Origin of the sequence: Gilliamella sp. wkB112, assembly GCF_001690685.1 — a bacterium.
In the GTDB taxonomy this organism is placed as follows: domain Bacteria; phylum Pseudomonadota; class Gammaproteobacteria; order Enterobacterales; family Orbaceae; genus Gilliamella; species Gilliamella apicola_J.
Window position 1 is genome coordinate 115,344 of sequence record NZ_LZGL01000020.1, and the last position, 57,671, is coordinate 173,014.

Genomic DNA, 57,671 nt, shown 5'->3' on the forward strand with positions numbered 1-57,671 from the left:
AACAGCTTTTGCAGTGGTGGTTTCAGGAAATAGTTCATAACCTATTATGCCCTTGTACCCAATCTTTTCTAAATATTCAAATACAAATTTATAATTGATTTCACCAGTTCCTGGTTCATGTCGTCCAGGATTATCAGCCACATGAATATGTCCTATCTGATCGATAAATTCAGATAAATTTACACAGATATCCCCCTCATTAATTTGCATATGATAAATGTCATAAAGTACTTTTAATTTAGGACTATTAATCAATCTTGTCATTTCCGCTGCCATTTTGGTCGTTGCCAAGTAATTACCAACATGATCATGTTTAATATTCAATGGTTCTAAGTTCATCTGAATATTATTTTTTTCAGCCAACTCTGCACACGTTAATAACGTGTCAAACATTGCGCAGGTTTTTACTGTGGTAGATAAATTGATATAATCATCAATGACTATACCTTGATCACCCAGTCCATTTGAGTGAATAGTTATTGCCTTTGAGCCTAATTTTTTTGCCACTTCAATTGATGCAGACAAATAAGCCAAATAATCCTTTTTCTGTTCCGGATCAATTAACGAAAGTTCTGCATCACCATTAAAACCACTAATTCCAATATTGACTTCTTGTACTATCTTTTTTATTTCATCGATATTTTTATCTGGCCATCCCCAAAATTCAATGTACTCAAAACCATCTTTTTTGGCAGCAACAATACGTTCAATAAAAGGTAATTCAGTATACATAGCGTCAATACATGCTGATTTAGCAAATTTCATCACTATTCTCCTTGTTTTATTTATTAAAAAAGAAATTGATACTATTGTTAGTAAAGCAATTATTGTGCCAATTGAATAATATTGTTTATATTTTGAAGTTATTCATTTTTTTTTTGAACCTTGTCACGATTTGTATAAAAAAAAGACATGGCAAACTGAACATGTCTATATACTGAACATTAATAATCGTGACAAAGCGAGAATATTTGATGACATTCGACAATGAAAAAATTGATGGTGAAGATTTAATTCAGATTAAACTGTTAGGTAATGAATATGATAAAAAGAAAACATTAAAAAATTTAGATGATGCTTGGGACCTGTTTCAACAAACAGGTGAAAAGTCCCCTCATCTAAGACAAAAAATTTATGATTCTTGGCTAAAATCCACCCAAAAAGGAATTAATCCATTTAAAGAAACTTATTACCAGATTATGCCGCTTGAACAAAGCAAAAAAATAATTAACGATAATCAAAGATTGATTCAAATCGCTTCAGTAATTATGCAAGGATTATTGAGTTATAATAGTCATGGACATATAAATTTAACTACATCTGATGGAGTTGTACTTTACATATGTGGTTTACCTATTACACCAATTGGAAGTATTCTGACTGAAGATGTACAAGGAACTAATTGTACTGGACGGTGCATTAATGAAAAAAAACTGGTTTATGTGTTATCTGCAGAAATTTATAATGTCGAATTACGCAAACGTAATATGGATTGTGCCGCTGCACCAATTAAAGATGTGAATAATAATATTATCGGAATTATTACACTCACAATGGGTGAAAATGAGCTATTTCATTATCACTCATTAGGGACTGTGCAAGCTGCGGCTAATGCAATCTCTCATCAAATACAATTGTACCAACTTCTAGAAAAAGAAAAGATGTTCATTGAAGCCCTCAATGAGGGTATTATTGTTATTGATCATAATCATAATATACATGCAATTAATAATTATGCTCGCCAATTATTTCAGTTAGAACAGCACATTGATACTTCATCACTTTCATTACAAGATATTGCGAATTTTTCAAAAGAAGATTTACTAATTTTTACTAACAATAATAAATATCAAGATTTAGAACTTACGATTACTTTAAAAAATAGGACATTATTACAATGTATGTTATCTGTGACACCTATACCATTTAATCAATTTATTTTATCCATCCGAGAAAAAAAACGTATCCATAAAATTACACAAAAAATTATGGGGGCACAAGCGCGATATAATTTTAATTCTATCATTGGTCATTCTTCTGCTATTCAATATGCTATCAATATTGCTAAATTGTGTAGCCAAAATAATTCAGTGGTACTAATTTTAGGTGAAAGTGGTACCGGAAAAGAATTATTTGCTCAAGCTATTCATAATGCAAGTAAACGAAAGGATGAACCGTTTATTGCTGTTAACTGTGGCGCACTACCTAGAGAACTAGTGCAGAGTGAATTATTTGGTTATGTTGAAGGTGCATTTACAGGTGCTAAACGTGGAGGGGTACCGGGTAAATTTGAATTAGCTAACGGTGGTACAATATTTCTTGATGAAATTGGCGATATGCCTATTGAAGTCCAAACTAATTTATTGCGTGTTATTCAAGAAAATGAAATCACACGTATTGGTAGTGAACAGTCACAAAAAATTGACGTCAGAATTATTGCTGCGACCAATAAAAATTTACAACAATCAATTATTAGTGGTTCTTTTCGGCAAGATCTTTATTATCGACTAAATGTGATGTCAATTTATGTTCCGGCATTAAAGGATAGAATTAGTGATATCCCAGAACTTATCCATAACTTTCAAACACGAATTTGTGCCTCATTACAAAAACCTCCTGTTAAATTTTCTGATGAGGTAATCCAGCTTTTTATGCAATATCCTTGGCCTGGTAATGTTCGAGAACTTGAAAACATTATTGAGCGTTGTATCCATTTTTCACAAACTCAGCTGATAAACTTATCAGATATTCCTGCTGAAATTGCATTATTTAATTCAAAACCTCGAACTTCTCTGACAAATAACCGTTTAAAGCAAAACGAAGTTAAACAAATAATTGAATGTTTGCACGAAACTCAGGGTAATTTACGTCAATGCGCTTTATTACTAGGCTTATCTCGAGGAACGCTATACAATAAGCTGAATAAATATAATATTAATCCAGATGATTATCGATAACTACAAAGATAATATCTTATTACCATTTTTTAATTTATATTTATTTCCATACTCAAACGTATAGCACTCCTGAAACATCTTTACACTTCACTACTATTCTAAAAAATCTTCGTCCGCTAAAACTCGTAATGGTTGCATATCACTTTCGCCTTTAATAACCAAAGAAGGATCTGAACGCAAACAAGTGCCGCCATAATGCCCACCAACAGTAAAAGTACATATTTGAACATAACGGTTATCTACTTTGGGTAAGCACCACAATTCTTGATATATATTTTCTTGCTGTGCAAATTTTCCAACTGTTTGATCTAAAATTTGCTCTTGATTACTTACTAGTTGAATATCACTACCGCGACGACCAGCGATAGGTTTAACTGCGTAACCTTTTTTTATTAAGCTATCATTAAGCGTAAAAGTAGACTCTAATAAATAACGATGGTGAGGGAACAAAGACCATAATACTGGTAAGATAGCTTTATTACTTGGTATAACCGTCCATAATGGTTCAAAAACCGATACCTCTGGTCGCAATAAAACATCAATTAATCTAACTACATTTTCTGGATGACCAGTACGAATTGGTAAGCCAGCAGTTTGCGCTTCACTTTCTTCACGCAGCTGCTCCAAAACTGTTTCCCATGCCCATGTTTTCCATACACAAGTGACTTGGCGATCCTCATCGTCGACTAAACGACCACGTTTATCCCAATGCAATCCATCTAATCCACACAATATTTTGTTATTAAAACCAGCTTGAGTTAATGCTTTTTGCATAAAAAGTGCATGATAGTTTTCCTCACTATCATTGTCTTGCATAATATGAACAAAAGGCTTGGCATCACTATGCTTCCAGCAACTAACCAGAGAATTAAGTAAACCTCTACCTGGATCGGTACCAACCGTTAATCCTGCTTGGATTGCCCATTTTTGTAAAATAATGCTACTTTCAGTATGGCAGGAAGCGGAATCAGCATTATATTCATAAACCTTTAAACCACGTTCATCCATACAAAAGTCTAATCGCCCTGAAATCATTTGGTAACGACGTTGTTGCCAAGATAAACGTAACCTTGGCCATAATATTTCAGGAATATTAAAATATTTCAATAGATTATCATCTTTTAGGACTCTATCCGTTGCATGTAAATACATTAAATGTAACTCATTCGTTGCTCGAATCAGCTCTTGTTCAGCACTTTCAGATATGGTGAAATAACGATAATGATCATCATGATTAATTGCATGACCAGAAGCTAAAATATAGGCTTTTTCTACTGGTTCTTGTTCGTTTAACCATTTACCATCAAATTGATTTTGATTATTTATATGTGCACTTCGTATAGTAAGCAGAGCTTTGGGCACATGTGGTTGTGGCAAGCTATATTGGGTGTTATCGGTTTGAATCATCCACCCTAAAATAGTAGTGTCATCGAAGGTATCATGTAAAAGATAACCATTATCTGAAACTGTCATCGCCAACTCTCGTGTCCATTGCTGCCCTTTTGGCAGCCGAGTATGAGTCAAATTTTGTTCTACAATTCGAATTTTATCATCGAATACCTCAGTAATAATGGCAATATGCCCCGTACGTTTAAAAAAACCACCGTCATCCCAAACTAATAAGGCTCCGACTTCAGGTCGTTTTCTACTACCATTAGCAAATGCTTGCAGTGGTAAAATTGCTTCATTGATTGCTTGACGTAAAAATCGTAATGAAAAAATTTCATGCGCCATACCAACATCAGTAAAAACCAATCCATGGTTTAAATATAAAAACCTCCTAGCAAATTCAACGCATTGCCATTTATAGCCCATATACTCTCGCTCCAAATAGTTACGAAATGAAGAATCATCCGGATATTGTTGCTTATTCACTGAATCATAATCAGATGAATAAATAGCTACTCCTCCTGGCGCATAACCTAATAATGTACCAAAAGGTTCCTTATGATCTGGATTAACTAACATGTTGCAATGACCTTATATTAATAAATAAAAATTTTTTAAAACTGAACTATGCTAAAATTTGTCCATCATAGATCAATTTATATACTTTAAAAAGCAGTGTTTGAATTTAACTGACTTGAAGTACAGCAAAATGCCTATATATAGTTGTTACCATAGGTAATAATACCTTGTAAATATGCCATAAAAAAATGAGAACAATAAAATTATGCAACAGACTAAATTAAATGAATTATTAGATTTTCCTTGCCCTTTTACTTATAAAGTTATGGGGGAGGCTAAACCTGAACTAGTGGATAAGGTGATCACTGTTATCCAACGCCACGCACCAGGAGATTATTCGCCATCAATAAAACCGAGTAGTAAAGGCAACTATCATTCTGTATCAATAACAATTAATGCCACTCATATTGATCAGGTTGAAAATTTATACAAAGAATTAGGTGAAATTGATATTGTGAGAATGGTTTTATAATACTTTACTTTTGTATAATTATTATCTAAAAATAGAGTCTTTCGATGATATTATTGCCGACTTTAAACAGGGCTTAAATGCTACTCACCTTCTATAAGATATGAAAATAGGGAAGATTATAGCTTCCCCATTTTTGATGATAAATGGCAATTAACCTAAAATTTTGGTTAACTCTTTAGTTACCTCAGCTACCGCTTTGGTACCATCAACACAAAAATACTTGGTGCTACCATTTTTGGCTTCTTGTTGATAATAACTAATTAGAGGTTTAGTTAGATCATGATATTCAACCAGACGTTTGCGGACAATTTCTTCACTATCATCTTTGCGTATGGTTAATGGTTCACCAGTTACATCATCAATACCGTCAACTTTTGGTGGATTATAACGAACATGATAAACTCGGCCTGATCCTGGATGAACTCGACGCCCACTCATACGATCAATAATGACTGAATCCGGCACATCAAATTCAAGAACATAATCAACATTTATGCCTTCCGCCTTCATCGCATCTGCTTGCGGAACAGTACGTGGAAACCCATCCAATAAAAAACCATTAGCACAATCACTTTGCGCAATACGTTCTTTAACCAAAGCAATAACTAATTCGTCAGTAACTAGTTTACCGGCATCCATTAATTCTTTAGCTTGCAAACCTAGAGTAGTTCCAGCTTTTACGGCTGAACGTAACATATCACCGGTTGAAATTTGAGGGATACCATATTTTTGCATAATAAATTGTGCTTGAGTTCCCTTCCCCGCTCCAGGTGCTCCTAATAAAATAATTCGCATGAAATAACCTCTTATGGCTTTATTAAAAAGACTTCTTTATTCTGGTAAATAATGAAATATAACTTTACTGCTTGATATTAGCCCATCTGTTTGGCAAATATAATTAATGGCTCCACAACCTTTGATCATTTGAGCCGGCTTTTGACAAGTTGGACAAATAAACTGTTCAAGATAATGCTGTTTACAATGAGGACAATTATAATGCTGTGGTGAAACCACACTCATTTTATTATGACATTTAGGGCATAAACCTTCTTGACTCTTACTATCCAATGTTTTATTTGGCATAAACTATTTACGACCTCTAACATGTTTCATTAATCGACGACGTTTACGTTGTTGCGATGCCGTTAAACTATTTTTTTTACCTTCAAATGGGTTAGCACCTTCTTTAAATTGAATACGGATTGGTGAACCCATTATTTTTAATGACCGCCTAAAATAGTTCATTAAATAACGTTTGTATGAATCAGGCAAATCTTCAACTTGATTACCATGAATAACCACAATAGGAGGATTATAACCACCAGCATGAGCATATTTTAATTTAACTCTACGACCACGAACTAATGGCGGTTGATGATCATCCTGCGCCATTTGCATAATTTTTGTTAATAATGCCGTATTAACGCGGCGAGTAGCACAATCATAAGCCTCTTGGATTGAATCAAATAAATTACCAACCCCACTACCATGTAATGCAGAAATAAAATGTAAACGCGCAAAATCGATAAAATCAAGCCTATCGTCTAAAGTGTTTTTTACTTGTTCTTTAATATCTTGAGTTAAACCATCCCATTTATTAACAGCGATAACAAGTGAGCGCCCACTATTAATAATAAAACCTAGTAACGACAGGTCTTGATCTGAAATACCTTCTCTTGCATCTATGACCAAAATAACAACATTGGCGTCTTCAATAGCTTGTAATGTTTTAATAACTGAAAATTTCTCAACTACTTCAGTTACTTTACCTCGTTTACGAACCCCTGCGGTATCAATTAATATATATTCACGTTCATCTCGGGTCATAGGAATATAGATACTGTCACGGGTGGTGCCAGGCATATCATAGACCACAACACGCTCTTCACCCAAAATCCGGTTAGTTAGTGTTGACTTACCAACATTAGGACGACCAACAATAGCCACTTTAATTGGTTGATTAATTAGCGAATCAGATTCATCTAATGCTAAATCATCATAAGATTCAGGCAAATCTTGAAATTTCTCATCGAGATTAGCATCGGCAACATTTTCATCATTTTCAAATTGAAAAATGGGATCTAACACCGTTTCAATTAAGGAGCTTACCCCTCTTCCATGACTGGCCGCAATTGGATGAATATCACCTAGCCCTAAGGAATAAAAATCGGAAATTGCTGTATCAGCATCAATACCATCAATTTTATTGGCCACTAAAAAAGTAGCTTTTTGACGAGCACGTAGATGTTTAGCAATCGCATGATCGGCAGGCATCCCACCAGCTCTGGCATCAACTAAAAAAAGGACAATATCAGCTTCTTCTATGGCTTGTAAGGATTGTTCAGCCATAAAACTTTCAACACCATCTTCTGTGCCATCAATACCACCGGTATCAATGACAATATATTCATGGCCTTTAATTTCAGCGCGACCATATTTACGATCACGAGTTAATCCAGGAAAATCAGCAACTAACGCATCACGTGTTCGTGTTAACCGATTAAATAAAGTGGACTTTCCAACATTAGGTCGGCCAACAAGTACTACAACTGGTATCATTCTTATTCTCTGATTACTTTAGTTCTTTATAAAAGCGTAAATATCGCCATTTTTAGCCTGAACAATTAATTTATTATCCACTACTAATGGTTTAGATATTAATCCGCTACTACTTACTTGAGTTTTAGCAGCTAGCTCACCAGTGTCGATATTTAGCCAGTAAAGATAACCTTCGAAATCACCAACAATAATATAATTCTGATAAATGATAGGGTCGGTCAATTGGCGATGTAGAAAACCAGTTTGTTTCCAAATTTCTGCCCCACCATTTTTAGAGACCGCTTGAACGTTGTCATCTTGGTCAACAACGAACAATCGAGTAGAATCAACCGCAAAACTGTGGGTAGAACCTAGTTCTTTTCGCCATACAATTTGACCATTACTTAAGTCAAGTGCAACAACGTTACCATTATAACCAACAGAATAAACTAAATTACCTTCAACAACAGGAGTCGAATCAACATCATTTAATTTGGCAATTTCAGTAGATCCTGATGGTTGAGAAATACGTTGCTGCCAAATTAGTTGACCATCGTTAATATAGTAAGCATTTACTCGACCATTATCATCGCCAACAATTGCTGCACCATGAGCAATAGTTGGTGTTGAATTACCTCTTAATGATAAAGGTGGAACTTCAAGAGAAAGATCCCATAAATCATCACCTGTATCACGATTTAATCCTTGTAAAAAGCCATTAGCTGTATGTAAAATCACTTTATCTTCAGATGAAACTGGGCGAGCAAGAACTTCACCTTTCACGGCCTTTTCCCAAATCACTTTACCTGTATTACGTTCTAATGCGTAAACAACCGCTCGCTCACTACCGACATAAACATATTTATCATCCGCACTTACCCCACCAGAAAATAATGCCGTATGACTACTAAACAGAGTACTTTTGGATAAATTTACATCCCATAAAGTATTACCACTCGATAAATCAATTGCTTTCACTTGTCCGCTACGGCTGGCAACATAAATAGCGTTGTCATAATTGATTGGACCCAATAATGAATAAATATGAGTGTTACCTGCGGTACTATTTTGCCATATTTGTTGTATAGGAAATTGGTTGTTTACTGTGGGTGAAGGTGAAACTTGAACAACTTCTTCTTCACCACCAAATAAAGAACATCCAGCAAGTGATAACATAAAAACACTGGTAAAAAGACATTTTGATAACTTCATTGTATATGACCCTTAATATCAGGATAAATTAATTTTTATTTTGCTCGCTTGTAGCTTCTTTAGCCTGAGCCTCTTGCTCTGCTTTTTCTTTATCAGCTTGAGCTTTCTGTTCTAGTTGTTGTTTTTCGTTTAAATATTCAGTTTGATTCAACTTCATTTTGATATTTACTTCCAACTCTTTAGTCGGTTGCGAGTTTAAAGCAACTTTATAAGCATCAACAGCCTCGGCATATCGAGTCATTTTTACCAATACATCACCTCGAATATCATTAACAACTGGCGCCCAACTTTCCTCTGTGACATTATTTAAAGAATTTAAACTCTGTTCATATTGCCCTTGTTGGTATTGCAAGCGCGCAATTCGAATACTAATAATAGATTTAATTGGTTCTGCTTTATTTTTTTTCAATCCATCAACTAATAGTTCTTGTGCTCCAGAATAATCCTTTAATACTTCAACATAAAATTGTGCCGCACGGAGATTAGCAAACACACTATAAATTGAATTATTTTCTTTAGCAAAAGCGACTAATTCATTAACTGAATCAGTTTTAGTATCATCTAACTTTGCAACTAATTGTTCATATTTATCAGACGCGTCTATCATTTTTTGGTTTTGATAAGATTGCCAATAACGCCAACCCCAAAAAGCTAATAATCCGATAATAATAACAGCAACAATAATTTTCCAAGTTTTAGCAAGAAACTCTTTTATCTCGGCAAATTGTTCTTCACTCGATAATTGATGACTCACGTTTTTCTCCTGTTTCCTTTACTTTACACTAAAGCCAAACAAGTTTGAACAACCTCTTTTTGTGCTACTTCAACTTGTTCGCCTGTTTGTAAATTTTTGATCGTTACTGATTGGTTAGTTATTTCATTTTCCCCAATAATAACCGCTATTTTAGCACCTAATTTATCGGCTTTGGCAAATTGTTTCTTAAAGTTACTCGAACCATAATTTGTTACAATGCGTTTATCTGGTAAACCATCACGTAATTGTTCAGCAACACATTGTGCTGAAGAAATGGTTTTTTCATCACCTGATGAGATCATGTAAACATCAATCGAGTTATCACGATTTAATGATGGATTAACCGCCTGAACTAATAAAACCAATCGTTCAACACCCATTGCAAAACCAACTGCTGATGTTGACTGCCCTCCCAATTGACTAACTAGCCCATCATAACGACCACCACCACATACAGTGCCTTGTGCCCCTAAACTGTTGGTAACCCATTCAAAAACTGTACGATTATAATAATCTAAACCTCGAACTAATCGTTGATTAATATTATATTTTATACCAGCATTATCTAATAAGCGACATAATCCATCAAAGTGCTCTTTCGATTCATCATCTAAATAATCAAATAGTTTTGGAGCCTGATTAAGTAGTTCTTGAACCACAGAATTCTTTGAATCAAGTACACGTAGTGGATTAGTATACATTCTACGTACACAATCTTCATCCAATTTATCTTTGTGCTGTTCAAGAAAACTTACTAAAGCATTACGATAATTAGCTCTTGCATCTAATGAGCCAATAGAATTGAGTTCAAGTGTGGTATGCTTTTCAATACCTAAAGCTTTCCAAAAACGGGCTGTTAATAAGATAAGTTCTGCATCAATGTTCGGACCTTCAAGCCCAAACACTTCTACACCAAATTGATGAAATTGGCGATAACGGCCTTTTTGTGGTTTTTCATAACGAAACGCTGGTCCTAAATACCAAAGCCGTTGTTCTTGATTATAAAACAGACCGTGTTCAATTCCGGCCCTAACACAACCCGCAGTAATTTCTGGGCGTAAAGTAATACTTTCATCGTTACGATCGTTAAAAGTATACATTTCCTTTTCAACGATATCTGTTACTTCACCTACCGCACGTTTAAATAATGCAGTATCTTCAACAATGGGGGTTCTGATTTCGTTATAACCATAACTATTTAATACATTTTTGACTATTTTTTCAATCAGTTGCCAACTAGCACTTTCTGTTGGCAGTAAATCGTTCATTCCCCGTATAGATTGGATTTTTTTATCTGTCATTCGTTTATTCACTATTTAATAAAATTATAATTCAGTCGTTGCAATTCGGTTTTTCAACATTAAAGCTTTAGCACGAATTTTAGCCTCTAACTCATCAATCATCTTTTCGTTATCAATCCGACCAATTCGCACTCCGTCTTCATAAAAACCACTTTTGTTATGTCCACCAGCAACTCCCATTGTAGAGGCTAAAGCTTCGCCTGGACCATTTACAACACAACCAATAATGGATACATCCATTGGCGTAATAATATCTTCTAAGCGTTGTTCTAAAGTATTTACCGTACTAATCACATCAAATTCTTGACGTGAACAAGTAGGGCAAGCAATAAAATTAATACCACGAGATCGAATCCGTAACGATTTTAAAATATCAAATCCAACTTTCACTTCTTCGGTTGGTTCCGCTGCTAAAGATACTCGTAAGGTATCACCAATCCCTTCAGATAATAACAACCCTAACCCTATTGCAGATTTAATTGCTCCACTACGAACACCACCAGCTTCAGTAATTCCTAAATGTAAAGGTTGTTTAATCTGCTTGGCTAATAATCGATAAGCATCAACTGCGGTAAAAACATCTGACGCTTTAACACTAACTTTAAACTGATCAAAATCAAACCGTTCAAGTATATCAACATGGCGCATGGCCGATTCCACAATTGCTTGTGGCGTCGGCTCACCATATTTTTCTTGAATATCTTTTTCTAGCGATCCTGAATTAACACCAATTCTAATCGGAATATTTTTATCTTTAGCACAATCAACTACAGAACGAATTCTCGATTCGTTACCAATATTGCCAGGATTAATTCTTAAACAATCCACACCATATTCTGCAACTTTTAAAGCTATACGATAATCAAAATGAATATCTGCAATTAGTGGTACTTTTACTTGTTGCTTAATAAATTTGAAGGCTTCCGCAGCATCCATTGTTGGGATTGAAACGCGAACTATATCCACTCCAACTCGTTCAAGAGCTTGGATCTGAGCCACTGTTTTTTCAACATCCGTTGTTCGAGTATTCGTCATAGATTGAACTGCAATTGGAGCTCCGCCACCAATAGGCACATCACCGACATAAATTCGGGTTGACTCTCGCCTTATAATTGGTGAATCTTGATGACTCATAACGCGCCTAACTATATCATAAAATAACTAGCCAGCGATCTTAACAATATTTGAGACAAATGTCTGTATCAGAATAATAAAATTTGTTAACTATTAATATGATTGGATGACGGGGAAATATAATGACTAACTTCAACTAAATTACTTTTACTTTCTTTATTTATGCAATACATTGTTACACCAAGAGCACCAATAAGAATAATCAAACAGATAAGTAATAATTTTATTCCTCGTCTCCTTTTTTGATAATTGGGAATATGATTCTTTACTTGGTAAGACTTATATTGTTGGGTTAAAGCATTTATAAAAGGTTGATATTCTTCTGCCGATAACCCTATAATTTCAGCATAAGAACGAATATAACCTTTTATAAAAACAAGTGGAGTATCAATATCGATTATTTTATCATTTTCAATATCAGCTACTACTGTTTTACGCACATGGAGTTTACCGGCAATATCGTCTTGAGTTAGCCCTTTTTGTTCCCTCAAATTAGATAGCATCATTCCCAATGAAATATTGTCCATTATCCCCTCATGATTTATTTTTGTAGTAAACTAATTTCATTTTTGCATATTTTCACAATTAATCAATTTTTTTCGCAGTAAACTATTAAGTTAGCCTATCTATCTCGTTTTGTGCTGCGACTAATTGTAATTCTTATTCATCTTTTTCAGTATTTCAAACACAATTGCATAAACCATAGCAATTGTGTGTTCAAATAATCCAACTTATTTTTCTTAGTCGCTAAAATATTTGTAAAAAATAATCCGCCATATTGGGAATACAACAACATTATTCCCAACATAGCTACTATATATGACTAAATAGACAAAATATTTTTCACTTATTAATTCCAAATCAGCAAGCAATAATATTTTTTACCACGGCGTAATAATGTATAGCGATTAAAAAGTTTATCATTATCTGAAAAACGATAATCTATTGTAGAGTTGCGTTCACCATTAATTGAGATTGCATTTGATTCGATCATGGTTCTTGCTTGTCCTCTAGATGGTGCGAACGCTGCATTAACAATCGCTTGTTGTAAATCCACATCATTTGCCACTGCCAATGTTGGCATACCATCTTGAGCTAATTGAGCAAAGTCATCCTCAGATAAATCACTTAACTTCCCTGAGAATAAACTTTCTGTAATGCGTTTAGCGGCTGTTAATCCTTCCTCACCATGCACTAGACGAGTTACTTGTTCTGCAAGAACATATTGTGCCCGCGGAGCCACGCCACTACTTTTATCTTCGTCTTCCAACGCATCGATTTCACTTAATGGCATAAATGTAAAGAATTTTAGGAATCGATAGACATCTGTATCAGCAGTATTAATCCAAAACTGATAGAATTTATATGGGCTGGTCTTTTTCGGATCAAGCCATACCGCACCACTTTCTGTTTTCCCAAATTTGGTACCATCAGATTTAGTAATTAGCGGAACGGTTAAACCATAAACTTGTTTTTGATGTAAGCGACGAGTTAAATCTATACCTGCAGTAATGTTTCCCCATTGATCGGAACCACCAATTTGTAAAATCACATTATGTGATTTATTTAAGCACGCAAAATCATAAGACTGTAATAAACTATACGAAAATTCAGTAAACGAAATACCAACATCATCACGATCAATTCGTTGTTTAACTGATTCTTTGTTAATCATGGCATTTACTGAAAAATATTTACCAATATCTCGTAAAAAAGTGAGTACATTCATACCACCAAACCAATCATAATTATTGGCGACAATAGCAGCATTATCGCCACAATTAAAATCTAGAAATGGCGAAACTTGTTGTTTAATTTTTTCACTCCATTCCACAACAGTTTGTTCGGTATTTAATTTACGCTCAACTGCTTTAAAACTTGGATCACCTATTAAACCAGTTGCACCACCTACTAAGGCTACAGGTTTATGACCTGCTAATTGAAAACGCTTTAAACAAAGTAATGGGACTAAATGACCAAGATGCAAACTATCTGCAGTTGGATCAAAACCACAATAAAGTGCAATAGGATTTTGTTCAATCAACTCTATTAGAGTTTTTTCATCGGTAAGCTGAGCAATCAATCCACGTTCTTGAAGTTGTTTGATCACATTTTTTGTCATGATATTTACCTATTAAATTTTGTTTCGTTTATATTCTATTTTTATTAGATTCATTCAGTTTTAGTATGATAGCGTTTATACGCTTGTTTAAAATGATCTGCTACTATTTCATTCGGTTTTTTGCTACATAAGCTAAAAATAATTATTGCTGCTGAAGCCAATAAAAAACCGGGAATAAGTGAATAAATATTAAACCATTTAAAATTAATCCAAAGCAACACCGTTATGGCACCAGTTATCATGCCTGCTAGCGCACCATTTCGCGTCATACGTGACCAGAAAACTGAAAAAACAACAATAGGACCAAATGCTGCACCAAATCCAGCCCAAGCATGACTAACTAAATCAAGTACACTATTGTTTGGATTGATTGCTAATAAAATGGCCACGACTGAAACAAGCAATACCATTATACGACCAACCCAAACGAGTTCTCTTTGCTTTGCTTTAGGCCTAATAAAAGCACGATAAAAATCCTCGGTTAAAGCACTTGAACAAACAAGTAACTGACAACTTAAAGTACTCATTACCGCTGCTAAAATAGCTGCCAATAAAATACCAGCAATCCAAGGATTAAAAAGTAATTTAGATAATTCAATAAAAATACGTTCATGCTTACTATTATCAATTAAATAAGCTAAATCAGGATGATTAGCAAAAAAAGCGATACCAAAAAAACCGACGGTAATAGCACCCAATAAGCATAAAATCATCCAAGTCATACTAATGCGACGGGCATTTTTCATTACTTCATGAGAGTCGGCAGCCATAAATCTAGCTAAAATGTGTGGTTGACCAAAATAACCAAGCCCCCAACCTAATAATGAAATAATGGCAATAAAATCCATATGTGCAAATATATTGGTATAATCTGGATTCAAAGATTCAATGTTCGCCAATGCTCCAGTGAATCCTCCTGAATTAATCATTACCATAATTGGAGTTAAAATAAGGGCAAACATCATTAAACTCGCTTGAATAGTGTCTGTCCAACTAACCGCTAAAAAACCACCTATAAAAGTATAAGCAATAGTAGCCCCTGCACCAGCTAACATTGCCCAACCATAACTCATACCAAAAGTACTTTCAAATAGTTTTGCACCAGCAACTACCCCAGAGGCACAATAAATAGTAAAAAAAATTAAAATAATAACCGCAGATATAATGCGTAATAATGAACTTTTATCGTCAAAACGACGAGCAAAATAATCAGGTAAGGTTAATGAATTATGATTGATTTCAGTAAAAACTCGCAAACGTCCAGCAATTAGTAACCAATTTAAGTAGGCACCAATAATTAGGCCAATTGCAATCCAACTTTGAGAAATACCAAATAGAAAAACTGCGCCAGGCAACCCCATCAATAACCAACCACTCATATCTGAAGCCCCTGCTGAAAGCGCAGTTACAACACTACCAATGCGACGCCCACCCAAAATATAATCGCCAAAGTTCTGCGTTGCACGAAACGCAAAAAAGCCAATCGCAATCATGCCTAAAATGTACACAGCAAAAGTGACAATCATTGGTAATGACATAAAATTATAAAATCCTATTTATAAATTTAAAAAATTAGTCGGTAAGCTTATCATAAAAACAGCATGCTAAAAAGCAGGTGATGTCGTCTGGTAACAGAAAAAACATTAAAGATAAAAATGATATTTTATAATGTCACTTGATTTATTAATTTCAACTATTATAAAAATGCCTTTTAATTTACATAAACTCAATAAATAAAGTATATAATAACCAGCATCAATTTTTTAATTAGAAATATTTTGTGAAACAAGTAACTCGAATTCAAATTTTAGCTCGTTTAAAAGATCATATTAAAGATCCAACAACTGAACTTGTCTATACAACCCCTTTCGAGTTGCTTATTGCGGTAGTACTTTCTGCTCAAGCAACTGATGTTAGTGTTAATAAAGCAACCAAACCACTATTTGCTGTTGCCAATACTGCTGAAAAAATTCTAGATCTTGGCGTTGATAAATTAAAAAACTACATTCGTACAATTGGGCTTTATAATAGTAAGGCCGTAAATATTATTAAAACTTGTCAAATATTAGTGAATAAATATCAAGGTGAAGTGCCAGAGAATTTTGAATCGCTTATTGAACTTCCTGGTGTCGGAAGGAAAACCGCTAATGTTGTTTTAAATACTGCTTATGGTTGGCCAACAATTGCTGTTGATACACATATTTTTCGAGTCAGTAACCGAACTGGATTTGCTCCTGGAAAAACTGTGGAAGATGTTGAAAAAAAGTTACTTAAAGTGGTTCCTAATGAATATAAATTAAATTGCCACCACTGGTTAATTTTGCATGGGCGTTATACCTGTATTGCAAGAAAACCAAGGTGTGGTTCTTGTGTTATCGAAGATTTATGTGAATTCAAACATAAAATCTACCCAGAGTGAAAAAATCAATGTCAGAGAAATTTAAATTAAGCCATGATGAAATAAACTTGTTTAAAAATAGTATTGGTAATACCAAAAAACTAAAACAAGATACCGTTATTCATAAACCGATAAAACGTACACCACAATCAATAGCAATTCAAAAACAACAACATGAAAAGATTAACACTGAATTCTATTTTTCTGATGATTATCACCCATTATTACAAGAAGATCCGATTCGGTATAGTCGCGAAGATGCTGACCCCAATGAAATAAAAAAATTGCGACGTGGTTTTTATGATCCAGAATTCTTCTTGGATTTACATGGACTAACACTTGCCGAAGCAAAAAAAGAAATATCTGCTCTTATTGCTGCGTGTCTACAAGAAAGAGCACATTGTGCTTGTATTATGTATGGACATGGCAAAAATATACTAAAAAAGCAAACACCAATGTGGTTAGCACAACACCCACAAATTATTTGCTTCCATCAAGCGCCTAAAGAATTCGGCGGTAGTGCTGCATTACTTGTTCTATTTGATATCAGTAATGAACTAGCTAATAATCCTTAGTCTTAACCATGAATATTTGATGATAAATTATGGCTATTACTTTAGCAAAAATAAAATAATTATATTATAAAAACAAAAAAGCCAGCTTAGTTATACTAGGCTGGCAAACATTGGAAGCAATGTGAGCAATGTCATACTTTCTTAGAAGCAATTAAGCTTGCTAACAAAGTACGAAATAATGATAATCATTCTCATCATTAAAAGCAAGCGTTTTTTTGATATTTTTCAAAAAAGACTAAAATTTTTTTTCTAACTCAATGACTTTGAAAAATAGGATTTGAATTGTAGAAATGAAAATACTAGAATTGAGCAGGGAATATCCCTGCATTTAAAAAATAACTTAATTAGTTTCAGTTATATTAAAGAGAATATATCATAATAATTATTTTTGATAAATAATTTCTACTCCATCTTCATCAGTTTCATCCCAATCATCAAAATCATCATCTTCATCATTAAGTACACCATCTATGGCTTTTTGATGATAATCATCCCACATAAATTCTACTTTTTCGGATGATAATTCTTCTTGTTCGGTTTCACGAGGATGAGCGTTTATATATTCCATCAAATCCCAACATAATGTTTTAAGTCCAGCTTGATTAACGGCTGAAATAACATAATATTTATCCTGCCAATCAAGAGCTGCAGCTATTTCGGCTGCACGTTTAGCACTTTCTTCCGAACCTAGCACATCCATTTTATTAAAAACTAACCACCTTGGTTTATTGGCTAATTTCTCACTATATTGATGAAGTTCTTTAATAATCACTTTGGCATTTTCGATTGGATCCGAACCATCAATTGGCGCAATATCGATTAAATGCACCAATACTCGGCAACGCTCAAGATGTTTTAAAAAACGAATCCCTAGCCCTGCACCATCTGATGCCCCTTCAATCAAACCTGGTATATCAGCGACCACAAAACTTTGCGCATTATCCATTCTTACTACACCCAAACTGGGTACTAAGGTTGTAAACGGGTAATCTGCAACTTTTGGTTTAGCTGCTGAAACAGAGCGAATAAAAGTTGATTTGCCTGCATTTGGTAAACCTAACATCCCCACATCAGCAAGCAATAATAATTCCAACAGTACATCACGCTTTTCGCCTGGTGTTCCATCTGTTTTTTGTCTTGGAGCTCTATTTACCGATGATTTAAAACGTGCATTACCAAGTCCATGAAATCCACCTTTAGCTACAAGCACTTTTTGTTGGTGATGAGTTAAATCTCCAATAATTTCGCCAGTATATTTATCAGAGATTCTTGTTCCGACAGGAACTTTAACCGTAATATCTCGCCCTCTTTTACCGGTACAATCAGATCCTTGTCCATTCTGACCACGTTCCGCTCGATAATTTTTTTCAAATTGAAAATCTACCAGAGTATTTAAATTTTCATCAGCGATAAAAAACACATCACCGCCATCACCACCGTCACCACCATCCGGGCCACCTTTTGGTATATATTTTTCACGACGAAACCCGACACAACCATTGCCGCCATCACCAGCTTCGACTCGGATTGAAGCTTCATCAACAAATTTCATTATTTTTCCTCTTTTTTTCGGTTAATCAGCCAACCTTTTCTTGGGTGCCATATTTGGTGTCCAATTGTGGCAAACATAGCACCAGCAACAACAGACACCGCGCCAATATAACCTAATATATTCAAATATTGCATAGCAAATTTTTCTGGCCAAATTAATGCAAATAAATCTGAAAAAATCAATGCAAACAATGGAGTTAGTGTAGTTAATGCACTCACCTGAGCAGCTTGCCACCTTTCCATTGCCATCACTAATGCACCATAAGCTATAATAGTATTTAATCCACAGAATATTATTGCAAATAATTGTGTAGAATCTGCTTTAGCTATCTCACTTGGAGAAGCAAATGGCCATAAAAAAATAGTACAAATAAGATAAATTAACCACAGTAATTGTTCTGCTCTTAATTTACGTAATAATACTTTTTGCGCTAGTGCATAACAAGCCCAAGAAACTGAAGCTAATAATCCAAGCCAAACACCAATAGCATATGAAGACATATTAGTAAAAAGATCGGCAAAATTTTTATTAAAAAATAAAACTAACCCTATAAGTAATACTACAATGCCGATAATCTGTGTTGGTCGAAGCTTTTCTTTAAATACAAATGCACTTGAAATCATAAATACAACAATACCCATTTGCCCGATAACTTGAGCTGTTGTTGCGGATAGATACTGTACGGCACTGGCAAATAATGCAAAATTACCTAATAACCCAAATCCAGCAATCATCAATAAGATAAAACGACGGCGTTTTTTAAAAATAGCAAAGTTAGGAAACTGTTTTTTATAGGCTAACCAGATAGTAATACCAATCGCTGACAGTCCAAGACGGGACCATGCTAATGTTAACGGGTCTATAACAACTAGTGCATATTTCATTGCAATTGGCACGATTCCCCACATAACTGCAGTTAACATAGCTAATGCAAAACCTAATTTAACATTTTGTTGTTTTATCATAATGAATAAATTTATGTAAATTTCAAGAAATGAAAAAAGCCCCACAATGATTGTGAGGCTTTTGAAACTGTCAAACCGTATTAATATTAACTGTTAGCAACTACACTAACATAACGACGGTTTTTAGGACCTTTAACTTCAAATTTAACTTGTCCATCAATTAAAGCAAATAAGGTATGATCACGACCACAACCTACGTTAGTGCCTGGATGAAACTGGGTTCCACGTTGACGGACTAAAATATTACCAGCAAGAACTTCTTGACTACCATAACGTTTTACACCTAAACGTTTACTCTGGGAATCACGACCATTACGTGATGAACCACCAGCCTTCTTATGTGCCATTGTTCGATACTCCTATTAAGCGATTGCAGTGATCTTCACATCAGTAAACCACTGACGGTGACCTTGTTGTTTACGATAGTGTTTACGACGACGAAATTTAACAATTTTCACTTTGTCACCACGACCGTGTTCAACAATTTCTGCTTTAATTGTTGCACCTTCAACAAACGGAGCACCAACTTTGATGTCTTCACCATTTGCTACCATTAAAACTTTATCGAAAACAACTTCACCACCAGTTTCGACTTCAATTTTTTCCAAGCGAACGACTTGTCCTTCGCTAACTCGGTGTTGTTTACCACCACTTTGGAAAACTGCGTACATACTTAACTCCGCAATAAAAAGCAGACGATCACTTATTTAACAAATATGTCTGCATTGATTAATCATATAGGGCGTGAATTTTACGCAAAAATAGAGTTGGTTGCAAGTGCTCTTTAGTAAAAGATCGTAAAAAGTTATAAAAAAGATCTGCGTGATACTATTTTCACGTTAAAATAATTATCAACTATTATCAATTTTAACTATTTTATGGTGATTTCCTGTTGGGTATCAATATGCCGAAAAAAAAAGTTAACAAAAACGCATCCATTATCAATCGTTTAACCTTATTAATGTTTTTTTTAGGAACTCTTGCTTTAGTAGCCCTATCGATGTCAATACAAATAGCTAATGATACTAAAGGTAGTGCATATATGATTAATCAATTAGGTTTACTGAGAATGAAAAACTACCAAATTTTAGCAACGGTTCCATTAAATCAAAAAGATAATTACCGATTAAATCTCTTTACAGACATACCTTCTTCTGAACAATATTTAGCTCTGTTTAAACGTTATGATTTGCTTGATGAGTATAACCAATTACAAGATGAATGGACAAATCAAATTGTACTTAAAATACAACACGCACAAAAGATTGACGATATCAAAAATGATATTGAATCCTATGTTAATCGCATTAATCATTTAGTGCATAAGATCGATCAAAAAACAGAGAGTCAAATTCAATCTATTTCTCGCTTGCAACAATTATTTATTGCCATAATTGTACTTTTTCTAATTATCCAAATCTATTATTTACGTTGTTATCTTCTTGCTCCATGGCGAAAACTTATTGATATGGCTAATGCTATTTCACAACATGATTTTAGTAAACGTTTTAATATTAGATCTAAAAAAAATGAGTTTGATCTTTTAGGACAAGCTTTCAATAAAATGTCCGAACAAATAGAGTCTCAATATTTAATATTAGAAGAACTGGTTGCTGAAAAAACCGCTGCATTACAACAAACCAACAAGATTGTTTCATTTCAGTATCAAGCAACTAAACAATTGCATACTCCTGAGCCATTATGTGAACGTTTTTTAATAATTTTGCGTGAATTAGAAGAGTTAGTACCATTAACTCAATTTCAAATTCGTTTTTATGAATCTGATGATCTCGAACATTACCAACAAATTAGCTATGATAACCAACAAAAACTACCTTACTGCCAGAACCCAAAATGTAATGCTTGTTTGATCTCATCTAAACCACATAAAAAAAACAGTTTTCAACGCTATTGGTATCTTCAAGATAATGGCGAAAAGTATGGGATTTTATTTGCTATTCAACCTACTGATATAGTACTTAGTAATGAACAGGAAAATTTAATTACTGGACTTATTGAACAGATGACTACCGCCATGATGCTAGACAGGCAAATAGAACAACAAAAACAATATTTACTAATGAAAGAGCGTTCAGCTATGGCTAGGGAATTACATGATTCGATAGCCCAGTCACTATCGTGTTTAAAAATACATATTAGCTGTTTACAGATGCAAGCTGATCTAACTTCACAAAATAGCATTGATCTACTTACAACTATGCGCAAAGAAGTTAATATTACCTATTCACAATTAAGAGAACTGATTACTTCTTTCCGTTTACGACTTAACCAAACGGGTTTTTATGCTAGTTTAATTGAATTAATTGAAGAGTTTAATCAGAAATTACAATTTAATATTCACTTAGAATATTTATTGCCATTGAATATTATCAATAGTAAATATGCATTTCATTTATTACAGTTTATTCGTGAAGCACTAAACAATATTTATAAACATGCTCAGGCTTCGCAAGCGAAGATAAGTTTAACAATTGATGACAATCAAATTATTTATATCTGCATTGAAGATAATGGTATTGGTTTACCAAATAATATAAAGCAAGATAATCATTATGGACTGATTATTATGCGTGACCGAGTTGAGATACTTAATGGCAATTTAACGATTAATAGCCAACCCCATCAAGGGACACAAATTATGGTAACATTTAAAGCGAATAAGACTATTCCTTTTAAGATAATAGAAGAGTAATACATGGAACAATTAAATAGTTCAATACTGCTTATTGATGATCACCCTATGTTAAGAAATGGTGTTAAACAATTAATTAATACCTTAAGTCATTTTGAAATTGTCGGTGAGACAGGCTCTGGTCTTGAAGGAGTAAAATTAGCTGAAAAACTCGATCCTGATATTATTTTGCTCGATATTAATATGTCTGATGTAAGCGGGTTAGAAATTTTACGATATTTGCGGGAACAAAATATTTCAAGCCGTATCATCATGTTTACGGTATCAGATGCTAAAGAAGATATTATTGCAGCCTTAAAAATGGGTGCAGATGGTTATTTACTCAAAGACATGGAACCCGAAGATTTTTTAAAAGCGCTAAAAAATATTTCAATGGGTAAAGTCATCATGGATGATGCTATTTCGCATATTATTCTCAATTATATGCGACAAGGTGGCGAGCCGACGACAAAACAGATCCATGATGTTAATTTGTTGACACCTCGAGAAAATGAAATTTTCAATCTATTAGTAAAAGGATTATCCAATAAATTGATTGCTAAAAATTTAGATATTGTAGAAAGCACAGTAAAAGTACATATCAAAAGCATTTTTAAGAAACTTAATTTTAAATCACGTATGGAAATGACAATATGGTATTTACAAAATAAAGAGTAATCATTATTGTAATGATACAGGTAAATAATAGGATTATTTACCTAATAATATTAATGTTGAGAAAACCAATTCAACTTTTCTCTTAGCGCTACAACTGGACCAATAATGATTAAACTTGGGCTACAAGCTTGTATAGAGAGTTGGGTTAAATTATTTAATACGCCATAGATGACTTTCTGTTTAGTCGTGGTACCATCTTCAACAATGGCTACAGGTGTATTAATATCCATACCATGCTTAATTAATTGTTTTCCAATATTTTCTGCTTGTGAAAGCCCCATATAAAACACCAAAGTTTGTTTTTCAGCAGCTAAACTTTGCCAATCAAGATGACTACCATCTTTCAAATGACCAGTTACTAAACGGACACTATGCGCATAATTCCGATGTGTTAACGGTATGCCACTATAGGCAGAACATCCCGAAGCAGCGGTAATCCCCGGTACAACTGAAAAAGGAATATCTGCATTAAATAGAGTTTCAAGTTCTTCGCCCCCACGACCAAAAATAAAAGGATCTCCTCCTTTTAAACGCACCACACGTTTACCTTTTTTAGCCTGCTCTAATAGTATTTGATTAATTTGTTCTTGTGGCACGCAGTGAAATCCTGGACGTTTTCCAACAAATATACGTTGAGCGTCACGACGAGCTAGATTCATAATTTCATCGGACACTAATCTATCATAGACAATAATATCCGCTTGTTGGATCTGTTGTAGCCCTTTTAAGGTTAATAGTCCTGCATCACCCGGCCCAGCACCGACTAAAATGACTTCTCCACGATAATCAAGTGAGGTATCAAATAATTCATTCGTTAATCTTTCGACATGCTCAAAATCTTTATTTGCCAGCGCTTGAGCTAACCTATCATGCGCAAACAATTTTTCCCAAAATCGACGGCGCTCAGCTATCGTTTTGTAAGTAGTTTTTACTTTATTACGCAGATAACCTGCGTATTTAGCTAATTGCCCTAAATGTTGAGGTAAAATTGATTCTAATTTTTCACGTAATAACCGAGCTAAAACAGGCGCATGACCTTCCGATGACACAGCGACCATAATTGGAGAACGATCAATAATTGATGGCATAATGAAACTTGCATCTTTCGGGGAATCAACCACATTACAAAAAACACAACGACTTTCGGCAGCAATACTCACTTTTTGGTTAGTTTCTTGGCAATCTGTAGCCGCAATGACTAACCATTTTTTATTGAGTAATTCAGCACTAAATTCATCTTGAATTAAAACTAATTTTTTCTGGGCATTCCAACTCATGAATTGTTCGTTAAATGTTTGTGCATTAACCGTAAGTTTGGCACCTGCCTCAAGTAATAGTCGAGCTTTACGCTCAGCTATTTCACCACCACCAACTAATAAGCATTCACGATTTTCTAACTTACAAAATAAAGGTAAATAATCCATAGTACCTCAAAATAGAAGATTATTTGTAAAATGTTCAGTGCTAACTCTGTTTTAAATATATAACCTTATTGTTTATTTTATTTTTGTACCACTTTATTTGAGCAAACATAAACTTCAATAAAAACAAAACATAATCTTAATTTTTTTGACTGATATTTTCATATTAAATGTAATGGTCAATTCCATTTTTAACTACCGTTTTAGCATAAATATGTAAAACCTGAATATAACGTAATTATCAAGAATACCCCCGTTAGTACAGTTAGTTTTTATTTAAGGTTTCATTGACTAATATTAAACAAAAGTTGTCATAGATAATTTATATTTTTATAAGTGGTAGATTGCTATATACAATGTACTAACAATCACCACTATTTCTTATTTTTAAGATCGTAATAACATATCCCTATATGATAAATTTATGGTCTTTCGGATTTGGGTGTACTATACCAATAGCCCAACCCCATAAATGCTACGCCCGATACAATATTACCCAATGATACCCATAGTAGGTTGTGACCAATACCGAGTAATGTGTAGGCTTCACCATGTTGACCAAACCAAGACAAAGCAAATAAGGTCATATTAGCAACCGAATGTTCATACCCACACGCAATAAAAGCAAGCAAACACCACCAAATAGCAATAAATTTTGCACTTCCTTCTACCCTGTTAGCCATCCAAATTGCTAAACAAACTAACCAATTACATAAGATCCCTCTGAAGAATAATGCAGATGCTGAAGCTGATGTTTTAGCTAAAGCGGCATTATGTACTAAACTTGTATCCGTTGAGAGTAAAGGTGTTGCAGCATAAAAGTACAATGCTGCGACTAGAATTGAACCTAACAAGTTACCTAACCAAGTTTGCGGTAATATTAACCACATCTGAAGATGCGTAATTTTTTTACATTTCACACCAAAAGTTAAAAACATGGTATGTCCAGTAAATAATTCAGATCCGGCAATAACCACTAATGTTAACGCAATACCGAAAGTCGCTCCCATAACTAAAGGTCTTATAGAAGAATCAAGAAGATTTCCTAAAGTGAAAATTAAGATAATACCTAACCCCACATATGCTCCAGCCATAGCAGAACTTAGCCAAAATCCACAAGGATTCGTTTTTGCTAAACGAACAATACGCGCTGCATTAGTTGCGCACTTATTAATAGTTTCAGTATACATAAATAGTTAACCTTTATAATTTACTGTTAATGTGATTTTACTTGGACAAATCCATCGCCATTAACTTTCACTTCATAATGTGCAACAGAGTGTTGTTCATCTTCCAAACAAAGACCATCTTTTAAACGAAAACGTTGTTTCTTTAGAGGGCTTGCAACCCATAACTGATTTTCATGTTGGCTGATAATGCCACGAGATAAAACACTCGCTTTGGCAAACGGATCAATATTACTAATAGCATATAGTTCACCATTGTTATAAGGACGAAAAATAGCAACATGATCATTCCCTACCAGTGCACACACACCTGTTTCGGGCAGAATATCATCAAGTTTGCAAACCGTTACCCATTGGCTCATATTATTCTCCTAACATTTACTTGACGCTCTGCTTCTGTAGCTGGACGATGTTGATCTCGTTCAGTTACGAATTGAATATTTTCATCACGTTTATCACTGTTAATGAAATGAGCGAATCGTCGTTGATTTTCAGAATTTTCAACAGTCTCCGACCATTCACATACCATTAATTTACGTAAACGCGTCATTTCACTTTCCAACTCTTCATTAATACCTAACTTGTTATCAATAATTACGCTACGTAAATATTCCATTCCACCTTCTAGATTTTCAAGCCAGACAGAGGTTCGTTGTAATTTATCTGCGGTGCGAATATAGAAAATAATAAAACGATCTATGTATTGAATTAATGTATTTTTATCCAAATCTGCTGCTAATAAATCTGCATGTCGAGGTTTCATTCCACCATTACCACATACATAAAGATTCCAACCTTTTTCAGTCGCGATAATGCCAATATCTTTACCTTGAGCTTCAGCGCATTCACGAGTACAACCTGATACACCTAATTTGAATTTATGTGGTGCACGAATACCTTTATAACGATTCTCCAAATCAATACCCAAGCCAACACTATCACCCACACCATATCGACACCAAGTACTACCGACACACGTTTTAGCCATTCTTAAAGCCTTAGCATAAGCATGACCACTTTCAAATCCAGCAGCGATGAGTTCTTTCCAAATAGCAGGGAGATCATCTTTTTGCGCGCCAAATAGACCAATACGTTGTGAACCAGTAATTTTAGAATAGAGGTGATATTTTTTAGCAATGTTACCAACAGCAATTAATCCTTCAGGCGTGATTTCACCACCAGCACTTCTTGGAATGACAGAGTAAGTGCCGTTTTTTTGGATATTCCCTAAGAAAATATCATTGCTATCTTGTAATGGAATTAAATCTTGTTTAAGAACATACTCATTCCAACAAGATGCTAATAAAGAAGCGACTATGGGCTTACAAATCTCACATCCATAGCCATTACCATGTTTTTTAATGACTTCATCAAATGACCTTAAACCTTCAAAACGAATTAGGTGATATAATTCCTGACGGGAATATTTAAAATGTTCACATAATGCATGACTTACTTCAATGCCTTGTTTTTTCAACTCTAAATTAAGAATTTGTGTCACTAATGGGATACAACCACCACACCCTGTCCCCGCTTTTGTTTCTGCTTTAATTGCAGCTACAGTATGGCATCCGGCTTTTATTGCATTAATAATCTTCTCTTTACTTACATCAAAACAAGAACAGATTTGTGCCGAATCAGGAAGTGCTTCAACACCCATTGCAGGTTTAGCTCCTGCATGAGACGGAAGTATTAATGTATCAGGATGCTCTGGTAACTCCATATTATTAAGAATTAATTGTAACAAGTTACTATAGTCTGTAGTGTCACCAACTAATACTGCACCCAATAATAGTTTATTATCATTAGACACCACTAATTTTTTATAGACAGGTGCATTTTCATCTAAATAAACATAACTCCGACTACCAGTTGTTTTAGCTTTAGCATCACCGATACTACCTACATCCACTCCCATAAGTTTCAATTTGGCGCTCATATCTGCACCCGCAAATTGAATTTTTTCACCAATTAAGTGGCCTAATGCAACTTGAGCCATTTTATAACCAGGTGCAACTAAGCCAAAAACCTTACCTTGCCAACAAGCACATTCACCGATAGCATAAATATCTGGATCAGATGTTTGACAATAATCATTAATTACAATTCCACCACGATCACCGATTTTGAGTTCACATTCTTTTGCTAATTTATCATTAGGTCTAATACCTGTTGAAAACACGATAAAATCGATTTCGAGCGAAGAACCATCAGCAAATTGCATGACTTTACCCTTCGGCATGTGAATGATTTCTTGGGTATTTTTACTGGTATGAACTTTAACATCCATCTCTTCGATTTTTCGACGTAATTGCTCACCACCCATAGTATCGAGTTGTTCTGCCATCAAGACTGGAGCAAATTCAACCACATGTGTTTCTATACCCAAATTTTTCATGGCACCAGCAGCTTCGAGACCCAATAATCCGCCACCAACAACAACCCCTTTTTTACAATGGCTAGCACATTCCCTTATGGCATTAAGATCTTCGATAGTACGATAAACGAAACAGTCTGAGCCATTACTACCTTTGATAGGCGGAACCCAAGGATGAGAACCAGTTGCAATAATCAATTTATTATAGGCGACAATTCGACCTGTCTGCGAATGTACCTCTTTACGTTGGCGATTGATTAAGATTGCACGTTCACCCAATAAGATATTGATATTGTTTTCTTCGTATAGTCCTTCACGTACCAAAGAAAGAGCTTCGGCAGTATGATCGGAAAAATAAGAAGAAAGGTGTACTCTATCGTAGGCAAGACGTGGTTCTTCACAAAAGATAGTAATATTGAACTGGTCGGATTGCATTTTATCAATTAGTTCTTCAATAAAACGATGTCCAACCATCCCATTACCAATAATAACGAGATTGGTTTTACTCATAACAAACTCCAATTCTATTTTATTCAATTATTTTATTTTTATTCTGTCTCCATTGTATGAAACTTTGTACAGAATATAATTACCCTCAAGGGTTACCACTTTAGTGGTAATTAATTTTGCATATAGAATCAATTGGTTATGAATATAATTGAAATTTTTTCATGAAAATATAGTTAATATAATAACGAAAAAAAGCATCATTAAGATTTATCTTTTAAAAGAATAAGAACTATTTATATGGAATGTTATCTGTAACTAATAATTTAATAATTATTATAAATAAAAATTAATAATACCAATCGTTAAAAATCATCACTAAAAATATTGCAATTTATTATTAGATTAGTATAATTAGCCGACTAAATAAATTAGGTGATGATCATTGAATTATAATTCTAGAAAGCTTCCTTCTCGTGAAACCTTAGCACGAGCACAAAGACTTAATGATGACATAGTGGATGTTTCAGGCGTCGATTTAGTACTTAGCTTGATAACTACCGCCGATTTAATTCGTTCAAATATATATGCTCAACTGGCTAAAGATTATGATGTATCTGAAGGTAAGTTTGCCTTATTAATGTCATTATTCTCTGAAGGAGAAACCTGTGCTGGTGATCTGGCCTTACGCTTAGGTGTAACAGCTGCTACAGTATCAGTAATGGTTAAACGAATGCTAGTTGCTAAAGAACCTTTAATCTCAATGTCAAAAAATGACGAAGATGGTCGGTCGCGTTTGATAGCTTTAACCCCTGCGGGCGTACATCTTATTCAAAATGCATTACCTAACCACCTAAAATCGATTCGTGCTTTTGCTCAGGTTTTAAACCGCCAAGAACAAGAATCTTTAATATTAATGTTACGTAAATTATTACGAAAATAATTAACTTTTTAAAATTTAAGTGGTTATATTTACTTTAATATTTAGCTGACTAAATAAAATGGAAAAATAAGCTATATTATGATTATGAAAAAAAATATTAAAATCCCAGCCATATTTTTATTATTACTAACCTTCGGATCTTTTCTGATTTATTTTGGTTCAAGAAATGATGCAGTTTCGGTAGCTAAAAGTATCAAATCCGGAGTATTAACCGCTGATGAAGTTAATGTAGCATTTGAAAATGTTGGTGGGAGGGTAATTAAGCGGTTTGTACAAGAATCAGAATTTGTAAAAAAAGGGGATCCTTTAATGCAACTTGATGATATTGATACAAAAATTGCCATAGAACGCCTTCAAGCACTTGTTGATAGCCAACAAGCTTCAGTTAATCAAGAACAAGCAGCTATCACAATTGCAGAAAACGATACAGATTTAACTGAATTATCAACTTGGCGAAAAATAGAAGAAGTTCAAGCTAATTTAGAGGCAGCCAGATCTGCTCGAGATTTAGCAAGTACTGAATTTGATCGGCATAGCCAATTACGTAAAACCGGTGGTACTTCACAATCACAATTAGATAGCACTCGTAATACTTTCATTGCAACTAAAATGCAAGTAGTGCAGATTGAAAGTCAATTAGCAACATTGATGATAGGCGCTACAAAAGAACAAATTAAACAGTTTCAGCAAACTAAAGATGCAACAGGCATGACTTTACAAGCGATTACTATTGCTAGAGATAAAATCAAAAATCGTCAAAATCAATTAGCGCAATTACGTGGGCAATTAAATCAATCTGAAGCCGAGTTAAAGCAATTACAAGTTAACTACAAACGACTCACTTTAGTTGCTCCTGAGAGTGGTAAAGTATTAAAGATTATGTATGAAGATGGTGAGGTAGTACCAAATGGAGCACCTGCAGTATTATTAGAAACCGATCGTAAATATGTGGATATTTATGTCAATGAAAACATGGTCAAAGATTATCAACCAGGAACATCTGTAACAGCTAATGCCATTGCACTTGACAAAAAAGTCAAAGGAATTATTCGTTTTGCTACAGCAGCTCCTTCCTTTGCTGATCTAAGAATGACACGAGAACGAGGCCAAGCTGATCTAACTTCTTATCAAGTTAGAATTTATATAGAATCTATTCCACAATTATTAACCGGAATGACACTTGAGGTTGATGATGCAAAACATCATTAAATCGATTTTTGAAGAACTTGATGCAATGTTATCAGGCCATTTTATACCTTATTATAAGGTATCGATTGGTTTAGCAACTATCATTGCACTAATATTTTCATTAGTTTTAAGTCATGGAGCTGTTTTTGAAGGGAAAATTGCTGTTATTGATCTAGATGGTTCTAAATATTCTACAGAATTAATTAGCAAAATTAATACTTCTCCTTACATTGAAGTATCAGAGGTTCTTAGAGCACCAGTAAATCCAATACCTTTGGTCTCGCATGATCGCAATTTAGGTGTGTTATATATTCCTAAAGGTTTGGAAAAAAGCTTAAAAAAGGGAGATCAAACAGTTCGCTTAGGTTATTTTGCTGATGATACCAATGATGCACAAAATGCTAAAGTATTACAGAGTCTTAATGAATATATACCCGAATTAGGTGTTGAAATAAGTATTAACCAAGTAGCGGCGTTAGGATTAGGTAAAGATAGTACCGAAGCAGTCTTGTCGCCAATGCAACTCAAAACTAGGTATATGTTTAACCCAGCTAGTGCTTCAACTATCTCAACAATTATTTATTTTGTTTATTTTTTCTCGTCATTAACTTATGGTCTAACTTCATTGATGATAATAGGTCGCTTAAAAGTAACCGGAATGTGGAATATTGCATTAGAAAGGGGGCCATTAGCTTTATTAGCCAGAACAATTCCGTATGCATTATTTTACACTACCGCATTAACCTTAATCACTGCTGTATTAGTTATTTTTGGACAATTGCGCTTTGATGGGAACTATTTTGCTTACTTACCCAGTGTGTTTATGACCGGATTAGCATTTGGCTGGTTAGGACTATTACTTTCATGGAATACTAACAATCCAGGAGAAGGTGCTAGCCGGATGATATTTTTAGTACCGCCTGGATTCATCATGGGTGGATCCACTATGGCCGTAGGGATTATGCCAATTTGGACTTACTATGTTAGTCACGCATTTCCTTTAGTTTGGTTATTTCGTTTCTTCCGTGACTTTGCCATGCGAGGACGCTCACTCATAGATATGTTAGCTACTTATGGAGCATTTATCATCTATTTAACTATAATCGCTTTTGTTGTAATGATGTTTGTTAATAAAATGAAGAAATCAGCTAATTTATAAAATAATTAGGACTTAGCTGATTTTTTTGTGACAGTTTAAAAAGTAAAATTTGGTTTAACTTATATATATAAAATATATAACATATATTTTAATATTATTTTTTTAAAACAACCAATTCATTATCTGAATTTTTTACTAAACATAATTCATTAAAAGTACGAATATATAATTCGACTTCATGGTTAATTAAATTAGGTATATTAACACCAATTACTTGGCAATTAGCATTAAACGCAGACTCAATGCCAGCTACAGAATCCTCAAAAACAATACATTGCTCAGTTTGTAGTCCAAAAGATTTTACTCCTTGTAAATAACCATCTGGTGCAGGTTTAGTATTCATGACCATTTCTCCAGTAATAAATACTTGTGGAATAGGTACTTTGAGTAAATTAAATCGAGACATTGCTACCGGTCTTGTACCAGATGTGACAATCCCCCAAGGTATATTAAGTAAGGATAATTGTCGCAAAAAATCGCTTGCTCCAGAAATTTCATTAATTCCCATTAAATCATCAGATTCCAATCGTTCTAGCCAAAGAAATTCTTTCTTGATAAACTCTTCTGATTTATTAGGAAAAAAGTATCTAATATTATCAATTGCTTTGCGACCATGGATAGTATCTAAAACATATGAATGATTGAGTTTATGTCGTTGAGAAAATTTCAACCAACAGCGCTCAACTGCTGGCAATGAATTAACTAATGTTCCATCTAAATCAAAAAGAATTGCTTTGGCTTTCATATCACAATTTACCTGCGCTACCACAAATGCGTATTTTTTCTTCAACTATTTTTTTCATGGCTAATTTTGCTGGCTGCATATAATGTCGAGGATCATTCGCATCTGGATGCTCTATAAAATCTTGCTTTAACGCATCCGAAAAAGCAATTTTTAATTCTGTTGCCACATTAACTTTACAAATACCTAATGAAATGGCTTTTCTCACCATTGATTCAGGAATTCCTGATGCACCATGTAAAACTAGTGGAATATCAACTTTATTCCGTATTTTTTCTAAACGAATAAAATCAAGTTTTGGTTCGCCTTTATACAAACCATGAGCTGACCCTATGGCTACAGCTAATGAGTCAATACGAGTTCTTTCTACATACTCTTTAGCTGCATCTGGGTCAGTAAAAGCACTTTCTTTTTCATCGACAATTAAATCATCCTCTTGACCACCTAGTCGACCTAATTCAGCTTCAACACTTACATTATAAATATGACTAAAATCAACCATTTCTTTAACAATAGCAATATTTTTTTCAAATGGACAATGAGAAGAATCAATCATAATAGAACGAATCCCTGCTTCTATTTTAGTTTTAATATCGCTTATATTTTCATGATGATCCAAATGTAATGCAAAAGGGAAATGATGTGTTTCAGCTGCAGTTTTACAAATATTAATTAAATATTTTGTGCCTGCATAACTATAGGTTCCTGGTGTAGCAGCAAGAATAACTGGTGAATTCATTTCTTTAGCGGTATCAACAACAACTTGAATAGTTTCTAAATTGTGTATATTAAATGCAGGAACAGCGTAACATTCACGTTGAGCTTTTTTTAACATTTCTTGACTGGAAATAAGATACATAAGTAACTCCTAATTAATCTGTTATTTTGAAAGAATTGATGAGACGATAACTTTTTGATAATAATCAATATATTTATTCATATTAACAAAACCAGTTTGTGACTCCATCGCATTAAGCATCCCCATGGTCATGGCGCGTTTAAGCATTGCTTGCGTATTTTCATTTTCATGAATGCTTACAGCAAGGCCGGCTAACGTAACATCACCAGAACCGACAGGGTTGACAACATTTATTTTTGGAATAGAAATTTGATAAAAATGATTATTGCAACGAGCAAAGGCGCCATTTTTACCTAACGAAATAATGACGTAAGGAATATTATTAAGTAGAGGATGATTAATGGCTCTAATTAATGAATCACAGTTATTTGGATCGATATCCATTTGTGTAATTTGCTGTAATTCATCCCTATTGGGTTTAATTAAAAATGGTTTATCATTTGACTGTAAAGTTTCAAGTAAAATTTTACCAGATGTATCAAGTAATACTGGAATCTGATACTTTTTGGCTTCTGCAATTAACTGGGTATAAAAATTGAGGGGGAATCCTTGTGGTAAAGACCCTGAAATAGTAATGACTTTTGATTTATTTAATAAAGACTGAAAATGCTGAAAAAATACGTTAACATCTTGGTCATTTAAAATCGGCCCTGATTCAAGAATTTCTGTTTGATTCCCTTCGTGTAAAATCGCAATACAGTTTCTCGATTCATGCTCCGTAATATAGAAATTATAGTCAATATTATCATTATTTAGCTCTTTTTGAATAAATTCGCCAGTTGTTCCTCCTATAACTCCTGATGCTAAAACAGGTATCTCAGAATATTTAATTCCTCTTGTGACGTTAAGTCCTTTCCCTCCCGCTGTTTTTTTTACATTAGAAACCCGATTAATATCATTGATAACTAATTTATTCAACGGATACGATATATCCACAGAAGGATTCATCGTAATTGTTAATATCATATTTTCACCTACGCATTGAGCACGATAGGAGAAATAACCATTATTATTGATCAAATATTTAAGAATAAAAAAAGAAATTTTGTTAATAACAAATTGATTATTATTGTTATTTCATCTTATAGATAATTTATTCTTGCATATTTATATATCAATAAAATATATTTTTAAAAGTAAACTATTATTAGCTAAATTATCAGACTGCTATAAAACAAATACCTTTAGCTTCAAATTCTTGCTGACAGTTACTGTCCACATTGGTATCAGTAATAATGGTATTTAATTTATCTAATGGCAATACCACATTAAATCCATTTCGACCAAACTTTGATGAATCTAAAACAGCAATCACGTTTTTAGCTGCATTTGCCATAACACTACTAATAGTATAACCTTCGTTAAATGTTGTTATTCCTCTTTTCGCATCAATTCCATCTGCACCAACAAATAAAATATCAGCAGAGATGCCATCTAGCGATTGCTCGGCGATTTTTCCATGAAAAGAACGTGTCTTATGTCTAAGTGTACCACCACACATAAACAACATAATGTCGCTATTATCTGATAAGATAAACGCAGACGTAAGACTATTTGTGATTACTGTGATATGTTTTAATTTAACAAGTTCTTCAGCTATCAACATGGTGGTACTTCCACTATCTAAAATAATGGTATCACCCTCTTTTACATGTTTAACCGCTTCTATAGCAATACGTTTTTTAGCTTCAATAAAGCGCTGATAACGTTCTTCTAATTGCAGTTCTTTAAATGATTTAGTTTCATCATTAGATATGATTTTGGTTGCACCACCATGAAACCGAGTAAGCACACCTTGCTTTTCCAACAATCTAAGATCTGTCCTAATTGTCACTTCTGAAACATCATACTGTCCAGCTAAGTCACTGACTAATAAAGTTCCTTTAATGTTAAGTAGATCTACTATTTGTTGACGTCTTTCACTAGCATTCATAATATTTCCTTTTTCGAAAACTTTTCAGCAGTGTATAACAAACAAAATCAAAAGATAAGTTATCTTTTTAATGATGAGTATCAATCAAATAATTACATACAATTCAATAGTATTTTTCCATTCATAGGATTACCATTTAAGGAATTAACTTGCTTAATAAACGAATCAAAATCACCAATACTAGCAATAAGTTCATCGAGTTTTATTTTTCCATCCATAAAAAATTGACTAACTAATTGCCATTCTTTTCCTGGCCATGGTGCTGAATAATTCATCCAACTTCCTAAAATTTGTAATTCTTTTCTTAAAATCAAACCAAAGTTTTTTTCAGATAATGTAATATCATTATGTAATGTACCAATTAAACCCACAATTGCCCTAGGTCCAGCAATTTCAACTGCGAGTTTAACTGTAACTGGTGAACCCGCTGTTTCTAATACAATTTGATCAAAACGATGAGGAGATAATGCATGATTAATTTCTTCTGGAGTCAGAGATTTAGAATTATAAACCTCATTAGCGCCTAAACGTTTTGCAAGTTCTAACCGTTCTTCATTAATATCAATAACAGCAACAGATTTAGCTCCCATAGCTTTAGCACATTGCATTACAAGCAATCCGATTGTACCTCCACCGACAATTACCACATTTTTATTTTGACATCCCCCTGCTAATAAAAGTGTATGCATGCCGACAGTCATAGGTTCAAAAAATGCACCTTCAATTGGCCTCACTCCTTTTGGCAATTTAAAAGCATTTCTTTTATCAAGTACAATATATTCAGCAAATCCCCCTGTTATCCTTGAACCAACAAAAACATAATTTTTACAAAGTGAATAATAATGCTTTTGGCATTCTTCACATTTAAAGCATGGTAATAAGGGAACACAGGATACTAAATCTCCCACTTCAAACTCTACTACATCGCCGCCTATTTCAACAACATTACCACTAAACTCGTGACCTAAAGTTATAGGGTAAAAATGTGCACCATGATCGAATATTCTAGGGATATCTGAACCACATAGTCCTGAATAAGCAACTTTTACTAGAATTTGCACTGGAGATGTTATTTGGGGTTTTTCAACATCCTGAATAGACAAATCTCCCCCTTCATTAACTACAACCGCTTTCATTTTCTTTTCCTTTATTAGTTTTCAAATTACGTTGATAGTTGATCTCATTAATAAGTAAACACATGGATTATTTGATAGAGTTATTATTTGCTGATTATTTATCTACAGTTTTTTCTTCAGCTATTTGTTGTTCTTTTAAATACAATTTGTATTTTTGTGCTCGCTTCCATGTCAAAAACAAGCAGAATAGATAAAACAGTCCAATAAGCGCAAAACCAATCGGTTGTTTTAAGTTGACAAGTTGCACAAGAATGTAAGTTATTGGTGAACCACCTTGATCCATGGCCCCAACTGAAATTCCACTGCCTGAAGTAACAGTTCCAGCATTAATAGCTAATTGAGTTGTTAGAGGAACCATTTGGGTCGCAATCCATAAAGTAATAGCAATAATAATTGCACCAGAAATTATAATTCTGAATAAGTTACCTTTATGAATAGCTACTCCCATAGCGATAAAAAAGCCGATTGTGGCTAAGTCACCAAATGGTAGGACTTCGTTACCAGGTAAAATAATCGCGATAAAAATACTTAAAGGAATAAATATTAGGCTTGCTGATACTACTGTTGAATGACCCAATAATAATGCAGGATCTAAACCAATAAGAAAGTCTTGCCCACCAAATTTTGATTGTAAATGCTTACGGGCTTGTTTAGATATTGGAGTTAAACCATCCATAATAGGTTTAATAACACGCGGCATTAATAACATTACCGCAGCTGTTTGAATTGACAATTGCAATGTTTGTTTTAAGCCATAACCAGCTAACAGCCCTAAAACAACTCCCATAAATAAACCAACTGTCACTGGTTCACCAAAGGCGCCAAATCGCTTTTGCATATCAACAGCATTAAAATTAATTTTATTAATGCCAGGAATTTTTTCAATTACGGCATCAACAAATACTGCAATTGGACCGCAATAGGCTGAAGTTCCATGGGGAACAGCAATACCATCAAGCTCAAAAAACTCTTTGGTATCTTTTGCAAACCAGTCACCTAATTTATAAGCAATAACTGCATGGATAACTACGCCAGCAATACCAAGCCAATAAGAACCTGTTGCAATATAAACAAGTGCACCTGTAAATGTCATATGCCATATATTCCAAATATCAACATTGACTACGCGTGTTAGTCGTAAAACTAGCATTAAAATATTAACCGCTATAGCAATAGGTATAGCAACCAATGCAATTTGAGAAGCCCAAGTCATAGGAGCGGCGCCCGGCCAACCAACATCTACAACGTTCAAACTTATGTCAAATCTTTCAGCCATTGCCTGAGCAGCTGGTCCTACAGAGCTAGTTAACAAACCAACTACTAACCCAATACCAACAAACCCTATACCTATATGTATCCCTGCTTTTAATGCATCACCAACCTTCATTCTTAATACTAATGAAAAAATAATAATAACAATAGGTAACATAACAGATGGACCTAGGTCCAAAATATACTGCATAATTTCAGTAAACATAGGTTTATCCTTTTAAAATAGCTAATATTTTTTCTTTTAACTGCTCAATTCCAACCCCTGAAACAAAAGGCATTCCGTGAACAATGGGAATATCACCAAAAGTTTGATCCATTCTTGCAGTAGTACAGATCAAATCAGCATCATCAATGAAAGTACTAATCTCATTAATACGGCATTGGACGAGATCGAATTGAATGTTATTTTCATTGCATAATTCTTTTATCTCTTCTGCTGCTAAAGTTGATGTTGCAACAGCACCACCACATGCAACAATTATTTTCTTTTTCATAATGCCTCCAAAAACTATTGATTAAATATCACGTTGTTAAAACGCCCAGCAATTTCACTTTGCGGTGCATGTAATAAGAATTGATAGAATTCTTTATTTTGTAGATTTGAAAAAAGAGCTTTTAATAATGTTAGTTGATCTGCAGGTGAAGTAACTACAAGTGAAATAATCAATGAAACATTTACTTTGCCAACATCATCTGCTCGGTTAAAAGCAACAGGGGATTGGGTACGAATAATAAAAATAGCTGGGGTATTAGCATGTTGTGCATCACAATGAGGAATAGCCACAGCATAACCATCGAGTTCAATACCCGTTGGAAATGAATTTTCTCGCTCAATTAAAGCATTTAAATGACTATCTTTTACAATACCTTTTTGTTGTAGTTTCTTACTAATATAAGTCAACGCTTCTATATCATCGCCAAATGTAAGATTTTCTTCGAAAAGGAGCTGACATTTATTCATATTAGATCTCCAATGATGTTCTTCATGTTATATTTTAGGCTTGGGTTTCGAAATCAAAAGGCATAATGAAAGACTAATTACTTTCTAATGGGGAAGCAAACGGAAAATTACTTTTTTGTGATCGAAATCTAATTTTCTAAATAAAAATTTAATTAATACTATTTACTGATGACACAAAAAATATTAAAAATATCTTAATATCTTGATATGAATAATAAAAATGATGTTTGGAGTGTTATATACTTATTATTAAATGAAGTAATATCATAAAGTTAACAGGTTAGAGTTAGGTTTAGGTTTAGATTTGCATAAATTTTACCAATCTAATAAATTCAATAGTTTTAAACAATACGCATTCTATTGGACAATATGCCATTTAAACATGTCACACAAATCTAATTAGATTTTGGGGGGAGAAAATATAAAAAATTAAATTACATGTTATTCTTTAATTGATAAAATATTTTTATATCTTTTGTACAAATTATTTCAATAACATCACCTAAAATCTGATCAAGATCACAAAAAAAGATATTTTAAATTGCTAAAAAATATTAAAATAGCAAAATGTTACCAGTAACAAGTATAGTAATACAGGATTAATTATAATGAAAAAGCATAAACAGGTTTTTATATTAATGGGTGTATCTGGTAGTGGTAAATCCGCAGTTGCTAAACAAGTAGCTTATGATCTGGATGCTGCTTTTTTAGATGGTGATTTTTTGCATCCTAAAGCCAATATTTTAAAAATGCGAAGTGGTACACCTCTAAACGATGAAGATCGTACCCCCTGGCTTCATTTAATTAGTAATGCAGCTTTTGCAATGAGTAATGTCAATGATGTATCAATTATTATTTGTTCATCACTAAAACGGCAGTATCGGGATATTATTCGTGGAGAAAATGAGAATGTTCATTTCATTTATTTAAAAGGAAGCTTTGAAGTTATCGCAGATCGTTTAGCGAAACGTGTAGGTCATTATCAAAAAACCAGTATGCTGCAATCACAATTTGATACCCTTGAAGAACCGACTTTAGATGAAAAAGATGTCTATACTATTGATATTGAGCAACCATTAAATAGTGTAGTACATGATACTAAAGAAGTTATAAAAACAATCTGTCATTGCTAAAAATATAAATAAAATTAAAAATAATAAAAACAAAGAGGTTAATGTGAATCATATCATTAAAGCTGTAACCCAGCGCATTATTGATCGTTCTAAAGCTTCGCGTGAGGCTTATTTACAAAAAATAGAACAAGCCATGTTAAAAAAAGTGACCAGATCTAGTTTACCGTGTAGCAATTTAGCACATGGTTTCGCCGCTTGTTGTATTAATGACAAAAATGATTTAAAAAACATCTTAAAAAGTAATATTGGTATTATTAATTCATACAATGATATGCTCTCCGCTCATAAGCCTTATGAGTTTTATCCAGAACAGATCCGTAAAGTCTTACATGAAGCTGGTGCGGTTGGTCAGATGGCTGGAGGTGTACCGGCTATGTGCGATGGTGTCACTCAAGGTGAACCAGGTATGGAACTTTCATTAATGAGCCGAGATATAATAGCTATGTCAGTTGCAGTTGCTTTATCTCACAATATGTTTGATGGCGCTTTATATTTAGGAATATGTGATAAAATTGTGCCTGGCCTTTTTGTTGGAGCTCTAACCTTTGGTCACCTACCCGCAATTTTTGTACCAGCCGGGCCAATGCCTACTGGGCTACCAAACAAAGAAAAAGTCCGTATTCGCCAATTATATTCGGAAGGTAAAGCAACACGTGAAGATTTATTAGAGTCAGAATCTGCTTCTTACCACACCAGTGGTACTTGTACTTTTTATGGAACCGCAAATAGTAACCAAATGGTTATTGAATTAATGGGCTTACACTTACCCGGGGCCGCCTTTGTTCATCCAGAAACAGCATTACGCTTTGAATTAACCAATGCCGCTGCTAAACAAATTACGCGTCTAACTAATCAATCAGGAAATTATATGCCTGTAGGTAAAATGGTTGACGAAAAGGTGATTGTAAATGGTTTAGTAGCCTTACTTGCTACTGGTGGATCTACAAATCTAACCATGCATATTGTTGCTATGGCTAAAGCAGCAGGTATTATCATTAATTGGGATGATATTTCTGATTTATCCACTGTTGTTCCTTTGCTTTGTCGAATTTATCCAAACGGACCAGCTGATATCAATTATTTTCAAGCTGCTGGTGGTACGTCATTATTAGTTAGAGAACTATTAAATGGGGGGTTGTTACATGAAGATGTTGAAACAGTTGCCGGTCATGGTTTAAGTCGTTATACCAAAGAACCTATATTAGAAAATGGTCAATTAATCTACCGAGAAGGACCAACAAAGTCATTAGACGAAAATGTCATTGCATCAATGGAAAAACCTTTTAATTCACATGGTGGATTAAAAGTAATGTCTGGTAATATTGGTCGAGCAGTAATGAAAACATCCGCAATCGCCCCAGAACATCAAATTATTGAGGCGCCAGCCGTAGTTTTTAATAGCCAATATGATTTAGATGCTGAATATAAAGCGGGAGAACTAGATAAAGATTGTGTTGTAGTGGTGCGTTACCAAGGCCCAAAAGCAATTGGTATGCCCGAACTTCATAAACTTATTACACCATTAGGCGTATTACAAGATCGCGGCTATAAAGTAGCATTATTAACCGACGGACGTTTATCTGGTGCATCAGGCAAAGTGCCGGCTGCTATTCATGTTACTCCTGAAGCCTATGAAGGTGGATTACTCAGTAAGGTAAAAGATGGCGATATGATCAGAGTTAATGGGCAAACTGGCGAAATAACGTTACTAGTTGATGAAGTAGAACTTGCTAGACGTGAACCTTATCCATTTAATTTAACCGACTCACATCATGGCTTTGGTCGTGAACTTTTTACGATTATTCGTGAAAATCTTACTTCCGCAGAAGAAGGAGCTGTTAACTTTTAGTCCTAATTATTCTGCCGTATAAAAACGGCAGAATATATTAAAATATACTCAAACGTATACCTAATTGGAAACATCTTTACAAAAATGTAATACTTTTATCAAATTAGACAGTTTAGTAGTTTTATTATTTAATAATAATTATCTACCAACAAATTAACCACATTGCTCATTTTTCCATTTAAAATGGTAATGATTTTATACAATAAACTTTGATAAAATATATTCCCAATTGCAATAAATCAAGGTATTATGTCGAAAATATAGTCAGTTTAAAATAGAGTTACTTTTTGTGAAACAAGCGTCATCAGGACATAATTGGATATCATCGATTACTGATATCTTACCTAATTATGTTATTGAAAACTATTCTCTCATTACAGTCTGCCTACTATTATTAATTGTAATTTTACTGTTCTCATTCAGCAAGTTAAGAATGGACATTATTGCCTTACTAACAATTATGGCCATTACCATTACTGGTGTATTAACTCCTGCCGAAGCATTAGCTGGATTTAGTGATCCCAATATTATCTTAATTGCCTTGCTATTTATTATAGGTGAAAGTCTGGTCAGAACTGGCATTTCATATAAGATGAGTGAATATATATTAAAAATAGCTGGCAAAAATGATATTCGTATTATTACTTATATTATGTTAGGTGTTGCTTTACTCGGTTCGGTAATGAGCTCAACTGGAGTGGTTGCTATTTTTATTCCAGTGGCAATTAGTATTGCTAATCACACCGGCATTCATATCAAAAAATTGATGATGCCAATTTGTATTGCTGCGTTAATTAGCGGTATGATGACTTTGGTTGCTACAGCACCTAACTTAGTTGTAAATAGTGAACTTGACCGTTCTTCATTAACTGAATTCAAATTTTTCTCCATTACACCAATTGGCTTATGCGTTTTAATATTTGGGATTATTTATTGCATAATTACTCGCAATTGGTTACTTACTGCTGAACAAATAACACCAACAAAATCACAACCACAAAGACGAAAAATTACTGACTTAATCAGGGATTATAAATTAACTGGTCGTGCCCATCGAGCACAAATACTAACTGGTTCACCTTTTGTGGGACGTACCATAGATAGTTTACATTTACGTAGTGAACACGGAGTAAATGTTATAGGTATTGAACGCTGGCGTAAATTCCGAAAAGTCTTAATCCCAGTTAACGGTACCACTGAATTTCGTGAAAATGATATCTTATTACTTGACATGTCACACTCGGAAGCTGATTACCGTACATTTTTAACTAATAATAACCTTGAACCTAAAGTATTACGTGGTGAATATTTTTCCGAACAAGTTAAAGAAGTAGGTATGGCCGAAGTAGCATTACTACCCGAATCAACGCTATGCGGCAAAACATTAAATGAACTTGATTTCAGAGCAAAATATTTTTTAACAGTGATTGGTATTTGGCGCAACCATGCACCCGTTGAAACAAATAACCTATTTCAAGAACGTTTAGAAATGAGTGACACGCTATTAGTTTGTGGCGGTTGGGGATCAATTCAAAAATTACAAACACGAACCAATGATTTTGTAGTATTAGATTTTCCAGCAGATATAGATGATATTGCACCAGCAAGTTCACAAGCTTATGCAGCTTTAATAAATCTTGCCATAATGATCATATTAATGGTAACAGGTATTGTACCTAACGTGGTTGCTGCACTTATTGCCTGTTTATTAATGGGTGCTACCCGTTGCATAGATATGAATAGTGCATATAAGTCCATACACTGGCCATCTTTAATTTTAATTATCGGCATGATGCCTTTTGCAATAGCACTAAGTAAAACTGGTGGCATATCACTAATTTCTGATTGGCTGGAAATACATTTAAAATCTTATGGCCCATATGTAGTGCTAACATTTATTTTTTTACTCTGTTCAACAGTTGGATTATTTATCTCTAATACAGCTACAGCTATTTTAATAGCACCTATCGCCATCAATTTGGCAATAAAATTTGGTTACTCACCTTATCCATTCGCTATGACTGTTGCCATTGCTACCTCCGCATCATTTATTACTCCTGTTTCATCACCGGTTAAGACAATGATTGTAGCTCCTGGTGGATATAGCTTTGGTGATTTTGTGAAAATTGGCGTTCCATTAACCTTTCTAGTAATGGCGATCGATATTGCAATAGTCCCTATATTTTTCCCGTTTTAAATTCTGATATCTATTATGTATAAATTAAACATTTGCCATCATAATAACCATATAAATGATATTAATAGGTTTTTATTGATGACAAATAACTAAGAATTATATTTTTAAATACAAGGAATGGTAAAAAATGAATGATTTATTACGTTATATTCTCGCTTTTGGCGTAGTTTTAGTTATACTTTTATTTTTGAGCTTTATGTTAGTTATAGTAGGTAGACTCAAAAGCAAAACACTTATCCGTCAAATTAACGCTGGGAAAATAAGTGATGCCAAATTAATACGTTTATATAATCAATGCAAAAAATGGAAAGATAGTAAATTTGCAGCAATTTTGTCCTCTGGTATTTTTTATAAACAATGGATGAAAATACAAAATGATATTTTTGCAGCTTATGAACAAGGTATGATTAAACGGAATCTTCCTTTATAGTATAAATTAATTAAACAAAAGAGAAGCTATTTAATTGTGATTTTTTCAGATTAAAGCTTCTCTATAAAATTTCTAGTATAATGCCAATAATTTTTAGATTATGGACATTATTATGCCTCACTCGACTAACCCACTAAATATAATTTTTGCAGGGACTCCAGACTTTGCAGCAATCCATCTACAAGCACTACTCAATAGTGAACACAATATAATTGCTGTATTTACTCAGCCAGATCGCCCTGCTGGTCGGGGGAACAAGTTAACTGCAAGCCCGGTTAAACAATTAGCACTAGCAAATAACTTACCTGTTTATCAACCCGCTTCATTGAAAAAAGAAGAAAATCAGCGAATCATTGCTGAACTTAAGGCTGATATTATGATTGTTGTTGCTTATGGTTTAATTTTACCTCAGGCAGTGCTTGATATGCCAAAATTAGGTTGTTTAAATGTCCATGGTTCATTATTACCTCGCTGGCGTGGAGCAGCACCAATTCAACGAGCTTGTTGGGCTGGCGATAAGCAAACAGGTATCACCATTATGCAAATGGATGCCGGGCTTGATACTGGTGACATGTTATTCAAACTAAGTTGCCCTATTGAACCAACAGATACTAGTGCATCTTTATATGATAAATTGGCTCAATTAGGACCTCAAGGCTTACTTAAAACTTTAACCCTAATCAACGAAGGAAAGATTAAACCTGAAAAGCAAGATGTTACCCAAGCCACTTACGCAGAGAAGTTATCTAAACAAGAAGCAAAGCTAGACTGGAATTTACCAGCAATACAACTTGAACGATGTGTTCGCGCTTTTAACCCATGGCCGGTAAGTTATTTTGCAGTCAATGGAGAAATGGTTAAAGTATGGCAAGCTCAAGCGATAGTTACTGAACATAACCAACCTGTTGGCACAATTCTCCAAGCAGATAAACAAGGGATTTGCATTGCAACAAGTGACGGAGCGTTAAATATGACACGGCTACAACCAGCGGGGAAAAAACCGATGGCAGCACAAGATTTATTAAACTCCCGCAAAGCATGGTTTATTGTTGGTCAGATACTCAGTACTAATTAAAAATATCAATGTACAGTTATAACAGGGTAATACCCTGTTAATATTATTTTTTCCTTGCTAATAAAGTGGCAAATCTTAATTTAATTCGATTACCATGTATATCTGTTTTATGTAGTTCACCAATATCTTCGTTATACTTCAATATTTTCCAATTTTTATAGTAATTAATTAGTTCTTGTTCTTTGAAAGTAAATGAAAAACCAACTGGACAAGGATAATCCTGAGTAGACATAGCACTAACAATTAAATTATAACCGCCTGTTTTAGTGATTACTTGCATATTATGGATAATATCTGGAATGCGATCAGGTTGTAAAAACATCATTACCACAGTTGAAATAATCAGATCATATTTACCTTGCCAACTAGCTTGATTAATATCATAAACAAATGCATTAATATGAGATAAATGTTCATTAGTAATGATTTCTTGTAAATTATTAATGCTCAGTTCAGACTTATCAACCGCATCAACATTAAAACCCAGTAATTGCAGATATAGTGAATTTCGTCCAGATCCACAACCAAGATCTAAAACGCTACCAGTAGTTGGTATTAGTTGGCAAGTCTCATAGACGTCAGAATGTGTTTTAGTCATCTGATATTTTTTATTAGTATAATCTTCGGGTAAACAATAAAAAGATAATTGGCAGCTAAGATCATCTGATACTGCGGCAATACGGTGCCATTGCTGTGGCGCTATAAATGGTGGCTGATGTTGAGTATTAAAATGTTGCCGATTAACAATTTCACCTTCTGAAGTTAATATGTCAAAATCTAAGCTACCCTCAATAATTTGTAACTTTGCCCAAGTACCAATTTGGGTATTATGTTTTTCACAGAATGGAGGCGGTAGAGTTTCTGCATTCCAGATAGGTAACTTTTTATAGCAAACTAAATTTTCCATGATGATACCACTGCTAATTGCAATTAATAGTTGACTATTATAGTAAACTATTCGAATAGTAAATAGTTTTTTAGCAAAATTTTAATAACAATAAGATAGCTAAAAATAAATTTATGGTAGCGAAGTTGGCTTTATCAACATATAATCGTCATCATCCTAGACGATAGAGTAAAAACATTAGAGGAATAATTTATGGGATTTTTAACAGGCAAACGATTACTTGTTACGGGTGTTGCAAGTAATCGTTCTATTGCTTACGGTATCGCGCAATCTATGCATCGTGAAGGCGCTGAATTAGCTTTTACTTATCAAAGTGATAAATTAAAAGGCCGTGTTGAAGAGTTTGCGGCTGATTTTGGTTCTAAAATCGTCCTACCATGTGATGTTGCACATGACGAAAGCATCACAAACTTGTTTACTGAACTTGCAAAAGTATGGGATAAATTTGACGGATTTGTACATGCAATTGCCTTTGCTCCTGGTGATCAATTAGATGGCGATTATGTTAATGCAGTTACCCGTGAAGGTTTTTCAATTGCACATGATATTAGTTCATATAGCTTTGTTGCCTTAGCTAAAGCATGTCGAGCAATGCTAAATCCAAATTCTGCTTTATTAACCCTTTCTTATCTTGGTGCTGAACGAGCGATTCCTAATTATAATGTAATGGGGTTAGCTAAAGCGTCGTTAGAGGCAAATGTTCGATACATGGCAAATGCAATGGGGCCTGAAGGTATTCGTGTTAATGCCATTTCTGCAGGACCAATTCGAACACTAGCAGCATCCGGTATTAAAGATTTTAAAAAGATGTTATCTCACTGCGAATCAGTTACACCTATCCGCCGTACAGTAACTACTGAAGATGTTGGCAATTCAGCTGCATTTTTATGTTCAAATTTAGCCTCAGGTATTACTGGTGAAGTAGTGCATGTTGATGGTGGATTTAGTATTGCAGCAATGAACGAATTAGAACTTAAATAATTAAATTTAACAAACTTCCCGCTAGGTGGGGGAAGTTTGTTATTTGCTAATTATGTGAAACACGTTACCCCCTTAAATAATCCTAACAAATGACAGAATATTTATTACCATACTAATATTTATCAGTCTCTGCGGTAAAATCACTACTAATAAAACTCTAACTTTATTTATTTTGCTAAATATTGGCATAAATAAGCAGTTATTTCAGCAATCAGAAAAACTTTACCAGCGTCAAAAATCTGCCAATCTTTTACATTTGGTAACAGCACGTTTAGTGGACTAGTAATAACGGTCATCTGCTCGGATAATTGGTACTAAAAATATATTCTCCTAGCAAGATAATACCTACCTCAGCTTAGCCTAATGATGCTTTTTTAAAACTAATTGATTTAACTTTAACATGAAAATAACGTTAAATATCAATTAATTACATGATTTTTTGGATAAACACAGAAAATAGCATACAGATAAGATTTTTTCCGTTAAAATCTACTCTTAATTTGCTCAGTAATAGTCTGTCGGAGAAAAAATGAAAATAGCAAAAAACAAAGTAGTCAGCTTGGCATATCAAGTTAGAACAAAAGATGGTGTTTTAGTTGATGAGGCAACAACGGCTTCCCCTCTTCAATATTTACATGGTGCTGGTAATTTATTACAAAATCTTGAAACGGCATTAGAAGGTCACAAAATTGGGGATAAATTTGATGTTGAACTAATCAATGCGTATGGCGATTTTAATGATAAATTGGTACAAAATGTTCCCCGTGACGTATTTGTTGGTGTGGATGAACTTGAAGTGGGTATGCGTTTTTTTGCTGATACTGAACATGGTTCATTACCTGTTGAAATCACAGCTATTGATGGTGATACAATTACTATTGATGGCAACCACATGTTAGCAGGGCAAGATCTGCTATTTAACATTGAGGTTGTTGATATTCGTGATGCAACTGAAGAAGAAATTGCTCATGGACATATTCATGGAGCGCATGACCATGAGCATAGTGGTTGCGGTTGTGGAAGCCATGACCATGAAGAAGATGAAAATAGTGATTGCTGTGGTGGTGGGCATGGTAGTTGCGGTTGCCATTAATTTTGATAAATAAATTATTATATATGAGCGCTGCTATAGCGCTTTCTTTTTCTATATGTAAAAGCTTTAATTCTTCTGAGAAATACATCTCAATATTTTCAATATATAATTGAATCTTTGTAGTTATACCATTAATAATCTTTTTTTAAACTAACTGGAAAAAATTATTATGGTATCACCAACCACAGCATTGATGCCACGTGAAAAACTCTTAAAATTTGGTGTTGAAACATTAAGCGATGCTGAACTATTAGCCTTATTTTTGCGTACAGGAACACGTAATTTACCTGTTTTAGAATTATCGCAGCGATTATTAAGAGAGTTCGGTTCTTTTTATCATTTAATTAATGCCAGCCATAGTGATTTTTGCAAAATACACGGGCTTGGTACGGCTAAATATACACAATTACAAGCAGTCGTTGAACTTGCTCATCGTTATTTAAAAATAAAGATGGCTGATACTAATTCATTAACATCAACATCATTAACTCATCATTATTTAGCTAGTCGATTAGTAAACAAAGATCGTGAAATTTTTATGGTTATTTTTTTAGATAATCAAAATCATCTAATTACTTCAGAGGAAATGTTTATTGGTACTTATAACTGTGTAGAGGTGCATCCACGAGAAATTGCCAGACGAGCATTACAACATAATGCTGCCGCTTTGATTTTAGCCCATAATCACCCTTCTGGAATAGCTGAACCTAGCCAAGCAGATCGTAATCTCACACAAAAAATTGAACTAGTTTGTGAATTGATCGATATCCGCATACTTGATCATATTGTAATAGGTAAAGGAGAATATGTATCTTTTGCAGAACGAGGATGGATTTAGTCGTTTTTTTTACTTAAAATATAATAAGTGAATAACTAACTAATTTAAGAATTTTTATGAAACAACAGCTAGAACTTTTAGAAACTAAAATAGCTTTTCAAGAAATTACCATTGAAGAACTAAATCAAATGGTAACAAACCTACAAGTAGACGTAAGTAAATTAAAAGAGCAGTTAATGTTGCTATCACAAAAATTACAATCTAATCAAACATCTAATATAGCAAACTTATCAGAAGAAACACCACCACCACACTATTAATTTAAATACTATATTACTTAATGTTCATTGATTTGATTAACTTTTGATGGAATAGTTCGCCTTGAGCGTATAAAAACATAACCGCGGTAAGTTAATAAAGAAATTAAAATCAGCAAACAACCTGTCCATTTTGTCCAGGGCATTGGTTCGGAATAAATAAGTACTCCTGCAATTGTAGTAAAGATAGGTTCTAAAATCATAATAATAGCCGCATTACCAACTGGTACATATTTTTGACCAATTAGTTGTAAAGCAAAACGTAAAACTGTGGCAATAAGAACACTAATAACAACCCATCCTAGAATGATCCAGCTAACAACTATTGGCCATGTCTCAAAAATTATAGAGAGAAAAAAACAAAAAAAGCCAGTACAAAATAACTGAATAGCTACCAATGTTAAGATCGGCATTCTCTGTACAAATTTGCTATTAAAAATAAAAAATACAGCTTGAACTAAAGCCGCAATAAAAAACCAAATTTGATTGATATTCGCTTGCCAACCATTCGATAAAGTCAAAAAAGCCAATCCGATAACGGCTATTGGCAAAGATCCCCAAAATACTAATAATGGTTTTTCTTTGAAAAATAGCCATCCAATCAATGGAACCATCAATACCGAAAGACTCATAATAAATGAACCTTCTCCAAGTTCACCACCTAAACTAATTGCCAAAATCCAAAATGTGATATTTATTGCTTGTAAACAACCAGAAAATATTGCTGTGCATAAATTAGTACAATTAATGCTTTGTTTTGCGGCTACACAAACTGGAAATAATATAATAGACGCAGATAAAAAGCGAATAGCCATAAATCCTAACGGAGGAATACCTAAAATGGCTTCTTTTGAACATACCCATCCCAGAGCTGCTAAAATAGTAGCAGCGACTAGAAACCATTCACCATTACGTTTAAGATCGATCATACAAATATAACACCATCTAATATGTTCGGTATTAATCTTAAATCTATTACATAGTTGCGTAAAGCTATCTATGTATAAATAGCATTTTTAATGAACAGTGATAATTACTAAAATGAAAACAGGTTTTATATAAAAAAACCGGCTAAATATGCCGGTTTTAATAAACAATGATTTAATAATTATTCAGCTGCAGCTTCTGCTTCTACAGCAGGACGATCAACTAACTCAATATAAGCCATTGGAGCATTATCTCCGTCACGGAAACCACATTTTAAAATACGTACATAACCACCAGGACGGGTAGCAAAACGTGGGCCTAAATCAGAAAATAATTTTTTTACTGTATCTTTATCACGGATACGTGCAAAAGCCAAACGGCGATTAGCTACGCTATCGCTTTTGGCTAGCGTAATTAACGGTTCAACGACACGACGCAACTCTTTTGCTTTTGGCAATGTAGTTTTAATGATCTCATGTTCAACAAGTGAACTAGTCATGTTACGAAACATTGCTTGACGATGGCTGCTATTTCGGTTCAGTTGACGACCACTTTTACGATGGCGCATAACTTTATCCTTCTTATATAAATTTTATTTTAGTCTTCAACAATACTAGCTGGTGGCCAGTTCTCAAGGCGCATACCTAAAGATAAACCACGTGATGCGAGTACATCCTTAATTTCAGTAAGTGATTTTTTACCAAGATTAGGGGTTTTAAGTAACTCAACTTCAGTACGTTGGACTAAATCACCAATATAATGAACTGCTTCTGCTTTTAAGCAATTAGCAGACCGAACAGTTAATTCTAAATCATCTACTGGACGTAGAAGAATAGGATCAAATTCCGGTTTATCTTCTTTTACTTCTGGTTGACGTACATCACGTAAATCAACAAAAGCTTCAAGTTGTTCAGCCAAAATAGTAGATGCACGACGAATAGACTCTTCTGGATCGATAGTACCATTGGTTTCCATATCAATAACCAACTTATCTAAATCTGTACGTTGTTCCACACGAGCCGCATCGACAGAATATGCGATACGCTCAACAGGACTATAGCATGCATCAACTAATAGACGACCAATTGGTCGTTCTTCATCTTCTGACTTAACGCGAGCAGAAGCAGGGACATAACCACGTCCTCGTTGTACACGAATACGCATATTAATTGAAGCGTTTTCATCAGTAAGATGACAAATTACTAAATCAGGATTAACAATTTCTACATCGCCATCATGGGTAATATCAGATGCAGTTACTGCACCAATACCTGATTTATTTAAAGTCAGCATAACGTCATCTTTAGTATGTACACGCACTGCTAATTTTTTCAAATTAAGCAAAATATCAAGTACATCTTCTTGAACGCCTTCTTTAGTACTGTACTCATGCAGAACACCGTCAATTTCAACTTCAGTTACTGCATAACCTGGCATTGATGATAATAGAATGCGGCGTAGAGCATTACCTAAAGTATGACCAAAACCACGCTCTAGTGGCTCTAAAGTCACTTTAGCATGAGTTTGACTGTATTGAACAACATCAACTAGGTGAGGTTTTAAAAACTCTGTTACAGAACCCTGCATTATGTCCTCTCTTAAGTGCTAACTTTACTTAGAGTAAAGTTCGACGATCAAATGTTCGTTGATATCAGCAGATAAATCTGAACGTTCTGGCAAGCGTTTAAAAACACCTTCCATTTTGCTAGCATCAACTTCTAACCATGTTGGTTTTTCACGTTGTTCAGCTAACTCTAAAGCGGCTTTAATACGTGCTTGTTTTTTCGATTTTTCGCGAACACTAATAACATCTTCAGGAGATACCTGATAAGATGCAATATTTACTACACGACCATTAACAAGAACAGCTTTATGACTAACTAATTGACGAGCTTCAGCGCGAGTCGCACCAAATCCCATACGATAAACAACATTATCTAAGCGTCGTTCTAAAAGAGCAAGAAGGTTTTCACCTGTATTGCCTTTAATACGCGCTGCATTTTTATAGTAATTACGGAATTGACGTTCTAATATTCCATAAATACGTCTAACTTTTTGTTTCTCACGTAACTGAACACCATAATCGGATAAACGCGGTTTACGCGCACCATGTTGCCCAGGAGCTTGTTCTAATTTACATTTACTATCAACCGCTCGGACGCCAGACTTAAGGAATAAATCTGTACCTTCGCGACGACTTAATTTGAGTTTTGGTCCCAAATATCTTGCCATTTTATTTCTCCAATAATCCTAAACAATCGCTGTTTAATTGAAATTAAACGCGACGTTTCTTTGGTGGACGACAACCGTTATGAGGAATCGGAGTAACATCAGTAATATTAGTGATGCGATAACCCGCTGCATTTAATGCACGAATAGTTGACTCACGACCAGGACCAGGTCCTTTTACCATAACTTCTAAGTTCTTAATTCCGTAGTCTTTTACGGCTTCAGCACAACGTTCTGCAGCTACTTGAGCAGCAAAAGGAGTTGACTTACGAGAGCCTCGGAAACCAGAACCACCGGCGGTTGCCCAACCTAACGCATTACCTTGACGATCAGTAATGGTCACGATTGTATTGTTAAATGATGCATGAATATGAGCTACACCATCAGAAACTTGTTTTTTTACACGTTTGCGTGTACGAACAGGTGTCTTTGCCATTTGTTTATCACCTCAATTATTTCTTGATTGGCTTACGCGGTCCCTTACGGGTACGAGCGTTAGTCTTAGTGCGTTGACCACGAACCGGAAGTCCACGACGGTGACGCATGCCACGATAACAACCAAGGTCTAATAAACGCTTGATACTCATAGTTACTTCACGACGTAAATCACCTTCTACAGTAAATTTAGCGACTTGTTCACGTAACTTTTCAATCTGATCTTCAGATAGTTCTCTGATCTTAACATGTTCAGGAACACCAGCTTCAGCACAAATAGTCTTAGCACGAGTATTTCCGATACCATAGATTGCTTGTAACGCAATCACTGCATGTTGTTGATCAGGAATGTTAATGCCTGCTATACGGGCCACTATGCACTCCTTTATTTTTAAAGTTTAGCAAATCCACTATACTGAAAAGCCCGTTTTCAGGATACTCAAACAGTGAATTTACAAATAAATTTAGGCTGGCTATTCTAGCCAGCTTTACTATACTTTGGCAAGTAAAATATGCAAAAGTTCAACGTTATAGTTAAATTAATTAACCTTGACGTTGTTTATGTTTACCTTCAACGCAAATAACACGAACAATGCCATTACGTTTAATGATTTTACAATTTCTGCATAATTTCTTGACTGAAGCACGAACTTTCATGTTTTTCTCCGTAACTTCTTGCTTACTTATCGGCCATAGCCTTTAAGATTCGCTTTCTTTAACACTGACTCATAACGATTTGGCATCATTAAAGTCTGTACTTGTGCCATAAAATCCATGATTACCACAACCACAATTAATAATGAGGTTCCACCAAATTGAACTGGAACTTTCATTGCGGTTGTCATAAACATTGGTACCAAACATACAAAAGTAATATATATTGCACCAACTAGTGTTAAACGAGTCATTACTTTATCTATGTACTTAGATGTTTGTTCACCTGGACGGATACCTGGAATAAATGCGCCTGATTTTTTAAGTTGATCAGCTGTTTCTCTTGGATTGAAAACCAATGCCGTATAGAAGAAACAAAAGAAAATAATTGCTGCTGCAAAAAAGATTATGTATAACGGTTGATCATGTGAGAAGTATTGCCCAATAAGAACAATAATATATCTCCACCCTTCACCATCGCCTTGAAACCAAGATGCCATCATTGATGGTAACATAACAATTGTTGAAGCAAATATTGCAGGTATAACACCTGCCATATTTATCTTTAATGGTAAATGTGTACTTTGTGCGGCATAAACACGACGACCTTGTTGTCTTTGTGCATAGTTAACAACAATACGTCGTTGACCACGTTCAACAAATACAACAAAGTAAGTTACACCAATTACTAATGCTGCAACAACTAATAATAAAATCGGATGCAATGAACCAGAACGAGCTTGTTCAATTGTTTCATATATTGCATGAGGAAGACCAGCCACAATACCAGCAAAGATAATGATAGAAATACCATTACCTACACCTCGCTCAGTGATCTGTTCACCCAACCACATAAGAAACATAGTGCCAGTAACTAAGCTAACCGATGCGATAAAATAGAAAGAAAAACCTGGATTAATCACTACATGACCATAACCAGGAATGTTTGGTAGACCAGTCGCAATCCCTACAGCCTGAACAACAGCTATGGCTAATGTACCATAACGAGTATACTGACTAATTTTTTTACGACCTGATTCACCTTCTTTCTTCAATTCTGCTAATTTAGGACTAATTGCTGTCAATAACTGTACAATAATTGATGAAGAAATATAAGGCATTATTCCTAATGCAAAAATTGAAGCACGGCTTAAAGCACCACCAGAGAACATATTGAACATACCTACAATTCCATTTGATGAAGCTTGTGTTAGTAAGTCCGATAACGCCTTAGTATCAATACCAGGAACGGGAATATAAGAACCAAGACGAAAAACAATAAGCGCTAAAAGCACAAATATTAATCGCCTTTTAAGCTCACCACTACCGCCTCGAGTACTTTGGAAATCTAATCCTGGTTGCTTTGCCATCTTTCTAATTATTCCTCAATTTTTCCGCCAGCAGCTTCAATTGCAGCTTTAGCACCTTTAGTCACTCGAATTCCTCGGATCGTTACTGGTTTAGTAACTTCACCAGATAACATAATCTTTGCATATTCGATTTGTGAATTAATCACATTCGCAACTTTTAAGCTATTTAGATCAACAACATCACCTTCAACTTTCATAAGATCTGAAAGGCGAACTTGAGCTGTAACTAAAGCTTTACGAGAAGTAAAACCAAATTTAGGCAAACGACGGTATAAAGGCATTTGACCACCTTCAAAGCCACGACGAACGCCGCCACCTGAACGAGATTTTTGACCTTTAACACCACGAGTACCAGTTTTACCTAATCCAGAACCGATACCTCGGCCTAGACGTTTAGGTGCATGCTTTGAACCTTCAGCAGGAGATAAAGTATTTAATCGCATTACTATTACTCCTCTACTTTAACCATGTAATAAACTTGGTTTACCATACCGCGGATTGCTGGAGTATCCTCGCGTTCAACAGTATGACCAATACGACGTAATCCTAGACCTACTAACGTTGCTTTATGCTTCGGTAGACGACCAATAGAACTACGAGTTTGTGTAATTTTAATTGTCTTTGCCATGGCTAATTACCCCAAAATTTCTTCGACGGTTTTACCACGCTTAGCAGCAACCATTTCTGGTGATTTCATATTTTCTAAGCCATCGATAGTTGCACGAACCACATTAATTGGGTTAGTAGAACCATAAGCTTTAGCTAGAACGTTACGAACTCCAGCAACTTCTAACACAGCACGCATAGCACCACCGGCAATAATACCTGTACCTTCTGATGCTGGTTGCATATAAACACGAGAACCCGTATGAGCACCTTTAACAGGATGCTGCAAAGTGTCATTATTTAAAGCAACGTTAATCATATTTCGACGTGCTTTTTCCATTGCTTTTTGGATTGCTGCTGGCACTTCACGTGCTTTACCATATCCAAAACCTACACGACCATTTCCATCACCAACCACGGTTAGTGCAGAAAAACTAAAAATACGGCCACCTTTAACGGTTTTAGAAACACGGTTAACTGCGATTAATTTTTCCTGCAGTTCACCAGCTTGTTTTTCGATGTTTGACATCTTTAACTCCTACCTTAGAACTGTAGGCCAGCTTCGCGAGCAGCATCTGCTAGCGCCTGAACTCGACCATGATATTGGAAACCCGAACGATCAAATGAAACTTCTTTGATATCTTTCGCCAATGCGCGTTCAGCTATTGCTTTACCAACTGCTGCTGCTGCATCTTTGTTTCCGGTGTATTTTAAACTTTCACTGATAGCTTTTTCTAATGTAGAAGCTGCTGCCAGTACTTCTGATCCGTTTGGTGCGATAATCTGCGCATAAATATGACGCGGAGTACGGTGAACCACTAAGCGAGTAGCAAGTAGTTCATGCATCTTGCGACGCGCTTTAGTTGCACGACGGATACGAGCTGATTTCTTATCCATAGTGTTACCTTACTTTTTCTTAGCTTCTTTAGTACGCACAACTTCATCTGCGTAACGAACACCTTTACCTTTATAAGGTTCAGGACGACGATAAGCACGGATATCTGCTGCAACTTGCCCAATTAACTGTTTATCAGCACTTTTCAGAACGATTTCAGTTTGGGATGGACATTCAGCGGTTACACCTTTAGGCAATTGATGTTCAATTGGATGCGAATACCCAAGAGATAAACCAATTGTTGAGCCCTTAACTTGTGCACGATAACCGACACCAACTAGCTGAAGTTTTTTAGTAAAACCTTCAGTAACACCAATTACCATTGCATTAATCAATGCACGTGCGGTACCTGCTTGAGCCCAAGCATCAGCATAACCATCACGAGGAGAAAACTTAATATTATTTTCTTCTTGATTAATAACAACCGCATTATTAATAGAACGAGTTAACTCGCCATTCTTACCTTTAATCGTAATTACCTGACCATTGAGTTTTACCTCTACGCCAGCAGGAATAACGACATGTGCTTTTGCAACACGAGACATTCTTTTCTCCCTTATGCTACGTAGCAGATAATTTCACCACCAAGTCCTGCTTGGCGGGCTGCTCGATCAGTCATAACACCTTTAGAAGTAGAAATAACTGCGATACCCAATCCAGCCATTACCTTTGGTAATTCATCTTTACGTTTATAAATACGTAAACCTGGACGGCTAACACGTTTAATACTTTCTACAACTGCCTTGCCTTGGAAATATTTTAAAGTGATTTCCAATTCTGGTTTAGTGTCACCAACAACTTTATAGTCTCCGATATAACCTTCTTCTTTCAGCACATTGGCGATTGCCACTT

At 34.6% G+C, this 57,671-nt stretch carries 61 protein-coding genes and 1 pseudogene (2 of these 62 cut by a window edge); 18 read left to right on the plus strand and 44 right to left on the minus strand.

Annotated features, from left to right (window positions below):
* Window positions 1-765, minus strand: the 5' portion of a protein-coding gene (locus A9G12_RS11045; RefSeq protein ID WP_065565905.1) for a hydroxypyruvate isomerase family protein. Its footprint begins 21 nt before the window's first position; 765 of the gene's 786 nt are visible here — the first part of the coding sequence; it begins with the start codon at window positions 763-765; the stop codon falls past the left edge of the window.
* Window positions 766-974: 209 nt separating this feature from the next.
* On the opposite strand from A9G12_RS11045, the gene A9G12_RS11050 reads away from it, so the two are divergent.
* Window positions 975-2,957, plus strand: a complete 1,983-nt coding sequence (locus A9G12_RS11050) for a sigma-54 interaction domain-containing protein (protein WP_065565906.1) — start codon at window positions 975-977, stop codon at window positions 2,955-2,957.
* A gap of 93 nt (window positions 2,958-3,050) precedes the next feature.
* On the opposite strand, the gene gss is transcribed toward A9G12_RS11050, so the two are convergent.
* Complete coding sequence (gene gss / locus A9G12_RS11055) at window positions 3,051-4,925, minus strand: bifunctional glutathionylspermidine amidase/synthase (protein ID WP_065565907.1); 1,875 nt, start codon at window positions 4,923-4,925, stop codon at window positions 3,051-3,053.
* 205 nt (window positions 4,926-5,130) lie between these two features.
* Between gss and ybeD the strand changes: the two genes are divergently transcribed.
* Complete coding sequence (ybeD, locus tag A9G12_RS11060) at window positions 5,131-5,397, plus strand: DUF493 family protein YbeD (RefSeq protein WP_065565908.1); 267 nt, start codon at window positions 5,131-5,133, stop codon at window positions 5,395-5,397.
* A 150-nt stretch (window positions 5,398-5,547) separates the two neighbouring features.
* On the opposite strand, the gene adk is transcribed toward ybeD, so the two are convergent.
* From adk to putP, 10 genes are all read right to left on the minus strand, one after another.
* Window positions 5,548-6,192 (minus strand): adenylate kinase, encoded by a 645-nt coding sequence (gene adk / locus A9G12_RS11065; RefSeq protein ID WP_065565909.1) that lies wholly within the window; start codon window positions 6,190-6,192, stop codon window positions 5,548-5,550.
* Window positions 6,193-6,228: 36 nt separating this feature from the next.
* Window positions 6,229-6,480 carry a YfgJ family double zinc ribbon protein gene (locus tag A9G12_RS11070; RefSeq protein ID WP_065565910.1) on the minus strand — a complete coding sequence of 84 codons (252 nt, stop codon included), beginning with the start codon at window positions 6,478-6,480 and terminating at the stop codon, window positions 6,229-6,231.
* A 3-nt stretch (window positions 6,481-6,483) separates the two neighbouring features.
* Window positions 6,484-7,956 carry a ribosome biogenesis GTPase Der gene (gene der, locus A9G12_RS11075; RefSeq protein ID WP_065565911.1) on the minus strand — a complete coding sequence of 491 codons (1,473 nt, stop codon included), beginning with the start codon at window positions 7,954-7,956 and terminating at the stop codon, window positions 6,484-6,486.
* Between the two features lie 18 nt (window positions 7,957-7,974).
* The gene (bamB, locus tag A9G12_RS11080) at window positions 7,975-9,147 is read right to left on the minus strand and encodes an outer membrane protein assembly factor BamB (RefSeq protein ID WP_065565912.1); all 1,173 of its coding nucleotides are present in this window, start codon (window positions 9,145-9,147) and stop codon (window positions 7,975-7,977) included.
* Between the two features lie 28 nt (window positions 9,148-9,175).
* Window positions 9,176-9,901 carry a YfgM family protein gene (locus A9G12_RS11085; protein ID WP_065565913.1) on the minus strand — a complete coding sequence of 242 codons (726 nt, stop codon included), beginning with the start codon at window positions 9,899-9,901 and terminating at the stop codon, window positions 9,176-9,178.
* Window positions 9,902-9,924: 23 nt separating this feature from the next.
* A complete protein-coding gene (gene hisS, locus A9G12_RS11090; RefSeq protein WP_065565914.1) occupies window positions 9,925-11,202 on the minus strand; it encodes a histidine--tRNA ligase in 1,278 nt (425 codons plus the stop codon).
* A gap of 24 nt (window positions 11,203-11,226) precedes the next feature.
* Window positions 11,227-12,336, minus strand: a complete 1,110-nt coding sequence (ispG, locus tag A9G12_RS11095; protein WP_065565915.1) for a flavodoxin-dependent (E)-4-hydroxy-3-methylbut-2-enyl-diphosphate synthase — start codon at window positions 12,334-12,336, stop codon at window positions 11,227-11,229.
* A gap of 86 nt (window positions 12,337-12,422) precedes the next feature.
* The gene (locus A9G12_RS11100) at window positions 12,423-12,863 is read right to left on the minus strand and encodes a helix-turn-helix domain-containing protein (protein ID WP_065565916.1); all 441 of its coding nucleotides are present in this window, start codon (window positions 12,861-12,863) and stop codon (window positions 12,423-12,425) included.
* A gap of 323 nt (window positions 12,864-13,186) precedes the next feature.
* A complete protein-coding gene (gene tyrS, locus A9G12_RS11105; RefSeq protein WP_218056641.1) occupies window positions 13,187-14,458 on the minus strand; it encodes a tyrosine--tRNA ligase in 1,272 nt (423 codons plus the stop codon).
* A gap of 50 nt (window positions 14,459-14,508) precedes the next feature.
* Entirely contained in the window at window positions 14,509-15,996 is a 1,488-nt protein-coding gene (putP, locus tag A9G12_RS11110; RefSeq protein ID WP_065565918.1) for a sodium/proline symporter PutP, read from the minus strand.
* Between the two features lie 242 nt (window positions 15,997-16,238).
* On the opposite strand from putP, the gene nth reads away from it, so the two are divergent.
* Together nth and smrB are read left to right on the plus strand one after the other, a co-directional pair.
* The gene (gene nth, locus A9G12_RS11115; RefSeq protein WP_065565919.1) at window positions 16,239-16,877 is read left to right on the plus strand and encodes an endonuclease III; all 639 of its coding nucleotides are present in this window, start codon (window positions 16,239-16,241) and stop codon (window positions 16,875-16,877) included.
* 8 nt (window positions 16,878-16,885) lie between these two features.
* Window positions 16,886-17,431 carry an endonuclease SmrB gene (gene smrB, locus A9G12_RS11120; RefSeq protein ID WP_065565920.1) on the plus strand — a complete coding sequence of 182 codons (546 nt, stop codon included), beginning with the start codon at window positions 16,886-16,888 and terminating at the stop codon, window positions 17,429-17,431.
* Between the two features lie 382 nt (window positions 17,432-17,813).
* Here smrB and cgtA read toward each other — a convergent pair whose 3' ends face one another.
* From cgtA to rplU, 4 genes are all read right to left on the minus strand, one after another.
* Window positions 17,814-18,983 carry an Obg family GTPase CgtA gene (cgtA, locus tag A9G12_RS11125; protein WP_065565921.1) on the minus strand — a complete coding sequence of 390 codons (1,170 nt, stop codon included), beginning with the start codon at window positions 18,981-18,983 and terminating at the stop codon, window positions 17,814-17,816.
* Window positions 18,983-19,948, minus strand: a complete 966-nt coding sequence (locus A9G12_RS11130; RefSeq protein ID WP_065566034.1) for a DMT family transporter — start codon at window positions 19,946-19,948, stop codon at window positions 18,983-18,985. Before A9G12_RS11130 ends, cgtA begins: the two co-directional genes overlap by 1 nt.
* 86 nt (window positions 19,949-20,034) lie before the next feature.
* The gene (gene rpmA, locus A9G12_RS11135) at window positions 20,035-20,295 is read right to left on the minus strand and encodes a 50S ribosomal protein L27 (protein WP_034915250.1); all 261 of its coding nucleotides are present in this window, start codon (window positions 20,293-20,295) and stop codon (window positions 20,035-20,037) included.
* Window positions 20,296-20,310: 15 nt separating this feature from the next.
* On the minus strand, window positions 20,311-20,619 hold the full coding sequence (rplU, locus tag A9G12_RS11140; protein ID WP_065557274.1) for a 50S ribosomal protein L21: 309 nt from the start codon (window positions 20,617-20,619) through the stop codon (window positions 20,311-20,313).
* 233 nt (window positions 20,620-20,852) lie between these two features.
* Between rplU and narX the strand changes: the two genes are divergently transcribed.
* Window positions 20,853-22,661: a nitrate/nitrite two-component system sensor histidine kinase NarX gene (gene narX / locus A9G12_RS11145; protein ID WP_065565922.1), complete on the plus strand. Its 1,809-nt coding sequence runs from the start codon at window positions 20,853-20,855 to the stop codon at window positions 22,659-22,661.
* 3 nt (window positions 22,662-22,664) lie between these two features.
* Window positions 22,665-23,318: a two-component system response regulator NarL gene (narL, locus tag A9G12_RS11150; protein ID WP_065565923.1), complete on the plus strand. Its 654-nt coding sequence runs from the start codon at window positions 22,665-22,667 to the stop codon at window positions 23,316-23,318.
* Window positions 23,319-23,368: 50 nt separating this feature from the next.
* Here narL and cysG read toward each other — a convergent pair whose 3' ends face one another.
* The 4 genes from cysG to nirB all read right to left on the minus strand — a co-directional run bounded on the left by cysG (window position 23,369) and on the right by nirB (window position 28,813).
* Complete coding sequence (gene cysG / locus A9G12_RS11155; RefSeq protein ID WP_065565924.1) at window positions 23,369-24,742, minus strand: siroheme synthase CysG; 1,374 nt, start codon at window positions 24,740-24,742, stop codon at window positions 23,369-23,371.
* A 419-nt stretch (window positions 24,743-25,161) separates the two neighbouring features.
* Window positions 25,162-25,929 (minus strand): nitrite transporter NirC, encoded by a 768-nt coding sequence (gene nirC, locus A9G12_RS11160; protein ID WP_065565925.1) that lies wholly within the window; start codon window positions 25,927-25,929, stop codon window positions 25,162-25,164.
* Between the two features lie 26 nt (window positions 25,930-25,955).
* Complete coding sequence (gene nirD, locus A9G12_RS11165) at window positions 25,956-26,288, minus strand: nitrite reductase small subunit NirD (protein ID WP_065565926.1); 333 nt, start codon at window positions 26,286-26,288, stop codon at window positions 25,956-25,958.
* The gene (gene nirB, locus A9G12_RS11170) at window positions 26,285-28,813 is read right to left on the minus strand and encodes a nitrite reductase large subunit NirB (RefSeq protein ID WP_065565927.1); all 2,529 of its coding nucleotides are present in this window, start codon (window positions 28,811-28,813) and stop codon (window positions 26,285-26,287) included. The genes nirD and nirB overlap by 4 nt, the downstream gene beginning before the upstream one ends.
* Before the next feature lie 382 nt (window positions 28,814-29,195).
* Here nirB and A9G12_RS11175 point away from each other — a divergent pair, with 382 nt between their 5' ends.
* The 3 genes from A9G12_RS11175 (at window position 29,196) to A9G12_RS11185 (ending at window position 32,040) form a co-directional block, all read left to right on the plus strand.
* Window positions 29,196-29,693 carry a MarR family winged helix-turn-helix transcriptional regulator gene (locus A9G12_RS11175; protein WP_065565928.1) on the plus strand — a complete coding sequence of 166 codons (498 nt, stop codon included), beginning with the start codon at window positions 29,196-29,198 and terminating at the stop codon, window positions 29,691-29,693.
* Between the two features lie 84 nt (window positions 29,694-29,777).
* Window positions 29,778-30,902, plus strand: a complete 1,125-nt coding sequence (locus A9G12_RS11180; RefSeq protein WP_081299762.1) for an HlyD family secretion protein — start codon at window positions 29,778-29,780, stop codon at window positions 30,900-30,902.
* Window positions 30,886-32,040, plus strand: coding sequence for an ABC transporter permease (locus A9G12_RS11185; RefSeq protein WP_065565930.1), 1,155 nt, complete (start codon window positions 30,886-30,888; stop codon window positions 32,038-32,040). Before A9G12_RS11180 ends, A9G12_RS11185 begins: the two co-directional genes overlap by 17 nt.
* Window positions 32,041-32,134: 94 nt before the next feature.
* Here the strand turns inward: A9G12_RS11185 and A9G12_RS11190 are convergent, their stop codons facing one another.
* From A9G12_RS11190 to gatA, 8 genes are all read right to left on the minus strand, one after another.
* Window positions 32,135-32,785 carry an HAD-IA family hydrolase gene (locus tag A9G12_RS11190; protein WP_065565931.1) on the minus strand — a complete coding sequence of 217 codons (651 nt, stop codon included), beginning with the start codon at window positions 32,783-32,785 and terminating at the stop codon, window positions 32,135-32,137.
* Between the two features lies 1 nt (window position 32,786).
* Entirely contained in the window at window positions 32,787-33,641 is an 855-nt protein-coding gene (locus A9G12_RS11195) for a tagatose bisphosphate family class II aldolase (RefSeq protein WP_065565932.1), read from the minus strand.
* A gap of 21 nt (window positions 33,642-33,662) precedes the next feature.
* Window positions 33,663-34,607 (minus strand): hexose kinase, encoded by a 945-nt coding sequence (locus A9G12_RS11200; RefSeq protein ID WP_065565933.1) that lies wholly within the window; start codon window positions 34,605-34,607, stop codon window positions 33,663-33,665.
* 193 nt (window positions 34,608-34,800) lie between these two features.
* Window positions 34,801-35,574, minus strand: a complete 774-nt coding sequence (locus tag A9G12_RS11205) for a DeoR/GlpR family DNA-binding transcription regulator (RefSeq protein ID WP_065565934.1) — start codon at window positions 35,572-35,574, stop codon at window positions 34,801-34,803.
* A 92-nt stretch (window positions 35,575-35,666) separates the two neighbouring features.
* Window positions 35,667-36,710, minus strand: a complete 1,044-nt coding sequence (locus A9G12_RS11210) for an alcohol dehydrogenase catalytic domain-containing protein (RefSeq protein WP_065565935.1) — start codon at window positions 36,708-36,710, stop codon at window positions 35,667-35,669.
* A gap of 94 nt (window positions 36,711-36,804) precedes the next feature.
* Entirely contained in the window at window positions 36,805-38,187 is a 1,383-nt protein-coding gene (locus A9G12_RS11215) for a PTS galactitol transporter subunit IIC (RefSeq protein ID WP_065565936.1), read from the minus strand.
* A gap of 4 nt (window positions 38,188-38,191) precedes the next feature.
* Window positions 38,192-38,476 carry a PTS galactitol transporter subunit IIB gene (gene gatB, locus A9G12_RS11220; protein WP_065565937.1) on the minus strand — a complete coding sequence of 95 codons (285 nt, stop codon included), beginning with the start codon at window positions 38,474-38,476 and terminating at the stop codon, window positions 38,192-38,194.
* A 14-nt stretch (window positions 38,477-38,490) separates the two neighbouring features.
* Window positions 38,491-38,943 (minus strand): PTS galactitol transporter subunit IIA, encoded by a 453-nt coding sequence (gene gatA, locus A9G12_RS11225; protein ID WP_065565938.1) that lies wholly within the window; start codon window positions 38,941-38,943, stop codon window positions 38,491-38,493.
* A gap of 608 nt (window positions 38,944-39,551) precedes the next feature.
* On the opposite strand from gatA, the gene A9G12_RS11230 reads away from it, so the two are divergent.
* The 5 genes from A9G12_RS11230 to fmt all read left to right on the plus strand — a co-directional run bounded on the left by A9G12_RS11230 (window position 39,552) and on the right by fmt (window position 45,627).
* Window positions 39,552-40,076, plus strand: a complete 525-nt coding sequence (locus A9G12_RS11230; RefSeq protein WP_065565939.1) for a gluconokinase, GntK/IdnK-type — start codon at window positions 39,552-39,554, stop codon at window positions 40,074-40,076.
* Between the two features lie 43 nt (window positions 40,077-40,119).
* Window positions 40,120-41,925, plus strand: coding sequence for a phosphogluconate dehydratase (edd, locus tag A9G12_RS11235; protein WP_065565940.1), 1,806 nt, complete (start codon window positions 40,120-40,122; stop codon window positions 41,923-41,925).
* A 319-nt stretch (window positions 41,926-42,244) separates the two neighbouring features.
* The gene (locus A9G12_RS11240; protein ID WP_442903487.1) at window positions 42,245-44,122 is read left to right on the plus strand and encodes an SLC13 family permease; all 1,878 of its coding nucleotides are present in this window, start codon (window positions 42,245-42,247) and stop codon (window positions 44,120-44,122) included.
* Window positions 44,123-44,249: 127 nt separating this feature from the next.
* A complete protein-coding gene (locus A9G12_RS11245) occupies window positions 44,250-44,552 on the plus strand; it encodes a hypothetical protein (protein WP_065565941.1) in 303 nt (100 codons plus the stop codon).
* A gap of 112 nt (window positions 44,553-44,664) precedes the next feature.
* Entirely contained in the window at window positions 44,665-45,627 is a 963-nt protein-coding gene (gene fmt, locus A9G12_RS11250) for a methionyl-tRNA formyltransferase (RefSeq protein WP_065565942.1), read from the plus strand.
* A 43-nt stretch (window positions 45,628-45,670) separates the two neighbouring features.
* Here the strand turns inward: fmt and tehB are convergent, their stop codons facing one another.
* Window positions 45,671-46,534: an SAM-dependent methyltransferase TehB gene (gene tehB / locus A9G12_RS11255; protein WP_065565943.1), complete on the minus strand. Its 864-nt coding sequence runs from the start codon at window positions 46,532-46,534 to the stop codon at window positions 45,671-45,673.
* Between the two features lie 192 nt (window positions 46,535-46,726).
* On the opposite strand from tehB, the gene fabI reads away from it, so the two are divergent.
* A complete protein-coding gene (gene fabI, locus A9G12_RS11260; protein ID WP_065565944.1) occupies window positions 46,727-47,515 on the plus strand; it encodes an enoyl-ACP reductase FabI in 789 nt (262 codons plus the stop codon).
* A gap of 167 nt (window positions 47,516-47,682) precedes the next feature.
* On the opposite strand, the pseudogene A9G12_RS12745 reads toward fabI, so the two are convergent.
* Window positions 47,683-47,900: pseudogene (locus A9G12_RS12745) on the minus strand (pyrimidine/purine nucleoside phosphorylase).
* A gap of 144 nt (window positions 47,901-48,044) precedes the next feature.
* Here A9G12_RS12745 and slyD point away from each other — a divergent pair.
* The 3 genes from slyD to A9G12_RS11275 all read left to right on the plus strand — a co-directional run bounded on the left by slyD (window position 48,045) and on the right by A9G12_RS11275 (window position 49,706).
* The gene (slyD, locus tag A9G12_RS11265; RefSeq protein ID WP_065565945.1) at window positions 48,045-48,608 is read left to right on the plus strand and encodes a peptidylprolyl isomerase; all 564 of its coding nucleotides are present in this window, start codon (window positions 48,045-48,047) and stop codon (window positions 48,606-48,608) included.
* Window positions 48,609-48,777: 169 nt separating this feature from the next.
* Window positions 48,778-49,446 (plus strand): RadC family protein, encoded by a 669-nt coding sequence (gene radC / locus A9G12_RS11270; protein WP_065565946.1) that lies wholly within the window; start codon window positions 48,778-48,780, stop codon window positions 49,444-49,446.
* 56 nt (window positions 49,447-49,502) lie between these two features.
* Window positions 49,503-49,706 (plus strand): SlyX family protein, encoded by a 204-nt coding sequence (locus A9G12_RS11275; protein WP_065565947.1) that lies wholly within the window; start codon window positions 49,503-49,505, stop codon window positions 49,704-49,706.
* A 17-nt stretch (window positions 49,707-49,723) separates the two neighbouring features.
* On the opposite strand, the gene A9G12_RS11280 is transcribed toward A9G12_RS11275, so the two are convergent.
* From A9G12_RS11280 to rpsH, 14 genes are all read right to left on the minus strand, one after another.
* On the minus strand, window positions 49,724-50,632 hold the full coding sequence (locus A9G12_RS11280; RefSeq protein ID WP_065565948.1) for a DMT family transporter: 909 nt from the start codon (window positions 50,630-50,632) through the stop codon (window positions 49,724-49,726).
* A 179-nt stretch (window positions 50,633-50,811) separates the two neighbouring features.
* The gene (rplQ, locus tag A9G12_RS11285; protein WP_034884211.1) at window positions 50,812-51,198 is read right to left on the minus strand and encodes a 50S ribosomal protein L17; all 387 of its coding nucleotides are present in this window, start codon (window positions 51,196-51,198) and stop codon (window positions 50,812-50,814) included.
* 29 nt (window positions 51,199-51,227) lie between these two features.
* Window positions 51,228-52,217, minus strand: coding sequence for a DNA-directed RNA polymerase subunit alpha (locus A9G12_RS11290; RefSeq protein ID WP_065565949.1), 990 nt, complete (start codon window positions 52,215-52,217; stop codon window positions 51,228-51,230).
* Between the two features lie 24 nt (window positions 52,218-52,241).
* On the minus strand, window positions 52,242-52,862 hold the full coding sequence (gene rpsD, locus A9G12_RS11295) for a 30S ribosomal protein S4 (RefSeq protein WP_065557258.1): 621 nt from the start codon (window positions 52,860-52,862) through the stop codon (window positions 52,242-52,244).
* 43 nt (window positions 52,863-52,905) lie between these two features.
* On the minus strand, window positions 52,906-53,295 hold the full coding sequence (gene rpsK, locus A9G12_RS11300; RefSeq protein WP_034948028.1) for a 30S ribosomal protein S11: 390 nt from the start codon (window positions 53,293-53,295) through the stop codon (window positions 52,906-52,908).
* Window positions 53,296-53,311: 16 nt separating this feature from the next.
* On the minus strand, window positions 53,312-53,668 hold the full coding sequence (rpsM, locus tag A9G12_RS11305; RefSeq protein ID WP_065557257.1) for a 30S ribosomal protein S13: 357 nt from the start codon (window positions 53,666-53,668) through the stop codon (window positions 53,312-53,314).
* Window positions 53,669-53,837: 169 nt separating this feature from the next.
* Window positions 53,838-53,951: a 50S ribosomal protein L36 gene (gene rpmJ, locus A9G12_RS11310; protein WP_025314403.1), complete on the minus strand. Its 114-nt coding sequence runs from the start codon at window positions 53,949-53,951 to the stop codon at window positions 53,838-53,840.
* 26 nt (window positions 53,952-53,977) lie between these two features.
* Window positions 53,978-55,318, minus strand: coding sequence for a preprotein translocase subunit SecY (gene secY, locus A9G12_RS11315; protein WP_065565950.1), 1,341 nt, complete (start codon window positions 55,316-55,318; stop codon window positions 53,978-53,980).
* A gap of 8 nt (window positions 55,319-55,326) precedes the next feature.
* Window positions 55,327-55,761, minus strand: coding sequence for a 50S ribosomal protein L15 (gene rplO, locus A9G12_RS11320; RefSeq protein WP_065565951.1), 435 nt, complete (start codon window positions 55,759-55,761; stop codon window positions 55,327-55,329).
* A gap of 5 nt (window positions 55,762-55,766) precedes the next feature.
* Window positions 55,767-55,946, minus strand: coding sequence for a 50S ribosomal protein L30 (gene rpmD, locus A9G12_RS11325; protein ID WP_025314400.1), 180 nt, complete (start codon window positions 55,944-55,946; stop codon window positions 55,767-55,769).
* 6 nt (window positions 55,947-55,952) lie between these two features.
* Window positions 55,953-56,453 (minus strand): 30S ribosomal protein S5, encoded by a 501-nt coding sequence (rpsE, locus tag A9G12_RS11330; protein ID WP_025314399.1) that lies wholly within the window; start codon window positions 56,451-56,453, stop codon window positions 55,953-55,955.
* 14 nt (window positions 56,454-56,467) lie between these two features.
* Window positions 56,468-56,821, minus strand: coding sequence for a 50S ribosomal protein L18 (rplR, locus tag A9G12_RS11335; protein WP_025314398.1), 354 nt, complete (start codon window positions 56,819-56,821; stop codon window positions 56,468-56,470).
* A 9-nt stretch (window positions 56,822-56,830) separates the two neighbouring features.
* Complete coding sequence (gene rplF / locus A9G12_RS11340) at window positions 56,831-57,364, minus strand: 50S ribosomal protein L6 (protein ID WP_065565952.1); 534 nt, start codon at window positions 57,362-57,364, stop codon at window positions 56,831-56,833.
* An 11-nt stretch (window positions 57,365-57,375) separates the two neighbouring features.
* Window positions 57,376-57,671 carry the 3' portion of a 30S ribosomal protein S8 gene (gene rpsH, locus A9G12_RS11345; RefSeq protein WP_065557252.1) on the minus strand. It continues 97 nt past the right edge of the window, so 296 of the gene's 393 nt are visible here — the last part of the coding sequence; the start codon falls outside the window, past its right edge; the stop codon is at window positions 57,376-57,378.

Excerpts from the sequence above, each read along its gene's own strand:
- A9G12_RS11130 (WP_065566034.1), bottom strand. The coding sequence starts at position 19,948 with ATGATAAAACAACAAAATGTTAAATTAGGTTTTGCATTAGCTATGTTA.
- hisS (WP_065565914.1), bottom strand. The coding sequence starts at position 11,202 with ATGACAGATAAAAAAATCCAATCTATACGGGGAATGAACGATTTACTG.
- A9G12_RS11180 (WP_081299762.1), top strand. The coding sequence starts at position 29,778 with ATGAAAAAAAATATTAAAATCCCAGCCATATTTTTATTATTACTAACC.
- rplO (WP_065565951.1), bottom strand. The coding sequence starts at position 55,761 with ATGCGATTAAATACTTTATCTCCTGCTGAAGGTTCAAAGCATGCACCT.
- A9G12_RS11200 (WP_065565933.1), bottom strand. The coding sequence starts at position 34,607 with ATGATATTAACAATTACGATGAATCCTTCTGTGGATATATCGTATCCG.
- nirC (WP_065565925.1), bottom strand. The coding sequence starts at position 25,929 with ATGTATACTGAAACTATTAATAAGTGCGCAACTAATGCAGCGCGTATT.
- A9G12_RS11070 (WP_065565910.1), bottom strand. The coding sequence starts at position 6,480 with ATGCCAAATAAAACATTGGATAGTAAGAGTCAAGAAGGTTTATGCCCT.
- radC (WP_065565946.1), top strand. The coding sequence starts at position 48,778 with ATGGTATCACCAACCACAGCATTGATGCCACGTGAAAAACTCTTAAAA.
- A9G12_RS11100 (WP_065565916.1), bottom strand. The coding sequence starts at position 12,863 with ATGGACAATATTTCATTGGGAATGATGCTATCTAATTTGAGGGAACAA.
- tehB (WP_065565943.1), bottom strand. The coding sequence starts at position 46,534 with ATGGAAAATTTAGTTTGCTATAAAAAGTTACCTATCTGGAATGCAGAA.
- cgtA (WP_065565921.1), bottom strand. The coding sequence starts at position 18,983 with ATGAAATTTGTTGATGAAGCTTCAATCCGAGTCGAAGCTGGTGATGGC.
- A9G12_RS11190 (WP_065565931.1), bottom strand. The coding sequence starts at position 32,785 with ATGAAAGCCAAAGCAATTCTTTTTGATTTAGATGGAACATTAGTTAAT.
- gatA (WP_065565938.1), bottom strand. The coding sequence starts at position 38,943 with ATGAATAAATGTCAGCTCCTTTTCGAAGAAAATCTTACATTTGGCGAT.
- narL (WP_065565923.1), top strand. The coding sequence starts at position 22,665 with ATGGAACAATTAAATAGTTCAATACTGCTTATTGATGATCACCCTATG.
- A9G12_RS11205 (WP_065565934.1), bottom strand. The coding sequence starts at position 35,574 with ATGAATGCTAGTGAAAGACGTCAACAAATAGTAGATCTACTTAACATT.
- A9G12_RS11185 (WP_065565930.1), top strand. The coding sequence starts at position 30,886 with ATGCAAAACATCATTAAATCGATTTTTGAAGAACTTGATGCAATGTTA.
- secY (WP_065565950.1), bottom strand. The coding sequence starts at position 55,318 with ATGGCAAAGCAACCAGGATTAGATTTCCAAAGTACTCGAGGCGGTAGT.
- A9G12_RS11050 (WP_065565906.1), top strand. The coding sequence starts at position 975 with ATGACATTCGACAATGAAAAAATTGATGGTGAAGATTTAATTCAGATT.
- A9G12_RS11245 (WP_065565941.1), top strand. The coding sequence starts at position 44,250 with ATGAATGATTTATTACGTTATATTCTCGCTTTTGGCGTAGTTTTAGTT.
- A9G12_RS11215 (WP_065565936.1), bottom strand. The coding sequence starts at position 38,187 with ATGTTTACTGAAATTATGCAGTATATTTTGGACCTAGGTCCATCTGTT.
- putP (WP_065565918.1), bottom strand. The coding sequence starts at position 15,996 with ATGTCATTACCAATGATTGTCACTTTTGCTGTGTACATTTTAGGCATG.
- A9G12_RS11275 (WP_065565947.1), top strand. The coding sequence starts at position 49,503 with ATGAAACAACAGCTAGAACTTTTAGAAACTAAAATAGCTTTTCAAGAA.
- fmt (WP_065565942.1), top strand. The coding sequence starts at position 44,665 with ATGCCTCACTCGACTAACCCACTAAATATAATTTTTGCAGGGACTCCA.
- smrB (WP_065565920.1), top strand. The coding sequence starts at position 16,886 with ATGTCAGAGAAATTTAAATTAAGCCATGATGAAATAAACTTGTTTAAA.
- bamB (WP_065565912.1), bottom strand. The coding sequence starts at position 9,147 with ATGAAGTTATCAAAATGTCTTTTTACCAGTGTTTTTATGTTATCACTT.
- A9G12_RS11280 (WP_065565948.1), bottom strand. The coding sequence starts at position 50,632 with ATGATCGATCTTAAACGTAATGGTGAATGGTTTCTAGTCGCTGCTACT.
- A9G12_RS11195 (WP_065565932.1), bottom strand. The coding sequence starts at position 33,641 with ATGTATCTTATTTCCAGTCAAGAAATGTTAAAAAAAGCTCAACGTGAA.
- A9G12_RS11210 (WP_065565935.1), bottom strand. The coding sequence starts at position 36,710 with ATGAAAGCGGTTGTAGTTAATGAAGGGGGAGATTTGTCTATTCAGGAT.
- rpsK (WP_034948028.1), bottom strand. The coding sequence starts at position 53,295 with ATGGCAAAGACACCTGTTCGTACACGCAAACGTGTAAAAAAACAAGTT.
- A9G12_RS11290 (WP_065565949.1), bottom strand. The coding sequence starts at position 52,217 with ATGCAGGGTTCTGTAACAGAGTTTTTAAAACCTCACCTAGTTGATGTT.
- gatB (WP_065565937.1), bottom strand. The coding sequence starts at position 38,476 with ATGAAAAAGAAAATAATTGTTGCATGTGGTGGTGCTGTTGCAACATCA.
- narX (WP_065565922.1), top strand. The coding sequence starts at position 20,853 with ATGCCGAAAAAAAAAGTTAACAAAAACGCATCCATTATCAATCGTTTA.
- rpsD (WP_065557258.1), bottom strand. The coding sequence starts at position 52,862 with ATGGCAAGATATTTGGGACCAAAACTCAAATTAAGTCGTCGCGAAGGT.
- nirB (WP_065565927.1), bottom strand. The coding sequence starts at position 28,813 with ATGAGTAAAACCAATCTCGTTATTATTGGTAATGGGATGGTTGGACAT.
- slyD (WP_065565945.1), top strand. The coding sequence starts at position 48,045 with ATGAAAATAGCAAAAAACAAAGTAGTCAGCTTGGCATATCAAGTTAGA.
- rpmA (WP_034915250.1), bottom strand. The coding sequence starts at position 20,295 with ATGGCACATAAGAAGGCTGGTGGTTCATCACGTAATGGTCGTGATTCC.
- A9G12_RS11230 (WP_065565939.1), top strand. The coding sequence starts at position 39,552 with ATGAAAAAGCATAAACAGGTTTTTATATTAATGGGTGTATCTGGTAGT.
- ybeD (WP_065565908.1), top strand. The coding sequence starts at position 5,131 with ATGCAACAGACTAAATTAAATGAATTATTAGATTTTCCTTGCCCTTTT.
- rpmJ (WP_025314403.1), bottom strand. The coding sequence starts at position 53,951 with ATGAAAGTTCGTGCTTCAGTCAAGAAATTATGCAGAAATTGTAAAATC.
- ispG (WP_065565915.1), bottom strand. The coding sequence starts at position 12,336 with ATGAGTCATCAAGATTCACCAATTATAAGGCGAGAGTCAACCCGAATT.
- tyrS (WP_218056641.1), bottom strand. The coding sequence starts at position 14,458 with ATGACAAAAAATGTGATCAAACAACTTCAAGAACGTGGATTGATTGCT.
- der (WP_065565911.1), bottom strand. The coding sequence starts at position 7,956 with ATGATACCAGTTGTAGTACTTGTTGGCCGACCTAATGTTGGAAAGTCC.
- rplU (WP_065557274.1), bottom strand. The coding sequence starts at position 20,619 with ATGTACGCAGTTTTCCAAAGTGGTGGTAAACAACACCGAGTTAGCGAA.
- adk (WP_065565909.1), bottom strand. The coding sequence starts at position 6,192 with ATGCGAATTATTTTATTAGGAGCACCTGGAGCGGGGAAGGGAACTCAA.
- cysG (WP_065565924.1), bottom strand. The coding sequence starts at position 24,742 with ATGGATTATTTACCTTTATTTTGTAAGTTAGAAAATCGTGAATGCTTA.
- fabI (WP_065565944.1), top strand. The coding sequence starts at position 46,727 with ATGGGATTTTTAACAGGCAAACGATTACTTGTTACGGGTGTTGCAAGT.
- rpmD (WP_025314400.1), bottom strand. The coding sequence starts at position 55,946 with ATGGCAAAGACAATTAAAATTACACAAACTCGTAGTTCTATTGGTCGT.
- rplQ (WP_034884211.1), bottom strand. The coding sequence starts at position 51,198 with ATGCGCCATCGTAAAAGTGGTCGTCAACTGAACCGAAATAGCAGCCAT.
- rplF (WP_065565952.1), bottom strand. The coding sequence starts at position 57,364 with ATGTCTCGTGTTGCAAAAGCACATGTCGTTATTCCTGCTGGCGTAGAG.
- gss (WP_065565907.1), bottom strand. The coding sequence starts at position 4,925 with ATGTTAGTTAATCCAGATCATAAGGAACCTTTTGGTACATTATTAGGT.
- nirD (WP_065565926.1), bottom strand. The coding sequence starts at position 26,288 with ATGAGCCAATGGGTAACGGTTTGCAAACTTGATGATATTCTGCCCGAA.
- rpsE (WP_025314399.1), bottom strand. The coding sequence starts at position 56,453 with ATGTCAAACATCGAAAAACAAGCTGGTGAACTGCAGGAAAAATTAATC.
- rplR (WP_025314398.1), bottom strand. The coding sequence starts at position 56,821 with ATGGATAAGAAATCAGCTCGTATCCGTCGTGCAACTAAAGCGCGTCGC.